Origin of the sequence: Algoriphagus chordae, from assembly GCF_003254055.1 — a bacterium.
Lineage (GTDB): Bacteria > Bacteroidota > Bacteroidia > Cytophagales > Cyclobacteriaceae > Algoriphagus > Algoriphagus chordae.
The window spans coordinates 1-57,671 of record NZ_QKZT01000019.1 but is presented as its reverse complement, the minus strand read 5'-3'; the positions used below and the strand labels follow the sequence as shown (position 1 = coordinate 57,671).

36 protein-coding genes (1 of these 36 running past the window's edge) are annotated in these 57,671 nt (G+C 41.2%); 28 read left to right on the top strand and 8 right to left on the bottom strand.

The features are described from left to right. The 16 genes from LV85_RS17880 to LV85_RS17805 all read left to right on the top strand — a co-directional run. A protein-coding gene (locus LV85_RS17880; protein ID WP_111321993.1) for a fused MFS/spermidine synthase crosses the window boundary here: on the top strand, nucleotides 1–691 show its 3' portion. 1,814 nt of this gene lie to the left of the window's left edge; only the last 691 of its 2,505 coding nucleotides appear in the window; its start codon lies beyond the left edge, outside the window; the stop codon is at nucleotides 689–691. A 285-nt stretch (nucleotides 692–976) separates the two neighbouring features. Next, nucleotides 977–2,524 carry an arylsulfatase gene (locus LV85_RS17875; protein WP_111321991.1) on the top strand — a complete coding sequence of 516 codons (1,548 nt, stop codon included), beginning with the start codon at nucleotides 977–979 and terminating at the stop codon, nucleotides 2,522–2,524. Between the two features lie 343 nt (nucleotides 2,525–2,867). Next, nucleotides 2,868–3,443, top strand: coding sequence for a DUF4136 domain-containing protein (locus LV85_RS17870; RefSeq protein WP_111322038.1), 576 nt, complete (start codon nucleotides 2,868–2,870; stop codon nucleotides 3,441–3,443). A 172-nt stretch (nucleotides 3,444–3,615) separates the two neighbouring features. Beyond that, a complete protein-coding gene (locus LV85_RS17865; protein WP_111321989.1) occupies nucleotides 3,616–5,802 on the top strand; it encodes a hypothetical protein in 2,187 nt (728 codons plus the stop codon). A 159-nt stretch (nucleotides 5,803–5,961) separates the two neighbouring features. Then, entirely contained in the window at nucleotides 5,962–6,531 is a 570-nt protein-coding gene (locus LV85_RS17860; RefSeq protein ID WP_111321987.1) for a hypothetical protein, read from the top strand. 161 nt (nucleotides 6,532–6,692) lie between these two features. Then, nucleotides 6,693–7,757, top strand: coding sequence for an HAD family hydrolase (locus tag LV85_RS17855; RefSeq protein ID WP_245942363.1), 1,065 nt, complete (start codon nucleotides 6,693–6,695; stop codon nucleotides 7,755–7,757). Between the two features lie 220 nt (nucleotides 7,758–7,977). Further along, the gene (locus tag LV85_RS17850; protein WP_170125631.1) at nucleotides 7,978–9,501 is read left to right on the top strand and encodes an arylsulfatase; all 1,524 of its coding nucleotides are present in this window, start codon (nucleotides 7,978–7,980) and stop codon (nucleotides 9,499–9,501) included. Nucleotides 9,502–9,882: 381 nt separating this feature from the next. After that, complete coding sequence (locus LV85_RS17845) at nucleotides 9,883–10,470, top strand: hypothetical protein (RefSeq protein ID WP_146260501.1); 588 nt, start codon at nucleotides 9,883–9,885, stop codon at nucleotides 10,468–10,470. A gap of 172 nt (nucleotides 10,471–10,642) precedes the next feature. Then, nucleotides 10,643–11,683 carry a sensor histidine kinase gene (locus LV85_RS17840; RefSeq protein ID WP_111321980.1) on the top strand — a complete coding sequence of 347 codons (1,041 nt, stop codon included), beginning with the start codon at nucleotides 10,643–10,645 and terminating at the stop codon, nucleotides 11,681–11,683. Further along, nucleotides 11,680–12,402: a LytR/AlgR family response regulator transcription factor gene (locus tag LV85_RS17835; RefSeq protein ID WP_111321978.1), complete on the top strand. Its 723-nt coding sequence runs from the start codon at nucleotides 11,680–11,682 to the stop codon at nucleotides 12,400–12,402. The genes LV85_RS17840 and LV85_RS17835 overlap by 4 nt, the downstream gene beginning before the upstream one ends. 163 nt (nucleotides 12,403–12,565) lie before the next feature. After that, the gene (locus tag LV85_RS17830) at nucleotides 12,566–13,534 is read left to right on the top strand and encodes an AAA family ATPase (protein WP_111321976.1); all 969 of its coding nucleotides are present in this window, start codon (nucleotides 12,566–12,568) and stop codon (nucleotides 13,532–13,534) included. Nucleotides 13,535–13,549: 15 nt separating this feature from the next. Continuing rightward, complete coding sequence (locus tag LV85_RS17825) at nucleotides 13,550–14,488, top strand: DUF58 domain-containing protein (protein ID WP_111321974.1); 939 nt, start codon at nucleotides 13,550–13,552, stop codon at nucleotides 14,486–14,488. Continuing rightward, nucleotides 14,485–14,979: a DUF4381 domain-containing protein gene (locus LV85_RS17820; RefSeq protein ID WP_111321972.1), complete on the top strand. Its 495-nt coding sequence runs from the start codon at nucleotides 14,485–14,487 to the stop codon at nucleotides 14,977–14,979. Before LV85_RS17825 ends, LV85_RS17820 begins: the two co-directional genes overlap by 4 nt. After that, nucleotides 14,969–15,976, top strand: coding sequence for a VWA domain-containing protein (locus LV85_RS17815; RefSeq protein ID WP_111321970.1), 1,008 nt, complete (start codon nucleotides 14,969–14,971; stop codon nucleotides 15,974–15,976). Before LV85_RS17820 ends, LV85_RS17815 begins: the two co-directional genes overlap by 11 nt. Then, nucleotides 15,969–17,708, top strand: coding sequence for a VWA domain-containing protein (locus tag LV85_RS17810; protein ID WP_111321968.1), 1,740 nt, complete (start codon nucleotides 15,969–15,971; stop codon nucleotides 17,706–17,708). Before LV85_RS17815 ends, LV85_RS17810 begins: the two co-directional genes overlap by 8 nt. Continuing rightward, entirely contained in the window at nucleotides 17,692–19,020 is a 1,329-nt protein-coding gene (locus tag LV85_RS17805; protein WP_111321965.1) for a BatD family protein, read from the top strand. The genes LV85_RS17810 and LV85_RS17805 overlap by 17 nt, the downstream gene beginning before the upstream one ends. Before the next feature lie 184 nt (nucleotides 19,021–19,204). On the opposite strand, the gene LV85_RS17800 is transcribed toward LV85_RS17805, so the two are convergent. Beyond that, the gene (locus LV85_RS17800) at nucleotides 19,205–19,900 is read right to left on the bottom strand and encodes a lysoplasmalogenase (RefSeq protein ID WP_111321963.1); all 696 of its coding nucleotides are present in this window, start codon (nucleotides 19,898–19,900) and stop codon (nucleotides 19,205–19,207) included. A gap of 350 nt (nucleotides 19,901–20,250) precedes the next feature. Between LV85_RS17800 and LV85_RS17795 the strand changes: the two genes are divergently transcribed. From LV85_RS17795 to LV85_RS17765, 7 genes are all read left to right on the top strand, one after another. Then, the gene (locus tag LV85_RS17795; RefSeq protein ID WP_111321945.1) at nucleotides 20,251–23,625 is read left to right on the top strand and encodes a TonB-dependent receptor; all 3,375 of its coding nucleotides are present in this window, start codon (nucleotides 20,251–20,253) and stop codon (nucleotides 23,623–23,625) included. Nucleotides 23,626–23,726: 101 nt separating this feature from the next. Beyond that, complete coding sequence (locus LV85_RS17790; RefSeq protein WP_111321943.1) at nucleotides 23,727–24,806, top strand: DUF481 domain-containing protein; 1,080 nt, start codon at nucleotides 23,727–23,729, stop codon at nucleotides 24,804–24,806. A 195-nt stretch (nucleotides 24,807–25,001) separates the two neighbouring features. After that, on the top strand, nucleotides 25,002–25,787 hold the full coding sequence (locus tag LV85_RS17785) for an alpha/beta fold hydrolase (RefSeq protein ID WP_111321941.1): 786 nt from the start codon (nucleotides 25,002–25,004) through the stop codon (nucleotides 25,785–25,787). Between the two features lie 17 nt (nucleotides 25,788–25,804). Then, on the top strand, nucleotides 25,805–26,887 hold the full coding sequence (locus LV85_RS17780) for an efflux RND transporter periplasmic adaptor subunit (RefSeq protein WP_111321939.1): 1,083 nt from the start codon (nucleotides 25,805–25,807) through the stop codon (nucleotides 26,885–26,887). A 1-nt stretch (nucleotide 26,888) separates the two neighbouring features. After that, nucleotides 26,889–29,951, top strand: a complete 3,063-nt coding sequence (locus LV85_RS17775) for an efflux RND transporter permease subunit (protein WP_111321937.1) — start codon at nucleotides 26,889–26,891, stop codon at nucleotides 29,949–29,951. Beyond that, on the top strand, nucleotides 29,951–31,297 hold the full coding sequence (locus LV85_RS17770) for a TolC family protein (protein WP_111321935.1): 1,347 nt from the start codon (nucleotides 29,951–29,953) through the stop codon (nucleotides 31,295–31,297). Before LV85_RS17775 ends, LV85_RS17770 begins: the two co-directional genes overlap by 1 nt. A gap of 133 nt (nucleotides 31,298–31,430) precedes the next feature. Further along, the gene (locus tag LV85_RS17765) at nucleotides 31,431–32,825 is read left to right on the top strand and encodes an MltF family protein (protein ID WP_111321933.1); all 1,395 of its coding nucleotides are present in this window, start codon (nucleotides 31,431–31,433) and stop codon (nucleotides 32,823–32,825) included. Here LV85_RS17765 and LV85_RS17760 read toward each other — a convergent pair. The 3 genes from LV85_RS17760 to LV85_RS17750 form a co-directional block, all read right to left on the bottom strand. After that, nucleotides 32,822–33,295 (bottom strand): RidA family protein, encoded by a 474-nt coding sequence (locus tag LV85_RS17760; RefSeq protein ID WP_111321931.1) that lies wholly within the window; start codon nucleotides 33,293–33,295, stop codon nucleotides 32,822–32,824. The two genes, LV85_RS17765 and LV85_RS17760, sit on opposite strands and share 4 nt — an antisense overlap. 23 nt (nucleotides 33,296–33,318) lie before the next feature. Then, nucleotides 33,319–34,632, bottom strand: coding sequence for a gluconate:H+ symporter (locus LV85_RS17755; RefSeq protein WP_111321929.1), 1,314 nt, complete (start codon nucleotides 34,630–34,632; stop codon nucleotides 33,319–33,321). A 211-nt stretch (nucleotides 34,633–34,843) separates the two neighbouring features. Continuing rightward, nucleotides 34,844–37,147, bottom strand: coding sequence for a T9SS type A sorting domain-containing protein (locus tag LV85_RS17750; protein WP_111321927.1), 2,304 nt, complete (start codon nucleotides 37,145–37,147; stop codon nucleotides 34,844–34,846). A 41-nt stretch (nucleotides 37,148–37,188) separates the two neighbouring features. Between LV85_RS17750 and LV85_RS17745 the strand changes: the two genes are divergently transcribed. The 3 genes from LV85_RS17745 to LV85_RS17735 all read left to right on the top strand — a co-directional run bounded on the left by LV85_RS17745 (nucleotide 37,189) and on the right by LV85_RS17735 (nucleotide 41,564). Then, nucleotides 37,189–38,367, top strand: coding sequence for a lipoprotein N-acyltransferase Lnb domain-containing protein (locus tag LV85_RS17745; RefSeq protein ID WP_111321925.1), 1,179 nt, complete (start codon nucleotides 37,189–37,191; stop codon nucleotides 38,365–38,367). Between the two features lie 380 nt (nucleotides 38,368–38,747). Then, nucleotides 38,748–40,790: an excinuclease ABC subunit UvrB gene (gene uvrB, locus LV85_RS17740; RefSeq protein ID WP_111321923.1), complete on the top strand. Its 2,043-nt coding sequence runs from the start codon at nucleotides 38,748–38,750 to the stop codon at nucleotides 40,788–40,790. A gap of 129 nt (nucleotides 40,791–40,919) precedes the next feature. Beyond that, complete coding sequence (locus LV85_RS17735) at nucleotides 40,920–41,564, top strand: AlbA family DNA-binding domain-containing protein (protein ID WP_111321921.1); 645 nt, start codon at nucleotides 40,920–40,922, stop codon at nucleotides 41,562–41,564. 47 nt (nucleotides 41,565–41,611) lie between these two features. Here LV85_RS17735 and LV85_RS17730 read toward each other — a convergent pair whose 3' ends face one another. After that, the gene (locus tag LV85_RS17730; protein ID WP_111321919.1) at nucleotides 41,612–42,526 is read right to left on the bottom strand and encodes a 1-aminocyclopropane-1-carboxylate deaminase/D-cysteine desulfhydrase; all 915 of its coding nucleotides are present in this window, start codon (nucleotides 42,524–42,526) and stop codon (nucleotides 41,612–41,614) included. Nucleotides 42,527–42,584: 58 nt separating this feature from the next. Between LV85_RS17730 and LV85_RS17725 the strand changes: the two genes are divergently transcribed. Then, on the top strand, nucleotides 42,585–43,619 hold the full coding sequence (locus LV85_RS17725; protein WP_111321917.1) for an RluA family pseudouridine synthase: 1,035 nt from the start codon (nucleotides 42,585–42,587) through the stop codon (nucleotides 43,617–43,619). Nucleotides 43,620–44,721: 1,102 nt separating this feature from the next. Beyond that, complete coding sequence (locus LV85_RS17720) at nucleotides 44,722–49,095, top strand: hypothetical protein (RefSeq protein WP_111321915.1); 4,374 nt, start codon at nucleotides 44,722–44,724, stop codon at nucleotides 49,093–49,095. Nucleotides 49,096–49,316: 221 nt separating this feature from the next. On the opposite strand, the gene LV85_RS17715 is transcribed toward LV85_RS17720, so the two are convergent. From LV85_RS17715 to LV85_RS22100, 3 genes are all read right to left on the bottom strand, one after another. Then, a complete protein-coding gene (locus LV85_RS17715) occupies nucleotides 49,317–50,930 on the bottom strand; it encodes an LVIVD repeat-containing protein (RefSeq protein WP_111321913.1) in 1,614 nt (537 codons plus the stop codon). Between the two features lie 194 nt (nucleotides 50,931–51,124). Continuing rightward, nucleotides 51,125–54,253, bottom strand: coding sequence for a glycine-rich domain-containing protein (locus LV85_RS17710; protein WP_111321911.1), 3,129 nt, complete (start codon nucleotides 54,251–54,253; stop codon nucleotides 51,125–51,127). A 567-nt stretch (nucleotides 54,254–54,820) separates the two neighbouring features. Continuing rightward, the coding region (locus LV85_RS22100) for an immunoglobulin domain-containing protein (RefSeq protein ID WP_394336132.1) at nucleotides 54,821–57,671 on the bottom strand (2,851 nt) is incomplete at its 5' end.

The window sequence follows — 57,671 nt, the reverse complement described above, 5'->3', positions numbered from 1 at the left end:
GCTGGAGCCACCACCGCCTTCTGCTGCAGGTGTAGTCAATCTTTACTCTAGTGATTTCTATCAACTGGCCGCAGATCGACTCAATCCAAATGGATTGGTAGCGCAATGGTTACCCTTGCCTACGCAGACAAATGAGGATACTCGCTCCTTGGTTCGAAGCTTTCTGGATGTGTATCCTTATGCTTCAGTCTGGAGTACCGAACTGCATGAGATGCTCTTGATCGGTTCCAATGAGCCATTGGAGTTGGATGTGGATAAGATAAGCGAAAGATTTAATCAGCCGGAAGTCTCCGCAGCGATGCGGGAGGTAGGGATCAATACTACAGCAGAATTGCTGGCTACATGGATTACAGACCGTGACGGACTAGAAGCCTATGCAGGAGATGCTTTGCCTACCACAGACAATCAGCCTAGAATAGAATATGGAGATTGGGTAGTACCGGGTGAATTTACGCATGCCCTAGTTGCACTCAATGATGAATATAGAGCTCCACAGCTACTTCATGCAGATCCAGCCTTGCTTGAAGAGATAGAACTTAAGCGAGAAATTTTGCTACGCTTCTACGAGGCGGGAATCTACGCCTATGAAGGAGACGCAAAAAACTGGGCCATTGCCATGAAATGGGTCAAACAACGCGCTCCGGAAAATCCATATTACCTATGGTTTATGGCTTCGGAATTCGAAGACTAGCTATCTTTGTGATTTCAATAAATTGTTAAGAGATCAATTGCATTATTATGTAAAAGTGAAATTGTACTGATGGATGGAAAAAAAACTAGCTGAACTTGCCTAAAGATTTGTTTTTGCTTTTTTTTTACTAGATTTAAGCAATTGAATTTATGTAGTACTAAAGCTGATTTTATCATAATCATATCAATCTAAGCTTGAATACAGCCAGTTGGGCTGTAATCTTACAAAAATTTGATTAGCAATTTTAAACACACTATAAACTTTATACCCTTAATTTTTGCAGTTATGATTAAAAACAAACTAAAATTATCGCTCTTCGCCATGACCCTGTTTGCCACAGGAGTGATGGCGCAGGAGAAGAAACCAAATATCGTCGTGATATTTGGAGATGATATTGGTACGACCAATGTCAGTGCCTACGGCATGGGTGTTGTAGGCTATCAAACTCCTAATATCGACCGTATTGCGAAGGAAGGTATGATTTTCACGGATTACTATTCCGAGCAAAGTTGTACTGCAGGTAGATCATCCTTTATTACTGGCCAGACGATTTACCGTACCGGTCTTTCTAAAGTAGGTCTTCCTGGCTCAGATGTAGGGTTGAGAAAAGAGGATCCTACAATCGCAGAACTGCTAAAGCCTCAGGGTTATGCTACTGCACAGTTCGGTAAAAATCACCTAGGTGATTTGGATAAGTTCCTTCCTACGAATCATGGTTTTGATGAGTTCTTGGGAAATCTTTATCACTTGAATGCTGAGGAAGAGCCAGAAAATAGAAATTATCCTCAAACTCCAGAGTTTAAAGAGAAGTATGGTCCAAGAGGTGTGATCAAATCTTCTTCTGATGGAAAAATCGAAGATACGGGACCATTGACTAAGAAGCGTATGGAAACTATCGATGAGGAGACTTCCGCAGCGACAATGGATTTCATGGAGCGTCAGGTTAAAGCTGATAAGCCATTCTTCGTATGGTTCAATGCGACCAGAATGCACTTGTATACGCACGTGAAAGAAGAGAATCGCGATAAGCCAGGCTTGACTGCACGTACAGAATATGCTGACGGTATGATCGAACACGATCAGATTGTAGGTAACATCCTAGATAAAGTGGACGAATTAGGAATAGCTGATAACACTATCGTTATCTATACTTCTGATAATGGACCACACAAGAACTCTTGGCCTGATGCTGGTTTGAGCCCTTTCCGTAGTGAAAAGGAGACAAACTGGGAAGGTGCGTACCGTTCTCCTGCTGTAATCCGTTGGCCAGGTAAAATCAAGCCAGGTACTATTTCTAATGAAATCGTCAGTGGTTTGGACTGGGCTCCTACTTTATTGGCTGCAGCTGGTGAGCCAGATATTGCTAAAAAGTTGCTGACTGGATACCAAGCGGATGGTAAGACCTTTAAGGTTCATTTGGATGGTTACAACATCTTACCTTACCTGACGGGTCAAGTGGAGCGTTCTCCGAGAAAAGAATTCTTCTACTTTAATGATGATGCGCAGCTTACTGCTATTCGATTTGAGAACTGGAAATTGGTATTCCTAGAGCAGAGAGTTCAGGGTACTTTGAGAATTTGGGCTGAGCCATTTACAGAGCTTAGATTACCGAAAATGTTTGATTTGAGAGCTGATCCATATGAGCAGGCTGATATTACTTCAAATACCTACTACGATTGGTTATTGAGACATGCCTTCCTTATCGTACCGGCTCAACAGTATGCGGCTCAATTCCTGGAGACCTTTAAAGAATACCCTCCTCGTCAGCCACCGGCTAGCTTTAACCTGGAAGATGTAATGAAGAAACTGTCTGAAGCAGCAGGTTCTGAATAACATTTAATTCTAAGTGTGTTAAATAATCATATCGCCCTGTATCCATTGGAACAGGGCGATTGTGATTTTAGCTTATATTTATCCGATTTATGGGTAGGTATTTCACCTATAAAGACTTGAAATACAATTTGTAGCAGTACTAAAATGCTCGATACTGGCCAATTATAGTTGCGTATTTCCTGAAGATTATTACTTTTATAAAGTAGATTTAGGTATTAATAAATCGGCTATTTTGTAGCTAATTGGGCCTTCTTAACGTATTCAAGAGTACAATTGCATTTCTTTTAAACTTAACAAATCATTAAAAAGCAGTTCAAAAGTTGATTTCAAAAACATGAAAACTATGAAAAATCAAATTAAAAATTTAATGCTAGGAGCATTATTGATGCTATTCTCGGTATCGGGATTTGCTCAAGTAAAAAGTGATTATGATAAAAACGCTGATTTCACCGGCTATAAGACTTATTCATTTGAAGGATGGCAAAAGGATTCTGATAAGCAATTGAATGATTTTGACAAAAAGAGAATCTTAGATGCATTGAAAAGTGAATTTGATGCAAGAGGAATGACCTTAGTCACTTCAGGTGCTGATGCAGCGATTGCACTTTATGTAGTGTTAGATAAGAAAACTAGCACCACTGCCTATACTGATTTCATGGGTGGATTGGGTTATGGTCCACGTATGGGATGGGGAATGGGAGTAGGAGGAATGGGCATGGGCTCTGCTACTACTACATACTCAGACAATGATTATACTGAAGGCACATTGGTTGTAGACATGTATGATGCATCTGGCAAGAAATTGATTTGGCAAGGAACTAGCACTTCAGTGGTGAATGAGAAGCCAGAGAAAAGAGATAAAACTATTCCTAAGCAGATCGGTAAATTGATGAAGCAATTCCCAGTTGATAAACAATAGTATTGTTTTAATAATGGATTATCCTCATTAGGCAGAGCCTAGAGTGCAAAGGAGAAAGACGTTGGGTTAATTTGACTCCGTTTTTCTCCTTTTTTAAATTGAACCTTATAGGATAACAATCTGAACTTATTGCTCTTTCCCTTTTATTCAAAGCACCCTTAACCCTATCAACATGCGATTGATCTATAGCTTCTTTATAATCCTGATGATATGCATCGGAGGACTTCAAGCCCAAACTGATACTACCGATCACACAAAGGATATAGGTTGGCCACGACAAGTAGAGAAAGACGGGGCGACCTTGGTATATTACCAGCCCCAAGTAGATGAATGGGATGATTATAAAGTGCTCAAAGCGCGAGTAGCTTTTTCCTTGACTCCTGCTGATGGGAAACAAGTCATGGGAGTAACTTCGATCAGAAGTCATACCTTGGTTGACAAGGAAAATCGCACGGCATTTCTTCAAGATATAATTGTTGAGGGCGTCAGATTCCCCTCCGTAGATCCTGCTGATTCTGAAAAGCTGCAAAAAGTTTTTGAAGAGATTATGCCTAATGGCGGAGAGTCATTTTCTGTAGATAGAATAATGGCAGATCTTCAGCAAGGCAAAGTCCAGGCAAAACCTGTTGCAGTTAAAAATGACCCGCCAGTCATATTCTATAGTGATCAGGATGCTATTCTACTTTCTATAGATGGTGATCCAGTCTACGCTCCGATTGAAAAGACTAATATGGAGTATATCGTCAATACTAATTGGGATGTATTCCATGAAAAGAAGAAGAATGAATATTATCTCTTAGCAGATAGTGCATGGCTATCGGCGACTGAGTTGAAAGGGCCTTGGACTCAAGTGAAGAGTTTGCCTAGGGAGATGAAGAAACTGCCGACTGGAGAAAATTTTGATGATGTGAAGAAAATGGTTCCTCCATTAGGTTCTGTTGCCGCACCAAAAGTTTTTTATAGTACCAGCCCAGCTGAGTTAATTTTATTTCAAGGACAGCCAAGATATACGGAGATTACCGGGACCAAGCTTCTATATGCAAGCAATACGGATAATGACGTTTTTGTAGACGAGACGAAAAGTGACTTTTACGTGCTTTTTTCCGGGAGATGGTTTAGTTCTAAATCTTTAGAAGGTCCTTGGGTTTATTCAGGGAATGATCTTCCAACCGATTTTTCTAACATACCGGAAGATTCTCCTAAAGCTAGCGTATTAGTTTCGGTGCCAGGTACAATTCAAGCTTCTGATGCTGTGATGCTCGCTCAGATACCTACGACAGCCATTGTGAATAAGGCGGAGGTAGAAGCCAAAGTAAAAGTGGATTATGATGGGAATCCAGAATTCAGACCTATCGCGGGAACTTCTCTTTTTTATGCTTCCAACACACAGCAAAAAGTGATTAAAGTTGGGAAGGAATATTACCTATGCTACCAAGCAGTGTGGTTTGAATCTGCAGAGCCAAAAGGCCCTTGGAAAACGGCAGACTCTGTACCTTCTGAGATCTACTCCATTCCTCCAAGTTCTCCTATGTACAATGTTACCTATGTGACGGTAAGTAATCCTACTGATACGACCGTGCAAAGTAATACCACAGGAGGTTATTATGGAATGTTTGTCATGGGAATGACAGTAGGAGCCACAATTGCATATGGTACCGGATATTATTACCCGCCATACCTTTTTTGGGGTCCCTACCCATATCCTATCTACAGACCTTGGCCTATGACTTATGGCGTGGGCGCGGTGTATAATCCTTGGACAGGAGGCTTTGCTGTAGGGCGCTCGGTATATGGACCTTATGGAGCAGCACATACAGCTGGATGGTATAATCCTGCTACGGGTCGATATGGTCGTTCCGCGAGTGTACAAGGATGGTATGGGGGTCGTACATCTGCTAGTACCTATAATCCTTGGACAGGCACTTATGCCCATACCAATCAAGGACATAGCCCTTATGCTCAGTGGGGGAATTCAGTAGCCACAAGGGGTAATCAATGGGTGCAAACAGGCCATGTGACCACTGCCCGTGGTACTGCCGCAGGGTTTAGAACCTCTGGTGGAAATCAGGGCGTCATAGCTCATGGAGCAAATGGAACAGTAGTCCATACTGATAATGGGGTATTTGCTGGCCATGATGGTAATATATACCGTCGCAATGAAAATGGGAATTGGAGTCAGTATAATAGGGGGAACTGGAACTCAATGAATAATAATGGTCGATCCTTATGGAATCCATCGCAGCAGCATGTACAATCTGGGCTTGAAAGATCCCAGTTTTCAAGACAAAGAGGGCAGTTTCAAACTCAAAGATTCAACTCATTTCAGCGAATGGGTGGAGGAGGAATTCGAAGGTTTTAAATTAGCTTAGGTCTTCCAAATAGCAGAAAAGATTTGGACAATGATTCTGTAGTTCATTTAGCTAAGGGTATGAATTCCAATTTTTGTAATTTTGTGACTTTGGCAGCTGAAGATATATTGGGTTGTAGGCCTATTCAAAGAAACTAACAAGATTTAATAATGCAGAAATTCAAGTTTTTTATAATTGCCATTAGCCTAGGGCTCAGCAGCAGCTTATGTTTTGCGCAGGAAGAAAAAGTGAATGCTGAATCTGAGGAGCCTAAAGAATCCGAAGGAAAGCATACCATAGCGTTCTTTATTGGACATGCGAGAATTGGTCAAGGAACTGATTCAGAGGGTAAAAGGCAGTTTAACATGGTTCCTTCGGTATCTATAGATTATAATTATTGGATCAGTACTCGTTTTGCTTTGGGGATTCATACTGATTTTTTGAATGAGAATTTCTATGTTGAGTCTGAGGAGGATGGTGCACCAATAGAACGGGAGAGGCCAATAGCTCCTGCCCTGATGGGCACCTACATGCTAGGTGAGCATTGGAGTTTTGGGCTAGGCTTTGGAGGAGAATTTGCCGAAGGAGAGGATTACTTTGTTACGCGTTTTGCTATTGAGTACGGAGTAGAGATTCGAAATGGTTGGGCAGTGCTTGGGAGCTTGACACAGGATTTTCGTGCGAATGCATATAATGTGACCTCCTTTGGAATTGGGGTGGAGAAACGATTTGGGAACTAGGATTTGATGTCTTTACTAGATATCTTATGTTCAATTCCAGCTTAGAAGAAGTAATGAAGTCAACTACTGCTGGTCAGGAAGGCAATTAATCAGGTAGATTCAAGTAGCGAAATAGTAAAAAAATCTCCGCTATTTTCATTTTTAAACAAAACAATAATTATATGAGTTTTGACTATTTCTCGCTTGTAAAACATATGTCTAAGTCAATTACCGCTTTTATTTTGCTTGCACTTTCTTTTTCCTGCACTGAGAAACCTGTTGAAAATGATATTCAGCCAGTAAAACGAAAAATATCCGGGGCCACTTTGAAATTGGCTTCTTGGGAAACTGCTCCACGCACTCGAATTCTAGAATGGGTGGAGGCAGCGACCACAGAAGGTTCTCCTGACTTTATCCCAGTACTTGATCGCGTCGCAGTATTTGATAATGATGGGACGCTCTGGTCTGAGCAACCTATGTATTTTCAGTTGGCCTTTGCAATCGACGAGGTCAAAAGAATGGCTCCAGAGCATCCTGAGTGGAAAGATAATGCTTCTATCAGTGCGCTTTTAAATGGCGACATGAAAGGATTTCTTTCTGGAGGTGAAAAAGCCTTGTTGCAGACAGTTGCTATTACGCATTCAGGCATGTCAGCCGAAGAGTTTGATTCACATGTGAAAAACTGGATGAAAACGGCTACCCATCCGAAAACTGGAAAGCACTACAACGAAATGATATTCCAGCCTATGCTTGAATTGCTTCAGGTTCTTAGGGAGTATGAGTTTAAAACTTTCATCGTTTCCGGTGGTGGAATTGACTTTATGCGTGCCTGGACAGAAGAGGCTTATGGAATTCCTCCTTACCAGGTAGTAGGCTCGCAATTAGGCCTTACTTATGTGGATTCTCTTGCTAAGCCAGAATTGATTAAAACTCCTGAATTGTATTTTAACGATGACAAAGCGGGTAAACCAGTTGGTATCTATAGACATATTGGCAAAAGACCAGTATTTGCTGGAGGTAATAGTGATGGTGATTATCAGATGTTACAATATACCAGCACTGGTGAAGGGTCACGATTTGGATTGATTGTCCATCATACAGATTCAGTACGTGAAGTGGCTTATGACCGAGATTCTCATATTGGTCAGTTGAGCAAAGGTTTGGATGATGCAGCTAAGTACAACTGGCTAGTAGTAGACATGCAGAAAGACTGGAAAGTCATTTATCCATATGAGCTAGAAAAGTAAGTTGATTAGCTAAGGTTTCTTATCATTTGGCCTTGAAAAGGGAATATATTCCTATTGAATTTGGTTTTCTGAGTTCATTTTAAATGAGGATGAAAAGGCAATTGTTAGTTCTTGTGAAAAATTGTAAGTTTATAAGGAAATTCTAGTATTTATGCAGGCCAGAAAGAATTCTGACAATCTAGAAAGGAAATTGATTTAGTAACTAATTATTTAAACACATATGAAAAACAAATTAACTCTTTTGAAATCTGCTGTTCTGCTACTTTTCTGTATGCCATTTTTGGCGCAGGCGCAGGATAAGCCCAATATACTTGTCCTCTGGGGTGATGATATTGGATGGTCCAATGTAAGTGCCTACAATATGGGTATGATGGGCTACAAAACTCCAAATATTGACCGTCTTGCCAAAGAAGGAGCGGTATTTACGGATTGGTACGCACAGCAGTCCTGTACGGCAGGTCGAGCGGCTTTTATTTTAGGTCAGCATCCATTTAGAACTGGTCTTTTGACAATAGGTATGCCGGGTGCAAAACAAGGTATTCAGGAAAACCAGCCTACTATTGCAGAATTACTAAAACCACATGGCTATACTTCTGGCCAATTTGGTAAAAATCACTTAGGTGATCGTGATGAGCATTTGCCTACCAATCATGGGTTTGATGAGTTTTTCGGTAACCTTTATCACTTAAATGCTGAAGAGGAGCCAGAAAGCTACTACTATCCGAAGGATCCAGATTTCAGAAAGAAATATGGTCCAAGAGGCGTTTTACATTCCTATGCTGATGGTAGAATCCAAGATACGGGGCCATTGACAAAGAAAAGAATGGAAACAGTGGATAAGGAGTTTACAAATGCTGCTATTGAGTTTATAGAGAAAGCTCATGCTGATGGCAAACCGTTTTTTGTATGGTTAAACTCTACACGTATGCACGTGTGGACCCACTTAGAAGAAGGTAGTGATGGAGTAACTGGTATTGGTCTATACCCTGATGGAATGGTAGAACATGACAAGGCAATAGGTCAAGTTTTGGCCAAGTTGGAAGAACTTGGAATAATTGATAATACTATTATCATGTATTCTACGGATAATGGTGCTGAGAAATTTACTTGGCCTGACGGTGGTACAACTCCATTTGCTGGTGAAAAAGGTACGACTTGGGAAGGTGGATTCCGCGTCCCTAGTATAATTCGTTGGCCAGGTGTAATTGAGCCAGGTACTATCTACAATGATATCTTCTCCCATGAGGATATGATGCCTACGTTGGTAGCCGCAGCTGGAGAGCCAAACATCAAAGAAAAAGTATTGACTGGATATCAGGCTAATGGAAAGACATTCAAAGCTCATTTGGATGGTTACAATATGCTGCCTTATTTCAAAGGCGAAGTAAGTGAGTCTCCACGAAAAGAGATTTTCTATTTTGATGCAGCTGGAAACATGAATGCGATCAGATATAATAATTTCAAATTGCACTTTACTATAATGGAAGGTTCTATTGCTGAAGCTTACCGTAAATCTCCAAGTTGGCCAGTTGTAATCAATCTAAGAGCTGATCCTTTTGAGGTGTCATGGAATTCTGCTCTCTATATTAAATGGTATGCAGATAATATGTGGATGTTTGTACCTGCTCAGCAGAAAGCCGCTGAGTTCTTAGCTACCTTTAAGGATTTCCCTCCTGTGAAAGGTTCATCATTATCAATCGATGAAGTAGTGGAATCTATGACTTCACATCCAATACAACAGTAATTTTCTATTCAAAAATATCTTTCAAACTGCCGGAATTCCGGCAGTTTGTTTTTTTAGCAAGCTGTGGTTTATAGCTACACCTTTTTTATTTGGGCTATCCTAACGCTAAACACCTTAATTCCTTAGTGAACCCAGATTATTCCAAGCCCCTCTTTGCCTTATAAAGCTTGTAAATGCTGTCATGACTATTCAGAATTCTTCCGAATGCAGGGGATTTGGATAGATGTAAATATTTTTTATCGCAGTGATTTTAGGGTTTGTCTCATAGATTAGCCTGTTCACCGCAAAACCAAAAAAAGGAAGATTTCACCTTGTATGTTTGAATCAGAAATCAAAAACAATCACTTCTGCTAACAGGCAGAACCAAAAAACAAACATACTATGAAAACGCTATTTAAAATTACATCAGCTTTAATGCTCTTCTTCATCATCGGTACGAGCAATGCAGAAACTCCACTAGTTAGTCTATCTGATGGAGATGAGCCAAAGACACTAGTATTGAATTTTGACGCGGAATCAACCGAATCAACGCTCAAATTAGTGAATCAAGCGAATGAGACCTTATTGACAGAAAAGCTTAGCGACGGGACATTCAACAGAAAATTGAACCTAAAGAATCTGGAACAGGGTATCTATTACTTCAGCGCTGAGAATGATAACAAGTCTGTGGTCTATACCATTGAAGTTGACAATACATCAGCTAGAGTTATTGATCGTTCCGAAAAAGTGAATCAGATTGTATTTAGAGAAGTAGGAGAATTAGTTCAATTGAATCTATTCAATCCTGAAAGTCACAAAGTAACCGTAGATGTCTTAAACGAAGATGGTTCGCTACTTTTCAATGAAACCATCAAAAAAACTGTATTAATAGGGAAGCAATTCAATTTCGAAAATGCATTTAAGGGAGAATATACCATTAAGGTATCCGATGGACAAAGCGCTTATCAGCACAAGATTGAAATACTGTAAAACGATTTAATCATTATTGATCAAATGACCTCTAAGCTATTGGAGGTCATTTTTTCTTTCCTACCTAAGTCCTCCAACTTGCATTTACTAGCAAATCACCGCACAGTTTCAAGAAGTCCAATTCAGGCGTTTACCTACTTTAGACTATATTGAACTCAATTGACACTCCGCCATGATACCCATCAAAAAATTTGTAAAGAAGCATCAAGTAGTCATCATCCATGGGTTTGTTTGGTTGATATTGTTTTTGATGCCTATCATTTTTACAAATGAAATGAAGGATGGATCACCTCGTTCAGCCAGAGAGATGGAATTCCTTTATTTGAGTACCATCTTAAAATTTTTCTGGATGGGGATGTTCTACATGAATACAGCTATCCTGATTCCTAAATTGCTGTATAAGAAAAAATGGGTAATGTTTATAGGCGCGGAACTACTCATTTTCATAGGTATACTAATGATCCAAAGTGCTTTTTACAATATGATTATCACTGGGAGGCCATTTTCCTTTGAAAGATCTATTTATGGGAACAGTATTCCTTTTTTACTAACAGCTTTGAGCAGTATTTTATATAGAATGGTGACTGATAGAGCCAGTGCTGAGAAGCAACTGGTAGAAAAGCAACAGGAAAATCTGAAAACTGAACTTGCATTTTTACGCTCCCAGATAAGTCCGCACTTCTTATTCAATGTATTGAACAATATTGTAGCCTTGGTCCGATTGAAAAGTCAGGAGCTAGAACCTACTATTTTGAAGCTATCCTCCTTACTGCAATACATGTTGTATGATACTGACGAAGAAAAAGTCCGATTAAAAAGCGAGGTTGACTACCTCCAGAGTTACGTGGACCTACAGAAACTTAGATTTGGAGATCGGTTGACCTTGAATGTGAACTTTGATTTGCAAGAGGACTGGCACTTTATAGAGCCCATGCTTTTGATTCCCTATATTGAAAATGCCTTTAAGCATGGGACAGGGATGATCGAAAATCCTACCATTAAGATTTCCCTAACGGTGGTTAATAATCAACTTGTCTTTGAAGTAGCGAACAAATACCTTGAACAGGATCTGGCTAAAGACAAGGACTCAGGGATTGGACTGGTAAATGTCAACAGAAGGTTAGAGTTGCTATACGATAAGAGACACAAGCTTGAGATTAATAAAACGGAAGAATGGTTTACGGTTACCTTAAAAATAGATCTTGAATTATGATGAATTGTCTAGCAATCGACGATGAGCCCTTGGCCTTACGATTACTTGAATTTAATATTGAGAAGGTATCGTATTTGAACCTGGTGGCTTCCTGCGAAAATGCTTTTGACGCGATGGAAGCATTGAGTGCAAACTCCATTGACTTAGTGTTTATTGACATTCAAATGCCTGGGCTTAGCGGCTTGCAATTTATCGCCAGCCTGGAAAAAAAGCCATTGGTAATCTTCATTACTGCCTACAAACAATATGCTATCGAGAGTTATGATCTTAGCGTGGTAGATTATTTGTTGAAGCCTGTTGCGCTTGAGCGGTTTATCAAAGCCTGTAACCGAGCTCATGAGTTGTTTTTGCTCAAATCTGGAGCTACCACCAAGCCTGTTAAAACTGGAAGAGACCATTTTTTCGTCCCCATGGATTTTGGGCAGCACAAAGTGAAGTTTGATGATATCATTTGGGTAAAAGGCTTTGGAGATTATTTGAAGATCTACCTGAAAAATGAAGCCCATCCCCTTGTAGTTCGAATAACTTTTAAGGAATTAGAAATTGAGCTGCCAGAAAATTTTCTACTCCGAATACATAAATCATATGGAGTTGCTCTCAATGCAATCACCAGTATTAGGAAGGGCAGTATTTTCATAGATGAGCTAGAATTGAGTATAGGTGATGCTTTCCGAGAAAGGGTAGAAGAAGTGGTATTGAACAAAAGGAATAGGATGTAATGGCTTTGGATTGGTTATTTAGGCATCATCCATAGCAAAAAATAATTCGTAATAAGTCTCTACTAATTTCAGGAGATATCCACGAATATCCTGTCCTTAGAGTTTGTGTTTATAAAAATTAGTTAGAACTTGGGGTATTCGCTTTTTATTTTAATTCATTTCTATGAACACACTAGAATCAATTCAGCATCTTAAATCAAAAATGTCCGCATCCATCATCGGTCAAGATGACCTGATTGATCGACTAATTCTAGTACTCCTCGCTGATGGGAATATGCTGCTGGAAGGCTTGCCTGGACTTGCTAAAACCAGAGCAATAAAGACCTTGGCTTCGGAGCTGGATTGTGGATTAAGTAGAATTCAGTTTACACCTGATCTTTTGCCTTCGGATGTGACCGGCACAGAGATCTATCAGCCTGAGCTCAAAGAGAAATTTGTTTTTCAGCAAGGCCCAATCTTCAGTAACTTGATTTTGGCAGATGAAATCAATCGAGCCCCTGCAAAGGTTCAATCTGCATTGCTGGAAGCAATGGAAGAGCGGCAAGTTTCGGTAGCCGGAAAAACTTATAAAATGGACCCGCTATTCATGGTAATGGCTACTCAGAACCCCGTAGAGCAAGAAGGTACTTATCCGCTTCCAGAGGCCCAAATGGATAGATTTCTGATGCATGTAATCATCAGCTACCCAGATGACGCTTCAGAATTGGCGATTATGCGACTGAATCGTAATGAACAAGGTACTGGAGGGCAGGCGAAGGAAGAAGTCAAGCTTTCTCCTCAAGTCATCTTCGATGCAAGAAAAGAAATCACTGCTGTCAAAATCTCTGAGGCAATGGAAAAATACATCGTAGATATTATTTCTGCGACCCGTTTTCCTTCCAAATATTCCGAGGAACTTGATACCTGGCTGGACTTTGGTGCCAGTCCTAGAGGCAGTATAGCCTTGGATAGAGCGTCCAGAACGCACGCATGGATGGAAGGAAAAGACTTCGTGACACCTGAAAATGTTCGTGCCGTAGTGCATGACTGCTTAAGACATCGCTTGATTTTAAGCTACGAGGCCAATGCTGAAGGCGTCAGCCCTGATCAGGTATTAGATGAAATTCTCAAGCAAGTAGCTGTGGTGGCATAAAGAAATACTATTTCCATGGCCAAAGAGACCACATTTCCAGCTGATATTTTTTGCTCATTAAAGGATTTATTGAGCATGGAGAGGCATGCCCACCATTTTAATTTACTTGCTCGAAAGCAAAAAGTCAAAAGCATTTTGGGAGGTAAACATGCCTCAAAGCTTCGAGGGAGGGGATTGGATTTTGAAGAAGTCCGTCAGTATGTGAAAGGCGATGATATTCGTAATATTGATTGGAAAGTAACCGCGCGTACACGTGAGACGCATACACGGGTTTTCAGCGAAGAGAAAGAAAAGCCAGCCTTGATCTTGGTCGATCAGTCCAAGTCCATGTTTTTTGGTTCACAAAAACGTACCAAATCCGTAGTGGCTGCCGAGCTGGCCGCATTGGCTGCTTTTAGAATTTTGAAAGAAGGAGATCGGGTTGGGGGGATTGTATTTGCAGATCAGGGAATTGACATTGTGTTTCCCAAGCGTGATCGAAGAAATATCCTCCGTTTTTTTGAGAATATAGTCAAGCGAAATCATGAGTTGATTGATAATCAGGAGGGTTCATTTGATGATCTGCTGAAAGCAGTGACCATGAAGACTCGGAATATCGTGACGCATGATTTTATGATTATCCTGATCAGCGATTTTCATCGGTATTCTCCCAAAATGCTGCAGTCGGTCATCATCATGTCTCAGCATAATGACGTTATTTTGGCAAAAATCGCTGATCCATTCGAGCGGAATATTCCCAATGAAAAGTTTGTAGCTGGGGATGAGCAGACACAAGTGTCGGTAGATGGAAAAGCAAAAAACCTTCGTGATCAGTTTGAGGAAGGTTTTGACGAGGATTATCGAAAGTTTCAAGGCAAACTAAAAAAACATAGAATCCCAATTTTTCAGTTGGATACTGTGCAGCCTATAGATCAGCAACTCAAAGAACTATTTAAAGGAAGGGTGAAGCGATGAACGTTCAAGATTCCATAGCAAACCAGCAAGACAGCCTGAGTCAAGGCTTAGCGCCACTTCAATTGGGGCCCTTATTTGAGCCTGATCCAGTCAAATTTTCTTTTGAAACGATCGGCTGGCCAATTTTGGGAGGCTTAATTCTAGTAGGGCTGTTGATTGCATTTTACTTTTGGCTGAGAAGTTATAAGCGGAACCATTACCGAAGAGAAGCGCTAAAGAAATTAGACAGTATAAGGCAGGCAGATCAGACACTGGAGATTTTTGTAGTACTGAAGCAGGCAGCAATGCATGCTTTTGGTAGAGAAAAGGTGGGAGATCTAACTGGGAATGATTGGTTGGCTTTTCTGGAAAAAACTGGAAAAGGAGTTAGAATCCTTTCGCAGGAAGATGCTATCCAAACAGCAATCTATAAGAGTGTTCCTTTGTCTGTGGAAGCACAACATCATATTTTGTCCAACGCTAAAAAATGGGTAAGAACGCATGCCGTCTAACTTTGAAATAGCGCATCTCTGGGTCTTTTGGCTACTTCCATTGCCACTGTTGATCTATTGGCTACTACCGCCTTTACGGATGAAAAGTGCATCCATCACTTTGCCGACTTATCAAAATGCACTGAATTACACTGGTGAAAAGCCAAGAAAATCAGCCTTGGTGAAGCGTAAAAATTTTATTCAATGGATGGTTTTGACCATTTGCTGGGTTTTGCTTTTGGCAGCATTATCTTCTCCCCAGCTAGTTGGCAAGCCAGAGATGAAGGTGAAGACTTCCCGTAATTTCCTGATCGCAGCAGATATTTCCTTCAGTATGGCTAAAACTGACTGGGTGATAGATGGAGAGAAAGCCCGTCGTTGGGATGCTGTGAAGGAAGTGATGCATGATTTTATTCAGAAGAGAAAGGGTGACCGTATGGGCTTGGTCTTTTTTGGGACGAATGCCTATATCCAAGCTCCTTTCACACCTGATTTGCAGACCGTAGGGCAACTCCTCGATGAGGCTGATGTGGGAATGGCTGGACAGATGACACACATTGGAAAAGCCATTGCCAAAGGTGTAGATATGTTTGAAAAGGATACGATCAAGACCAAAGTCATGCTGATCCTAACCGATGGTATTGACTCTGGGGATGATGTTTTGCCATTGGATGCTGCAGATCTTGCCAAGAAAGATTCAATTCTGATCTACACGATCGGTATCGGAGATCCTGGGAAAGAAGGCAATGAGTTGGATGAGAAAACGCTTAAAGATATTGCCACAGAGACTGGAGGGCAGTATTTCCTTGCCCAAGATGAAGATAGGCTTGCGGAGATTTATGATGAGGTGGATAAGCTGGAGCCGATTGAGTATGAAGAAATGGAAAACAAGCCAGTGACCTTGCTTTATTATTATCCTTTGGGCTTGGCTATAGCTCTTATAATTGCGTCAGTATTTATAGGAGCCTTAATTCAACTGATTCGCCAAAGAGGAAGAAAGGAGGAGAGCTATGTTTGAGGACATTTTCCCAGTTGATTGGGAGGCATTTCATTTTTTGAGATCAAAGTTTCTTTGGCTACTAATTCCTGTTGCCTTGATTTTTATCATGGGTCTGATCAACATGCGTCAGGAGTTCAGTTGGAAAAAAGTGATTGCGCCACATTTAAGGCCATTTGTGATCAAGAAAGGAAGTGATGGGACGAAATTGAGCATGCAGGTAATTTTGCTCTTAAGCTTAAGTTTCGGGATTTTGGCTCTTGCAGGACCTACTTGGAAAAAAGTAGAGGTCCCGGGTAAAATACTGGAGACTCCAGTTGTGATCTTGTTGGATCTTTCGCAAAGTATGATGGCTACCGATCTACAGCCGACACGCTTGGAGAGAGCCAAGTTCAAGATCAATGATTTCCTAAAGCAAAATCCACAGGCGCGAGTAGCTCTAGTTGGATTTGCCGGCACAGCACATACCATCGTTCCACTTACGAGAGATTATGAGATTATTACCAGTCATATAGACGGTCTAAGTCCCAATGTTATGCCTTTTCCAGGTTCAGATTTGGAGGCGGCTTTTGTGCTAGCGGATTCAGTGATGAATGTCACTGATGCTCCTGGGACTGTTCTGGTTTTTTCGGATGATCTTGATCAAGATGAATTCACGGCGATTCAGAACTTTGTCCAAGATAATGAGGACAAGGTAGATATCTTGCCCATGAATACCGATGCTGGAGCAGATGTGCCTATGCCAAATTCCCGTGCATATTTTAAAGATGCGGAAGGAAATGTTGTCCACTCTGCTATTGACAAGCAGGTGATTTCACAGCTAAGCTCTTTGGATCGTGTTTCCATTCATCAATTGACTTTGGATGATAGTGATGTAGAATTGATTAGTAAATCGATATCGGATAATCTCAAATTCACCGAGAAGCCAGAGGAAAAAGACAATTCCTGGAGAGATATGGGGCTATTGTTTGTGATTCCGATGCTGGTCTTGCTTTTATTTTGGTTTAGAAAAGGTTGGGTTATTTACACCTTAATGTTCTTTGTCTTAAGTTCCTGTACAGATGGTTCTAAAATCGCAGGGCTTTGGTATACGCCAGATTTTCAGGGTCAAAAGTTAAGTGAAAAAGGAGACTATGCTCAGGCGGCAAAGCGATTTGAAGACCCTATGCGTAAGGGTGTAGCGAATTTCAAAGCTGGAAATTACGCTGATGCCATAAATGATTTTAAAGAAGACACTACAGCTCATGGAGCTTATAATTTGGGATTGGCCTATTTCCAATCGGGAGACACACTATCTGCCAGACTTGCTTTTCAGTCCGCAGCTGAACTAGATCCTAGCTTTGCGCCAGCCCAGCAAATCAATAAGCAAATGCAGATGATTCCACATGGAGAAGATTCTATGACTCCGGCAAAGGCCGAAGAGGCAAAGGATGGAGAAGATGGTAATCAGGGAGAAGCAAAAGATAATAATGTTCCAAATGAGAGTATGGAAAACCTTGGAGGTGGTGGGCAAGAAGCTACCAAAAAGGATATGGAAACTCAACGCCAGGAAGAAACAGTGTCTTCAAATATACACATGGGCAAGGAACTGGATGAGGTTCCGGATGACTTGAATGCTACTACCCAGCAGACGGGCGGCAAGATGCTGATGCGAAAAATAGATGATGATCCATCGCTTTTTTTGAAGAAGAAATTTGAGTTTCAGGTAAAAGAGAAAAAAATTAAACCAAAGGCAGATGGGAAGAAATGGTAAGCTACTAGCAATTCTCGCCCTTGCCTTTATGCTCTCTAGCCAGGCTTGGGCTCAAACACTCTGGGCAGAAGTGACTTTTGACAAAAACAGCGTTTATGTAGGTCAGCCCGTTAGTGTCTCGGTGAAAGTATTTTCTTCCACTTGGTTTACTACAGGGCTAGATCTTGGTAACATTAAAGTGGAAGGGGCTTTTTCCGTGTATTTTAGATCGGTAAGTTCTTCTTTTCAAAAGGATGGGAATACCTATTCCAGTGTTGAATTGATTTATAATGTATTTCCTTTTGAAACTGGTGAGCTCAACTTTCCAGCCTTGGCTATCGAGGCGGAATCACCTGCTCCAGGGGATTACAAAGGAACGAAGCATGTCGTCAACACCAAATCAAAAATTCTAAACGTCAAACCTGCACCCGCCGCATTTTCTACAGATCAATGGCTGGTGGCAAATGGTCTGCAGGTATATGACAGTTGGAGTGGAGATCGACAACATGTGAAAGTTGGGGATGTATTGGAGCGGCAGATTTCTCGGACAGCTTATGGTACTGTTTCTCAACTTATCCCTCCGATCAAATGGGACTCGCTGGCAAATGTGAGTGAATACCCTTCGCGGAGTAAGGTGGAAAATCAGAAAGACAAGACCTCTATCAGTTCGACCAGGACGGAGTCGATGCGCTATCTTTTTGAAAAGGAGGGAGAAATCACTATTCCTGAAATAGTCTTCACCTGGTACAATCCTTCTCACGAAAAACTTTATAAAAGAACGTTGAAAGCGGTGACTTTTGATGTTGCAGCCAATCCGGATTTAGGAGTTCTGACGAGTATCAGAGATTCTTTACAGGCGATTCAAAAGAAAGAATTAGCAGAGACGGCTGAAAAAGCTCCTTTGACCATTCTAGGAATGAGTCTCAAGAAACTAGCTGTAGTAGTTGTTGTTGGGGTTTTAATATTGATTTTGCTCTTCAAGTTGATTCGCAAACTAGTGTTGGATCAGAAGGAGAGAAGGGCTGCTTATTTGATTTCTGAATCATTTTACTTCCATGAGTTTAAGAAAGCTATGCATGGCAGAGATCAAAAGAGGACCACAGCGAAGCTTTATCGATGGATAGATGCCTTGGATCTAGCTGAGCCAAGCGCCACATGTTTTGCAAAAAGGTATGGGTCTGACAGTTTGCAAAGACAGGTAGCAACTATGGAAGCCAAATGGGGTAAAGGAGATCAGTTTTCTGGTCTGACGGTTAAAGAATGGGAATCAGCGAGAAAGAACTATCTGAATCGTGGGCATGTGGTATCTTCTGGATGGATCAATCCGGATTAAGAAAGACTCAATTTTCGATGGGATTTTGCCACAATGCTTAGCAATTAGAAGTTTCAGATCACAGTGATCCGTCACAGATTACGTATTCCTTCAATCAGTGTCACGCAGACCTGAACCTTTTATGCGATTTCTAAGGTGCCTTTACCTTTTACCTGCAACTTACCACTATACTGCCTACAATAGTTCACTTCAAAGTCGGCTGAAGTATATAAGACCTTACCCCCATGACGATCATCAATTGGGCAATGGCATAGGTTCCCATGATCATTAAATCGGCATCAGGAATTGGTTGGTAGAATTTGTCCAATGCGATGAGTCCATCTGAGATGAAGAATAGGCTGGCACCGATAAATACTTGCCAAAAGGATGCGGAATTGCATTTGCCATAGCGCTCTCTAGCAGTGGTCACCATACTGACGATGGCAATGATGTACACGATCACTGGGATTTTCAATACCCCCAAATTGGGATTGATCATATAGAATACAAATGCTGCTATGAAATAGATAGGCAAATTGATAATGAAAGTCTTGACGAAATTCACATTCATTATCGACTCTGGAGCTTTCTGAGCTACCTTAAATCCTATGATGTAGCATATCTGAGCAAGTAGAAAAGCTCCAATGCCATACATGAAAAAATCTTCCCACAACAATAATATGTCTCCCAGCCAAGAGAAGATCAGTGCCGCCAAAACGGACTTTGCCAATAAAGTGGAAGAAATAGGTTTGGTGATTTGATAGAAATAGAGACCTAAACCTAAAATAATCAGGGGTTTGGAGAATAGACGAAGATTATTTTTATGCTCTAGAATAAAGGCCATGTCCGCCAAAGCAGCAAATAAAAACAGGTAAAGCCACAGTATTTTTTTCTTTTTCAAGGAGTTATAAATTTTGGGGGATTTGAGATATGGGATTTAATAGCCTGCTATAGATTGCTTTGACCAAAATTAATTTGGCAAAAGGACTTCTTAACAATTTGTAAATGGATAAACTGGATTTAAGAATAATATTCTAATTTAAGTAGGTATTTCTTAGCCTTTGAGGGGTGAAACATATTTTTTTGTATTTTAAACAGAATATTATTCACCTTTCTATGTTAAGAAATTGTTAAAATTTGTGAAATTTGGGCAGGAAAACTTAATGGTAAGTACCCTTAGATCCCAAAAGGCAAATTTACCTTTGCAGTTGAAATTTATTTCAAACCAACTTATATCAAAACGTACAAATTATGAGGCAAAATTTACTTAAAAGTTTGATGTCACTCCTTTTGGTTGTCGTTGCTACCATCAGTATGACTCAAGCACAAGTTACCACCAGTTCTGTTGTAGGGCTAGTAGAGGATGCGCAAGGAGAGACTCTTCCTGGAGCTAATGTAGTAGCTACCCACGTGCCTTCAGGTACGCGTTACGGAGCAGTTACGAATTTAGACGGTCGATTTACCATTCCAAATATGAGGATTGGTGGGCCATACACGATTCAGGTTAGCTTTATAGGTTACCAAGCTGCCACTTATGACAATGTAGTGCTACGATTGGGTGAGCCATTTTCATTGTCCATCACGCTTAATGACGATAGTACAGAGCTTGGAGAAGTGATCGTATCGGCAACTAAGTCATCTGAATTTGATTCTAATAAGACTGGTACCTCAACTAGTATCTCCACCAAGCAGTTGACAGACCTTCCTCAGATCAATAGATCTGTTACAGAATTTACTCGTTTGACTCCACAGGCTAATGGTACTTCGTTTGCAGGTCGTGACTCTAGGTATAACAACCTTCAGGTAGATGGAGCCAATTTTAACAATGGATTTGGTTTGAGCAGTAATCCACTTCCTGGTGGTAATTCGCAGCCAATTTCTTTGGATGCGATCGAGCAAATCTCAGTAAACATTGCGCCATTTGATGTGACGCAATCTGGTTTCACAGGTGCAGGCATCAATGCTGTAACACGTTCGGGTACAAATACTTTCACAGGTTCTGCTTACTACTTTAACAAAAACCAAAACCTTCAAGGTAAAAAAATCGGAGATGTCGAGTTGGAAGCAACTGATGCTGCTACAAATAACTTCGGTTTTAGATTAGGTGGTCCACTTATCAAAAACAAACTTTTCTTCTTTGTGAATGCTGAAAGAGAAGTAAACACGGGAGCAAACGCTTCAGGGGCTAACCTTTGGAAAGCTTCAACAGATGGTATTTCTGATCCTGAAAACAACATTGCTAGGACATCAGTAGCTGATCTTGAAGCTGTGCAAAGCCACTTGATCAATCAGTGGGGTTATGATCCTGGAAGATACCAAGGCTATGCAAATGAAGCAGAGCAGGCTAGTACTAAATTCTTGGCTAGAATTGACTGGAATATTAATGATAAGCACAAGCTTGCTGTTCGGTACAACCAGGTGGTAGGTACATCTCCACAAACGACTAATGCTACTTCTGGTCCAAGACCAAGGACTCCATTCCCATCCGGAGCAAGAGTAGGACCTAACTCTATTGCTTTCGAAAATTCTGCTTATGGATTTGAGAATTCAGTAAGATCTCTAACTGCTGAATTGAATTCATATTTTAGCTCCAAGATTTCTAACCAGTTTTTGGTGACTTATTCTAAGATTCAAGATACCAGAACTACTCCAGGCCCTGAATTCCCAATGGTTGATATCTGGGATGGTGGCAATATGATTGATGATGGCATGGGTAACCTTGTAAAAGACCCAGGTGAGATGAACTACATGACCTTTGGTACTGAGTTGTTCTCATATAATAACGATGTGATAAATGAAAACCTTTCATTTATCAATAACCTGACATACACTGAAGGTCGCCATACCTTTACTGCGGGAGCTGCATTTGAGCTTCAGAAATTTGGTAACTCTTATGTCAGAATGGGTACTTCTTATTACAGATATGCTTCTGTTGAAGACTTTTTGACGACTGGCACTGCCAATGAAGTTGCGCCAACTATGTTTGGTTTGACCTATCCATACGAGGGTCAGGAGACTTATGCGCGTGTTAATTTCGGCTTGGCTTCACTTTATGCACAGGATAAATTTGCTGTAAACGACAAGTTGACCTTGACTTTGGGTTTGAGAGCTGAATTGCCGATCTATTTGAATGATCTTACTCCAAATCAATCCATCAATGATCTTACCTTATTAGATAAGGATTACAATCCTAAGAATTATGATTCGGGGAGCTGGCCAGATTCGAAGGTGATGCTTTCACCAAGATTTGGATTCAACTATGATGTAATGGGTGATAGAAGTCTAATCCTAAGAGGTGGTACTGGTATCTTCACGGGTAGAGTTCCTTTCGTATGGTTGACAAATATGCCAACAGGTGCTGGTGTGCTTCAAAATAACGTAGAGCCAGGTAGCTATGAGCAAGTAGCTGGATGGATTGGAAATGTGAATTTCCAGCCAGAGAAATACTACTATGTAGAAAATCCTCCAGCAGGTGCTGAAGACGTATTCATTAAGAATCCTACAGAAGGAGCTCCAAGTTCCTTTGCATTGGTTGATACAGAGTTCAAAATGCCTTCTGTATGGAGAACTAGTTTAGGTGCTGATTATCAGTTAGGAGATTCTCCATTTATGTTGACTGCAGATCTCCTTTATACTAAGGATATCAACGGAGTATTCCAGTTTGGCGCAAATAGAGCCATTTCTCCAGATAATATGAATTCTGCTGGAGATGATAGAGAGGTAGTATTGCCAGGAAATAGCGTAGCTTATAACCCTGCTATGGGAGCAAATAACGCAACTATTTTGACGAATACAGATGTGAAAGGTCATGCATTCTCTGCTACTGTAGGTTTGTCTGTACTTGAGTATAACGGCTTGTCAGGATCTGTTTTCTACACCTACTCAGCAGCTGAAGAAGTAAGTTCTAACTCAGGATCTAATGCTAGTTCTGCTTGGGGAGCTTCTCCAAATATCAACTCACCAAATGATCAGCAATTACATATTTCAGATTTTGCATTGCCAAATAGAATTGTTGCGAACTTGAGTTATAGAATAGAATATGCTAGACACTTTGCCACCACAGTAGGTGTGTATTATACTGGAGGTAACCAAGGTAGAGTTTCTTATACCTATGGAAATGATGTCAACGGTGATGGTATCAATGCTGATCTTTTATTTATTCCAGAAAATACGGCAGATTTCAACTTCGTTGATATCGTATCTAACGGCAATGTAGTATATACAGCAGCTGAGCAAAGATCAGCTTTCGACAAGTATGTTGCAGATAATGACCTAGAGCAATACAGAGGCGGATATGTGCCGAGAAATGCGACAATCATGCCTTGGTTGAGCAGATTTGATGTTAGAATCCTTCAGGATATCTTTACCAATATTGGAGAAAAAAGAAACACACTTCAATTGAGTTTAGATGCTGTGAACTTCGGTAACCTTCTGAATAAGGATTGGGGTGTTGCACAAACTACAAATGGCTCTCAGAACCTTATATCTCGTTCTGGATCTGTGAGTGCAAATCCTAACTATGTGATGAATCAGGTTTCTGGTCAGCTACCTACTACACCTTACCAAAACGTAAGTAACTTCTCCACTACTTGGAGTATGCAATTGGGTATCAGGTATATTTTCTAAAATTCAAATATCATTTAGGAATAGAGCATCCCTCAAAAAGGGATGCTTTTTCCTTTTAAAACGGATAGAATTAGTTATTTTTAAAACTTAAATTTTAACATATGAAAAGAGTTATACTATTACTAGTTGTTGTGTTTGCAGCTTATTCTAATTCAATTGCACAGAATACCGATTCGCTGTTATTGAAAAATAAAAACCTGATTGTCGGTGAGATAAAGAGTATGGACAAGGGAGTCCTTACCATTGAAACTGACTATAGTGATTCGGATTTTAAAGTGACTTGGGATGAGATCATCCAAATAGCATCCACTAAGAAATTCCTTATCACCCTTTCAAACGGTAAACGCTATAATGGCACACTTAATAGTGTAGATACACTTAAAGCTGAGATAGATACCTATGATCCAGAGAGCTTCATACGTAATATCTCAATAAAAAAGAAAAAGGAAACTACTGAGCAGCCTGAAGGAGGTAAGGAAATAATTGAACTCAGTCAAATAGTATATTTAAACGCCTTGGACGAGGGCTTTTGGAGTAGACTCTCTGCTAGTATAGATTTTGGATGGAGTCTTACGCGAGCTAATAATCTTAGACAGTTAAACTTGCGAAGTGGCTTAGGTTATTTGGCAGATCGCTGGAAGATTACCTCTTCCGTTAATTCTCTTAGGTCTACCCAAGATGAGGTAGATGATGTGAAGCGAACAGATGCGAGTGCAGCTTTTAATTATTTCCTGCCCAAAGATTGGTTTTTGCTTTACAACTTCACTTACTTATCCAATACGGAGCAGTTGATCAAAAGTCGAGTAGGTAATCAGATTGGTTTGGGTAAATATATTATTCATACCAATAAGACTTATTTTGGATTCCAAGCAGGTGTCAACTTAAACTCTGAATCTTATTATGATGACACCCCTTCTGGAAATTCTGGGGAAGCAATGTTAGGTGCCGAACTTAATTTGTATGATATAGGAGATTTAAATCTTCTGACCAGTGTCATGGCTTATCCTAGTTTGACCGAAAAAAATCGATTCAGAACGGATTTTAAATTGGATCTTAAATATGATTTTTTCTCTGATTTCTATTTGAAGGTAGGTACTACGATGAACTATGATAATCAGCCAGTAGCAGGAGCAACGAAACTCGATTATGTACTTCAGACAACGGTAGGCTGGGAGTTATAATTGACACAGAAATAGTAGATGAATTTAAAAGACTCGGCATCAGACTAGATGTCGAGTCTCTATGTTTGGAGCATCCTCTATTTTTTCCATTGATAGGGGAGATTTGCCATCGGTAAGTTTTCTATATTTTTCCAGTTTATGTAAGTTATTTTTGTATTCTGACAACCTTGAGAAAGGTCTAAAGGTTAACCAAGCATGTTGTACCACAAAATATTTTCTCATTCGGTGAGCAAGGAATGGGTCGTGTTTATACATGGGGCTGGAGGATCTTCTGCCGTTTGGTTTAAGCAGCTCAAGGATTTTAGAGAAAAGTATAATCTTCTACTCATCGACCTTCGTGGGCATGGTAAATCTGTGGATTTGCCTCAAGCGATCTACAACGAAGAATATACTTTTCAGGGAGTGACTCAAGATATTATTGAGGTCTTGGATCATTTGGATATCCCGCCAGCTCATTTCATGGGTGTATCTCTAGGTACAATCATCGTTCGTCAGTTGGCGGAACTGGAGCAATGGAGAGTGAAATCACTGGTGATGGCTGGTGCGGTAACTCGTCTCACTACCCAGTCCAGAATTTTGGTGTTTTTGGGAAGTACATTCAAGCGAGTGATTCCTTACATGTGGCTCTACAGGCTGTTCGCCTTTGTGATCATGCCTCGAAAACAACATGCAGAGTCAAGGAACCTATTTGTGCGAGAAGCTCAAAAACTCTGTCAGAAAGAATTTATACGCTGGTTTCAATTAACAAAGGATATTAATCCGCTACTTCGCTACTTTAAGGAATCTGATCTAGGAATTCCTACCTTGTATGTGATGGGTGATCAGGATGTTATGTTTTTGGAACCAGTTAAAAAGATAATTAAGACGCATAAAAATTCAGTATTGAATATTTTGAAGAAATGTGGCCATGTGGTGAACGTGGAAAGACCTCAGGAATTTAACCAGTTGTCTCTGGCATTTCTCAAAAAACAACTTGTATAAGCCTATTACTTTTCTATATGAAAAAGCAAACCAAGACCATATTGATTATTGCAGTGATCGTAATTGCTGCTGTTGCCTATATCTATCCAAGGATGGATAACCGAAACTCTAATCAATCTGGTGTCGTTTCAGACGGCGCGAGTCCTGGCCAGGAAAGCACTTTACCGGTGAAGGTGGTGAAGCTAGCTAAAGAAACTTTGAGAAATCAACTTTCTGTGACTGGTACTATTATGCCAAATGAATCGGTAGATCTCAGAACTGAAATATCTGGATTGATAACCAAAATTTCGTTCAAAGAAGGCGAATACGTGAGCAAGGGCACCCCGCTATTATATCTCAATGATGATGAGCTTCAGGCTCAGTTTCAGAGATTGGAATACACGCAAAAGCTATTTGAAAGTCAGGAAAATAGACAAAAGCAGCTGTTAGCCAGAGAGGCGATTAGCCAGGAAGAGTACGATATTGTTTTGAACCAGTACAACACAACACTTTCTGATCTTAAATTAGTGGAGGCTCAGCTTTCTAAAACGGTAATTAGAGCCCCATTTAATGGGATTTTGGGATTGAGACAAGTGAGTGAAGGATCTGTCATTGGTACCAATGATATCATTGCCAACTTTGTCAATATCGATCCGATTAAAATTGAATTTTCTATTCCTGAGCGTTATGCCAATCAGGTGACGGTGGGTTCCCCTATTTACTTTACCAATGAGTCTAGCCCTGAAGAAGTACTGGGTAAGGTATATGCATTTGAGCCTCAGATTGACGCGGCTACACGTACTTTGAAGTTGCGTGCAGAAAGCCCAAACAAGGAAAGAAAATATTTGCCGGGAATGTTTGTTAGAATACGCTTTGTATTAGGAGAGGTAGAAGATGCACTGATGGTGCCTTCAGAATCTGTAATTCCTGAATTGCAAGGCTATAAAGTTTTCGTAGTTGGTGCCGATAACAAAGCCGAAGAGCGTGCAGTTGAGATCGGTACTCGTACAGATACACATGTTCAGATCATGAGTGGTTTGGATGTAGGGGATCTGGTACTCACCACTGGTGTGTTACAAGCAAGGACAGGTACTCCTGTTGAATTCACTCAAATCAACTAACATGGCGAGCTTATCTAATATAAGTGTAAACCGGCCAGTATTGGCCATCGTGATGTCGCTGGTAATCATGCTTTTTGGTGCCATCGGTATATCACTTCTTGGAATCCGTGAATTCCCAAGTGTGGATCCTCCTATCATTAACGTAAGAACAACTTATGTAGGAGCTAATGCGGATGTCATTGAAGCACAGATTACTGAGCCACTCGAAGAGGCTATCAATGGGATTCAAGGGATCAAATCCCTGACTTCTACCAGTAACGATGGCGGCAGTAGTATCACGGTAGAATTTGATGTGGGAGCGGATCTGGAAGCGGCAGCCAATGATGTGCGAGATAAGGTGTCTGGTGCACAGCGTAACCTTCCTCCAGATGCCGAGCCTCCTGTGGTTTCCAAAGCCGATGCTGACTCCGAGCCGATCGTATTTTTAAATGTAAAAAGTGACGAGAGAAGCCTCCTGGATCTCTCAGATATTGCAGAGAATATATTCAAAGAAAGACTTCAGACCATCCCAGGCGTAAGTCAAGTGCGGATTTGGGGAGAGAAAGAATATGCTATCCGATTGAGAATGGATCCCTTGAAGATGGCTTCCTATGGGGTGACTCCGTTGGATGTGCTCGCAAAGGTGCAAAGTGAGAACGTAGAATTGCCTTCAGGGAAAATAGAAGGTGAGACCATCGAGCTTTCTGTGCGTACCAAAAGTAGGCTGAGCACTCCTCAGGAATTCAATGATCTGATCATCAAAGAAGATCAAAATAACATTGTCCGCTTTCAAGATATAGGAAGTGCGGAATTAGCTGCGCTAAATGAGCGTAGTATTTTGAAGAGAGATGGCGTGCCTATGGTAGGTGTTGTATTGGTCCCACTTCCTGGATCAAATAGTATCGAGATAGCAGATGAATTTTATAGAAGGTTAGTTTTTATCGAGAAAGATCTTCCTTCTGATGTAGGATTAGAGATTGGTTTTGATAAGACCAGCTTTATCCGCAGCTCTATTTCGGAAGTTCAGGAGACCATTATCACCGCATTTATTCTTGTTGTCGCGATTATATTCCTCTTCCTTAGAGATTGGCGGACTACATTTATTCCAGTACTGACGATCCCTATTTCACTTGTAGGAGTTTTCTTCATCATGTATTTGATGGATTTCTCCATCAATGTACTTACCCTATTGGGGATAGTCCTCTCAATCGGTCTGGTGGTCGATGATGCCATTGTGGTATTGGAGAATATCTATTCCCGAATAGAAAAAGGAGAGAATCCTCAAGAAGCAGCCGAAAAAGGATCTGAAGAGATTTTCTTTGCAGTTATTGCGACTACGGTAGCCCTTGCAGCAGTATTCTTACCCGTGATCTTTTTGACAGGAACCACTGGTAGATTGTTCAGGGAATTCGGTGTGGTGGTAGCTGGAGCTGTAATTATCTCCTCTTTTGTGGCATTGACCATGACTCCGATGTTGAGTTCCAAATTCCTTAAGAAAAGAGAGAAGCATAATGCATTTTATAATTTCACAGAGCCTGGCTTTGTATGGATAAATGATAAATATGACCGAGCTCTTGGCTGGTTTATGCAGTTCCGATGGGTGTCTTTTCTTTTAGTTGGCGGTATGGCCTTTGGGATTTATTGGTTGTTCAATGAGATCCCTACTGAACTTGCTCCTACTGAAGATAGGGGAGAAATCGTAATCAGAATGTCAGGTCCAGAAGGTGCAACATTTAGCTATATGGATCGAGTGATTGATCAGATGGTAGAAGATTTCAAAAGTACCTACCCAAAAGATGAGGTCAGTGGATTGGTGTCAGTGACATCGCCGGGATTTGGCTCATCCAGTACGAATTCTGGTTTTATACGATTCATTCTTTCAGATGCTGAAAATAGAGAGAAGACTCAGGGACAATATTTCAACGAAGTAAACCAAAAACTAAAGAGTTACACAGGTGTAAAAGCCTTTGCATCTCAGGCACAATCCATCGGTAACAGCCGTGGAGGTCTTCCGGTACAATACGTACTTCAGGCTCCAACTTTGGATAAGCTGAAGGAAGTGATCCCTACTTTTATGGATGAGGTGGGTAAAAGTCCTGTGTTTATTTTCTCTGACATCAACTTGAAGTTTACCAAGCCAGAATTAGAGATTGAGATAGACAGAGCCAAAGCCCGAAACATAGGCGTTTCTATTCAAGAAATAGCGAGAACCTTGCAGTTGTCTTATTCAGGACAGCGATTTGCTTATTTCATTAAGAATGGAAAGCAGTATCAAGTGGTGGGAGAAATGAGATTGGAAGATAGAAATGAGCCGGTTAATTTGAGAATGCTCTATGTACGTGCCGAAAATGGCTCCTTGGTTCAGCTTGATAATTTGGTTACTGTCACCGAAAAATCTACCCCGCCACAATTGTATAGATTCAACAGATTCGTAGCTGGAACGGTCTCAGCCAACCTTGCCGAAGGTTATACCATTGGGAACGGCTTGGATGAGATGGATCGTATCGCCGCTGAGGTACTTGACGATTCGTTTACGACTGACGTTTCAGGCCCTTCCAAGGAATTTAGAGAAAGTTCGAACAGTTTGTTTTTCGCATTTATGTTCGCTTTGATTCTTATTTACCTGGTTCTTTCAGCACAGTTTGAAAGTTTCCTGGATCCATTGACGATCATGTTTACTGTGCCACTGGCCTTATTTGGAGCACTGTTTACGCTGTGGTTATTTGACTTTACACTGAATATTTTCTCTCAGATAGGTATTATCATGTTGATAGGTTTGGTAACCAAAAACGGTATCCTTATCGTCGAATTTGCCAATCAGCGAAAGGCTACAGGAATGTCAGTTCAGGAGGCGATTTTTGGAGCGGCAGTGGCTAGATTCAGACCGATCTTGATGACCAGTTTGTCTACCATCTTGGGGATTTTGCCTATTGCTCTTGGGTTAGGAGCAGGCGCTGAAAGTAGAGTGCCAATGGGTGCCGCAGTTATTGGTGGCTTAGCCTTTGCGACCATCCTTACGCTTTTTGTGATCCCAGCCATTTATACTTATCTCACTTCCAAAGAAGGAAGATTAGCTAGAATTTAATGAAGAAACTTAGTTTACTATTTATACTCTGTATTGCTGGAAATGCTTTGCTAGCGCAAGGTCCGGAAACATTGGATTTGGAAAAAGCCATTCAACTTGGCTTGGATAATAATTTCCAGGTGAAGATTGCTGTAGAGACAATTGACATACGAGAGCGAGATCAAAAGATCGGGATTGGGGATTACTTCATGCCGATAGTCGACGCGACTTATTCTCGAAATTTCAGCCATGAGGATGTGGAGCAGAGATTTGCTACTGATCCTGATCCAAGGACCATAGAAGATGCGAAGTCTCAAACTGAAAATTTCTCAATTGTAGGCATTTACGGCTTTAGACCAGAGAGTTTTGTGGTGATGAAGCGACTTGGTGTCCTTACAGAAATCTCAGAGCTGGATGCCAAAATAGCTGTAGAAAATAATGTGGCAGGGATTTCGTCGGCATACTATCGACTAGTTCTTGAATTGCAGAGACATGAGGTTTTGGTGCGTACGCTCGAACTTAGCCAATCTCGACTCGATATTGCCAAGGCTCAATATGAGCTCGGAGGAGCTGGTAAGCGTGATTATTTGACAGCTGAGGTTGATTATAATTCTGATTTGAGTTTACTACTTGGTCAGGAGCAGGTGATTTTAAATGCTAGAGTGAATCTAAATGAATTGATGGCTTTGGATCCCAGCAAACAATTCGCAGTGAAGGATACCATAGTCATTGGTGATATGCTAAATCTGATCGACTTGGAGGATAACGCAATGATGGAAAACAAGCAATTACTTATTGCTCAGCGTCAGGAAAATGAAGCATTTCTTGCCATTAGAGAGCTTCAGATGTCAAGGCTGCCAGTAGTTAATTTGACTGGGAATTACATCAATAATACTTCGAACTCTGATGCGGGTTTTCTTATTCAAAACCAGCGTGAAGGATTTAACTATGGGGGTAATATCCAATTGAACCTTTTCAGTGGATTGACCTTGAACAGAAGGATTCAGAATGCAAGGGTGCAGCAGCGTCTGCAGGACTTTGCGTTAGATCAGTACGAGATTCAACTTCGCTCAGACATCCATAGATCTTACAATACTTATATTACGAATAGGAATTTACTGGAGGTGGAGCAAAAAAATTATGCGGTAGCTAAAGAGAGTACTGAGATCGCCTTGGAAAGATTCCGCCTAGGGATAGCATCTTACCTTGAGTTTAGAGACGCGCAGGTCAATCTGCTTACTGCTGAAAACCGCCTTATAACTTCTATTTTCAATATAAAAGAACAAGAAATAGAGTTGAGAAGGCTTTCTGGGAAGATCTTTTTCCAAAATTATACGGAGGATATCGGCTTGGAATTTCAAGATTAATCTACAAAACGAAGGTTATTGATTAGCCTTCGTTTTTTTATTTGCTTTTTTTAACGAATGCTTTAATTTTCTTTTGGCATAGCATTTGCCAATGGGCATTCGTGTAACATCCAGAGCCTTACGGTTCTAGTGAATGAAAAAAGTATTAATTCTCTTTTTCTCCATATTGACTCTTCTTCTCTTTGGTGTGCAATGCACCTTTGTTGAGAAGAAACTGGCAGCTATCTCCAAGAAGGAAGCCTACGTACTTGACCTCCAAGGAATCCAAAATCGTGGATTTATTCGTGCTGCTGTGGACAATAATTCTACAGGGTATTACATCTATCGTGGCCGGAGGATGGGTTACGAGTACGAACTGCTGCGAGATTTAGCCAAGCGCCTGAAGGTGCAATTGCATTTAGTATTGATCTCGGATATAGATAGAGCATTTGATTATCTTCAGGAAGGAAAGGTGGATTTGATCGCCATGAATCTTGAGAAGAATATGGAAAGGTCTGATAGAGCATCATTTTCTATTCCTTTGGGAAAAATGAATACCGTGCTCGTAGGAAACGAGTTCTCTGGGAAAATCACTTCCTGGGATCAACTAGCCTCTGACACTATATATGTGAGGGAAGGGACGGTTTACAAAACCCAACTGTGCAATCTGAAAGATTCCTTGCAGCTCAACTATACAATCATTCCTACTCCAGATCACGAAGAAACTTTAATAGATCAGGTAGCAGAAGGTGACATCAAGTGGACTATCGCGGATCAGAACATTGCTCAGGCCAACGCCACATATTATGGTGGATTGAATACCTCCTGGAAAGTTAAGAAAGAAGCAGAGGTTTCTTGGGTAGTGCGTCAGAATTCACCCAATTTACTAAGCTCTTTGGATACATGGCTTGTGGACAAACAGAAGCGATTTATTCCTGATCTATATGCCAAATACTTTCTGAATTCTAAGAACAGTTATTTCAGAAGCACAAGCCCATTCTCTTCTTTAGCAGGCAATCAGATTTCCGTGTACGATGACATTATCAAAAATGGAGCGGAGCAGTTGGGATGGGATTGGAGACTCCTAGCTTCGCTAGTTTATAAAGAATCAAGGTTTGATACCGTTGCGACTTCATACGCTGGAGCAAGGGGCTTGCTTCAACTAATGCCGGTCACTTTAGAACGTTTTGGGGTGGAAAACCCCAATGACCCTTCCCAGTCCTTGATGGGCGGAGTTCGGTATTTAAGATATTTAGATAAATTTTGGATTGAACGAGTGCCCGATACTTCTGAGCGCTTGAAATTCGTTCTAGCTTCCTACAATATCGGTCATGGGCATGTGGAAGATGCCTGGAGATTGACCTTGAAGTATGGAGAAAATACCCAGTCCTGGTCCTCTGTTTCTAAATTTTTGGAGCTTAAAAGTGATCCCGATTATTACCGGGATCCTATTGTCAAGAGTGGCTTTGCCAAAGGGCATTTGGCAGTCAACTACGTCAAAGATGTGATGTCTGTCTTTGATTCTTACAAGGCTCTAGTAGAACCTTAAGCTCCTTCGTGTAGCTCAAACATTGCCTCTACTTCCACCGGGATATTGTCTGGCAAAGTGCCCATCCCTACAGCGGATCTTACGCCAATACCATTCTCTTCGCCCCAAACTTCAGCAAATAATTCGCTACAGCCATTGATGATATAAGGGTGTTTTTCAAAGGAGGAAATGCAGTTTACCATTCCTAAAACTTTGATCACACGCTTCACTCGGTTGAGGGTGCCCAGATTTGCTTTAATGGTAGAAAGCATTGCCAATCCTACTTGCCTAGCGGCCAGTTTTCCAGCTTCCATATCAAGCTCTTCTCCTATCCTCCCCATGATCAGACTACCATCATCCTGTACGGTCCCATGACCCGAGAGGTAAAGATATTTGCCGTCTATCAAGCAAGGTCTGTACACACCGAGTGGCTTGGGTGCAGGAGGGAGATTAAGACCTAATTTGGAGAAATTATTTTCTGGGGTTTCCATATGGGTTATTTTTAGAATGAATATTAGACAAAGATATCAAGGATCAGTACGCCAGCTAAGCCAGCTACAGCTACGATGGTTTCCATCACCGACCAGGACTTGATCGTATCTTTGATACTTACGTTGAAAAACTCCTTGTACATCCAGAAGCCTGCATCGTTGAAATGGGAGAACATCAAACTCCCCGCGCCGATGGAAAGTACCAGTAAGTTAGGATCTACATTCATCGTAGTCACCAGTGGAGCAATGATGCCTGCCGTGGTTAGTCCTGCGACAGTGGCTGAACCTACGCAAACGCGAATGATGGCCGTGATGATCCAAGCCAAAATCAGCGGATGAATATCCCAGGATTGTAGCCCTTCGGCAATCACTAGACTAACGCCAGTATCAGTAAAGATTTGCTTCAAGGCGCCAGCTCCTGCCACGATAAGCAGAATCATCGCGATGTCTTTGGTCGCCACGGTATAGAGATCCATGATTTGCACCATGGAAAACTTGCGATTTAGGCCCAGCGTATAGGTGGCAATCAGCACGGAAACCAACATCACGATTCCTGGATTTGCTACAAAGGCAATAATCGGAGCCAAGCTGCTGTCCTCAGAAATATTAAGATTCAAAGCGGTAGTTCCTACCAAAAGGAAGACCGGAAGTAAGGCGGTGAAAAAGCTATTTGCTGTGGAAGGAAGCTCAGCTTCAGGTTTTATTTCTGCCTGAAAAGTCTTCAGCGGCTCAGCTTTCATATGCTTCAGGCTTCTTGCGAAAATCGGCCCTGCAAGCGCAATGGTAGGAATAGCAATCAAAAACCCATAGAACAGCGTCAAGCCCATATTGGCATCAAACTGTGCTACCAAAGCCGCCGGCGATGGATGTGGAGGTAAAAAACCATGAGTTACCGAAAGCGCAGCTAATAGCGGGATCCCCACATAGACGGCAGAGATTTTATACTGATATGCTACGGTGAAAGCTAGGGGAACAAGTAGCACGAAGCCCACATTGTAGAACAGCGGAATACCCACCACCAGACCCGTAATGGACATGGCCCAGGTAATGTGTTTTTCACCAAAAATCTTCATCAGGTATGCTGCGATCCGCTGTGCGGCCCCGCTCTCGGCCACCAGCTTGCCGAGCATAGCTCCCATGACGATCACGATCACTAAGTCGCCCAGCAGCACTCCCATCCCACGCTGTACCGAGCCCGCGATCTGATCGGCAGGGAGGCCGAGTAGAAAGCCTGCGGCAATAGAGGAAATAAGAAAGGCTAAAAAAGGATTGAGCTTGGCCCAGACGATCAGCAGCACCAAAATGGCAATACTGAGCAGTACAAGAAGGATGGTCATAGGTTAGAGTTGGGGTTTAGCTAGCAAGATAAAAAACATTAGCAAAAAAGGGTTTTACAAGCGGCATTTGTTGAAAAAACAGAGACTACTTAGTTTTCAGTCTCAGTGATCAGTCTCAGAAAGTGCCAATAGAAGCGCACCAGTATCTAAATGGGACTGTTGTTGTATGGACTGATTCTATGATCGCTTGGTGTTTTTCTGAGCAAGAATGTTAGTTCTTAATCCATCGAGTCTGAATGCTATTTTCAGAATTTGAAAAATTGATAATGTATATCCCAGGACGGAGCATTTCAAGACTATTTGAGAAAACTGATGAGTCAAAAGCGAAGGAGGAGGTCAGATGGCCTTGGGTAGTGTAAATGTGAATTTGAGTATTTTCGGTATTGAAATTATCTGGGAGTTTTATATGGATTTCACCTGAACTATATGGGTTTGGATAAATAGAGACTTGTTCAATTATAGTTGTTTTATCATTTGCCAGTCTGACTATTTTACTCCAAGCCAATTCTCCAGATAAGTCGATTACTTTGATTTTGTAATAGATCGAATGAGAGTTGGATATATTTTCATCAATAAATGTATACTGAACCGGAATTTCAGAATTGCCTTTGCTTAACACTTCTCCGATTTTGTCCCAGTCCTTCAATGGATCTACAGCACTGTAAATCTCAAATTTCTCGTTGTCCGTTTCAGTTGCCACCGACCAGCTAATCTGCTTGATGTTATTTTTGATTGTGGCAGAAACATCCAGCCAGGATACTGGTAAAATGCTAGCAGTTCTAAAGCTACCTACCGTGAAATTTTTCCCCGAAAGATCATTAAAAGTTAGATTTCGTCTTGCCCATAATTCATTTGGATCCATTCCTGGCAGGTGGTTTCCTGGTGCTGCGTATCCAGTACAGACCAGTCTTAAATCATCTTCATCATCAACAATTAAATTCTCTGCCGATATTCTCAATTCCAGTGGGTTTGAACTTGAATTGAGTCCTGAGAAATTGAAGTAGCTGAATAGACGATAGAGAATCGGAGTGCCGTCTGAATCATTAAATCCAGGATTAAAGTCCGCTCCTGTATACTCAGTATAATCTATGGTAAGATCTCCACCTGCATTATCGCCCAGCATCTGAACTTTTCTGATGCCCCCATGATAGCGATCTCCAAAGGGGAAGGTGCCATTTGTAGCATTAAAGGTTGTGGGAATATCTATATAGGTAAATGAACTTAGATTTTCCCAAGAACCGCCTTGATAGTCAAAATCTCCATTGCCTGAGCTGTTTATCGTTAGTGTGTTGTCCTGAAAATTCAGCTTTCCATCACTCATCGTAAGATTTCTGAGTACAGTGAGATTTTGCTCAAATATGACCTCACCGGCTGTTTTATTTAGGCTAAGGTCTTGGGTACTTAGAGCGAATCCAGTTATGTGTTGATCTGCAGGTCCTATAAAGATGAGAGAAGTATTTGTAAGGATAAATGTTCCTGTTCCTACTTTAGAAATATCACCAGTGACAGCCAATGAAGCTGGCAAAGTGACATTTTGAGAGCCTATGATTTCCAAATCATGGAAGGTAGAAGGCAATACCGAACTAGTATAAGATTTGGAAAGGAAATTCTGTGTGCCTGTATTTTTGTTATAGGTCATCTTTCCATTGAGTTGATAATTTGCCACTTCAATTTGAGGAGAAGTTCCTTCTAAAATAAGCTCAGCGCCATTGTGAAGGTCGAGTAGATTAGCACTAACTGTTTCAGATCTAAAAAGTATGTCTTTGTCACATTTGGAGAGCAAAATGCCCCCAGATTCAATAATAAAATCTCCATATGAGCCAATTGCAACAGTATTTTCATTATTGAAGGAAAAAGTTGCGCATTTTCCAGGGTTAACACTATTGTCAATTTGCTGGATAACAGTTCCAGTCTTTATTCTAAAGGATAGAGCTTTGAAGGCTTCTTCTACTACAAGTATTGCCCCAGGGATTGGATCAAATATTACTGAATATCTACTTCTTGTAGATTGAGCGCTCCAACTATTATATGGTATGATCGTCCTAGATATACCTTTAAATGTAATCGTACTCCCAATGGAATTTCCAATCCAATTAATGCTATTGTGTGAACCTGCTGGTATTCCTGGGGCTGCTCCATCGAATGCTTGAAGGCTGCCATATATGTTTAAATTAAAGTTGTTTAAATTCAACTTTTGAGTGGCACCAGAATCTGAGTTCAAAAAGACACTTTTAGCTTCTTCATTTCCAGTTAAGGTTACCAAGTGCGTTTGATCAATATATATATCATTGGCCTGCGTTGGCTTGCTGGATGCTGCCGACCAAAGAGCTCCATCATATACTTCCCAAATAGATATATCTCCGAAGTTTCCTGTAGCAATGGTGCGGTAAGAGCCAATTTCTTGGCAGAATGATGCGTTTAAGAAAAGGCAACGAAATGCAACTGCCGAGAATATCAAGTATATTCGGCATCTAAAAATTGCCTCTTGGGCTCCAGTATTGCCCCCTGTTTTCATTACAAAAAATATTCTGAAAAAGCTTTTATTAATTTAGTAAAATGAATCTAAAAAAAATAGTAATTAGTTTATTTTTTTTGCTGGCTATCAGTTCTTTACAAGCCCAGCAATACCAGATCAGTTTGCTGACTTGTGATCCTGGAGAGGAGATCTATTCTTCCTTTGGGCATAGCGGAATTCGGGTGTTGGACCTGACTACGGGCAGAGATATGGTGTACAACTACGGTACCTTTGACTTCGGTGCACCCAATTTTGTCCTCAATTTTGCCGGAGGCAGACTGGATTACTTTCTCTCTGTATCCACTTTTGATCGCTTTATCGCAGAGTACAATTACTTCCACCGCTCAGTGCGCGAGCAGATTCTGAGCCTCAATGAGCAGCAGAAGCTGGAGCTGATCAGCTTTCTGGAGACCAATTACCTGCCTGAGAATCGGGCTTATCGATATGATTTCTTCTTTGATAACTGTGCTACCCGCGTGCGTGATGCGATCAGTACGGTACTGGGGGATCAGCTGGTCTGGCATGATGAAGTACAGGAGCCGGTGGATAAGACCTTTCGGCAGTTGATCGATGAGATGGTGTATTACATGACCTGGTCGGATCTAGGGATTGACTTGGCATTGGGTTCTCGACTGGATAGAGATGCGACGCCGCTGGAAGAACAGTTCTTGCCGAAATATGTGGAGGGCGCTTTTGGAAGAGCCGAGATCCAAGGAGATGGGCCTACGCGTCCTTTGGTGTCTAATACTCGAGTGATTTTGGATTTTGAGAAGCCTGCGGGTTCATTCGGAGAGATCAATCCGTATTGGATTTTCTGGCTGATCGCCATCATATTCACTGGAATTACCTTTATAGGATTTAAGAAGGGAAAACTCTTTATAGGGTTTGATGTGGCGTTTTTTGGAATCCTGGGAATCATAGGACTGGTGATGTCTGCGCTTTGGATAGGTTCCGAAATCCCTTCTACCAAGTACAACTGGAATATACTCTGGGCATTTCCAGGACATTTGCTGTTAGCGATTGTTTTGCTCAAGAAAACGATCAAACCATGGGTCCTGAAATACCTACTCTTTGCCCTGATCATGGCCGATGCTGCTGTGGTGTTCTGGATTTTGGGTTGGCAGTCTTTTCACCCAAGTATCATTCCTCTGCTATTGGTGCTGATCCTGAGGACAAATTACCTGTATTACAATATTGGGAAGTATAAGAAAGTAAGGTGAGTTTTCCGACAGGGACCTCATTATTCAAAATTCATCATTCACTATTCTATATTGATTTGGCCTAGTTTGGAAGCACAGTTTGTATGTTCCAATAAACTTTAGAATTCTCTTCGACTTCCTGCCAGCTGGCTGGCGCTACCACTGACGAAATAATATGCGGACCCCCGAAAACAGGTCAGTTCGAGCGAAGTCGAGAACCTTATGCATTCCTGCCTACTGGACAGGCAGGCGCTCATGGTGCCCATGATTATGGTACCCAACCAAATTACAGTTAAGCCATTGAATCGAAACCTATTTCTCAATCTGTAATTTCCTACAATTTCTTTCCTTACTAAACTTTTGCATAGGGGAATGGTGTTGGGTATTTTCGGACGAAGCTTATGGAATTTAAACTTACCTCAGATTATCAGCCTACTGGAGATCAGCCCAAGGCAATAGAACAGCTTACGGCTGGAATAAATAACGGCGACCAAGCTCAGGTTTTGCTGGGAGTGACGGGTTCTGGCAAGACTTTCACCGTGGCCAACCTGATTCAGCAGACGCAGAAGCCTACCTTGGTTTTGAGTCATAATAAGACCCTTGCTGCTCAGTTATATGGGGAATTCAAGCAGTTTTTTCCGGACAATGCTGTCGAGTATTTTATTTCTTACTACGATTATTATCAGCCAGAGGCATTTATCCCCACCTCGGGTACTTATATAGAAAAGGATCTTTCGATCAACCAAGAGATCGAGAAATTGCGACTGAGTGCTTCTTCTGCATTACTCACGGGGCGCAGGGATGTGATTGTGGTGGCATCGGTTTCTTGTATCTATGGTATAGGGAATCCAGATGAGTTTGGTAAAAACGTCATCAAACTCCAGGAGGGCGATCGTATCCCAAGGAATCAGCTGCTCTTTAAGTTGGTGGATATTTTGTACAGCCGAACTCATCATGAATTGACGCATGGTACTTTCCGAGTAAAGGGAGATACGGTGGATATTTTTGTGGCATACGCTGACTGGGGCTATAGGATTTTCTTTTGGGGAGATGAGATTGAAGCGATTCAGCGCTTTGATCCTGCTACAGGGAAAAAGCTCAATGATGAAAAGATCATTTCTATTTTCCCTGCAAACCTATTTGTGACTGGAAAGGACACCTTGCAGACGGCCATTCATGAAATACAATATGATATGGTGGATCAGGTGAATTTCTTCGAAAGAGAGGGGAGATTTGCTGAGGCAAAACGACTTCAGGAGCGAACGGAGTTTGATTTGGAAATGATGCGGGAGCTAGGCTACTGCTCAGGAGTGGAGAACTACTCTAGGTATTTTGATAGACGTGCACCAGGGGCGAGACCCTTCTGCCTAATAGATTATTTTCCAGATGATTTTCTCCTAATTGTAGATGAAAGTCATGTGACTTTGCCGCAGGTGCGAGCGATGTGGGGAGGTGATAGGTCAAGAAAGATCAATTTGGTGGATTTTGGTTTTAGACTTCCTTCGGCCTTGGATAATCGGCCGCTCAAGTTTGAGGAGTTTCAGGACCTTACCAATCAGGCGGTTTATGTTTCGGCCACGCCAGCAGACTATGAATTGTCACTGACTGAGGGAGTGGTAGTGGAGCAAATCATCCGACCAACTGGACTTTTGGATCCGACTATTGAGGTGCGGCCAAGTCAAAATCAAATTGATGATTTGCTGGAGGAAATAGATCAGACCATAAAATCTGGCGCGAGAACTCTAGTGACTACTCTGACTAAGCGAATGGCTGAAGAACTTCAGAAATTCCTAGAAAGAGCGGGAGTAAAGTCCCGTTATATTCACTCTGAAGTGAAGACGCTCGATCGTGTGGAGATCCTGCGTGAGTTACGCTTGGGGATTTTCGATGTGCTTGTAGGAGTGAATTTACTGAGAGAAGGATTGGATTTGCCAGAAGTTTCTCTGGTTGCAATTCTCGATGCAGATAAGGAAGGTTTCTTGAGAAATGAGCGAAGTTTGGTACAGACCATTGGTCGTGCGGCACGAAACTCGGAAGGTCGGGTGATTATGTATGCGGATAAAATCACCAATTCCATGCAACTGGCCATGGATGAAACGAAGCGAAGACGTGCCATACAGATTGCCTATAATTTGGAACATGGCATTACGCCGACAACGGTAGTGAAATCTCATGATAAAATCATGGGTCAAACCAAGGTCGCTGACTCTAAGAAAAACCCTAAGTTCTATGCGGAGCCTATGCCAGGTGAGCAAAGCATGGCTGCGGATCCTGTGGTGCAATACCTGAGTAAGGACAAGCTGGAGAAATTGATTGCTCAGACGCAGAAGTTGATGGAGAAAGCTGCCAAAGAACTCAATTTCATGGAAGCCGCACGACTTCGAGATGAGTGGCAATCGCAAAAATCCAGATTGGATCAGCTAAATCAAGGCGTTAGGAAATAGGTTATATAACCACAGAGGTTTTCACATAGTACACAGTTCGTTGTTTGACACGGCGAAAACGAAGATCAGAGTACAGATATCCCCATTGATGAAGTTCAAATCATAAAAGTCTCTAAAAAGCTTTTTATAATGACGCTGCAGGATGTAAAGTTGCTCGCTGCGAAAGGCGAGGGATTGAGAATAGAATTTAAGAAGAAAGCGACATTTCCAGAGAAAATTGTCCGTGAGCTAATCGCCTTTGCCAATACTTCTGGTGGGGATTTGCTGATAGGAGTAGATGATGATGGGACGGTATCAGGGCAGCGTTATATTGAAGAGGAGATTTTTGTGATGGAAAAAGCCATCAAAGAACTGATTTTTCCTCCTTTAGCTTATGAGTTGTTTTCTCTGAAACTGAATGAGAAAAAAGGAGTTGCGATATTTAGAGTTGCACAAAGTTCATTGCGCCCACATTATATAAAAGAGAAAGACAGAAAGCGAGCTTATATCAGAGTTGCGGATCGATCTGTGCAGGCGAGTAGGGAGGTTTGGGAGATTTTGAGAAGAGGCAAAAATCCCAAGGATATGGTATTCACCTATGGGAGAAAGGAAGAGATCCTGATGAAAGCACTTGGCGAATCAGATAAAATCACGCTTAAAGAATTTGCGAAGCTGGCAAATCTGCCTAAGTTTTTGGCTTCTAAAACCTTGGTGAGATTAGTGCTGGCCAATGTGCTCCAGATCCATCCTCAGGAATTGGAGGACTTTTTCACTTTGAAGGACTCGGGAGTTTAATTCCTGTCATTTCCGTAAATCCGCTATTCGAGATTACAAATCTCGAATTATGTTGGTAAAGGAATCCCCGTCATCTCAGTAAAACCAGCATTACCTTGCAGCCCTCCAGAGTGTATCATCAGGATTTTTGATCCTTTTTTGAAATAGTCTTTTTTGATCAAATCCCAGATTCCAAAGGCCATTTTTCCAGTATAAATCGGGTCTAGCATTATACCGAAACGCTCATAAAACCACCAGAGAAAATCGATTAGCTCTTGTTTGTGTTTGGCGTAGCCACCAAAGTGATACGCAGTGAATACCTCATAAGTACCTCGAGATTCAAGCTGATATTTCTGGATAAGATCAGCGATTTCCTGATGAATGAATTCTCCTTTCAGCGAGGAGAAACCAAGTAGGTGCTGATGGGAAGTAAGTGAAGCATATAGTCCGGAAAAAGTACCGCCCGTTCCAATAGAAGAGCAGATATAAGAGAATTGCTGATCGGCTATGTCAAGGATTTCTTTGGTGCCTCGAATGGCCAATTCATTGGTTCCTCCTTCCGGAATCAGGTAGAAATCACCAAATTTCTCCTTTAAAATGGCTAGAAAAGTAGGTTCTGTTTTATTTCTGTAGCTATTTCTATCCATAAAATGAAGCTGCATGCCCAGTCTTTCGGAATGGGAAAGTGTAGCGTTAAGTGGAGTAGTTCTTTCCCCCCTTATGACCCCTATAGCCTCTAGGTTTTGAACTTTGGCAGCCTCAGCTGTGGCATAAATATGATTTGAAAAAGCCCCGCCAAAGGTCAGAATCTTGTTTTTTCCTTCGTTTTTAGCTTTTTCCAAATTGTATTTGAGTTTGAAAAACTTATTTCCGGAGATTTCTGGATGGACTAAATCCAAGCGTTTAATTGCCATTTCGATTCCTTTTTCCACAAGCAAAGGATGAGAAAGGAGTTGAGTTGGAGCTGGATTTGGGAGGAGCATTTAAATTGCTTTTTTGCGGAGTAGTCAAAGTTAAGCTTGATAATCTTATTTTTGCAGCATGAGTATGCAAGCAGACGAAGATTTTGAAGAAGAAGAGTTAGAACTTTATGAACATTACAAATTTGTAATTGACAAAGGTCAGACCCCTATTAGGATTGATAAGTTTTTAACAGATAAGATAGCTTTTGCTACCAGAAATAAGATTCAACAGGCCATTGATGCTGGAGCGATCCAAGTGAATGGTGAGTCGATCAAGGGTAGTTATAAGATAAAGCCACTGGATGATATTCGGGTCCTATTTGGTAAACCCCCACGTGATACGGAGGTGGTGCCCGAAGATATTCCGCTGGATATCGTCTATGAAGATCAGCATCTGTTAGTAGTGAATAAGGCCGCTGGGATGGTCGTTCATCCTGCTCATGGTAACTGGACTGGGACGCTGGTGAATGCCTTGGTGTATTACTTTCAGAACCTCCCTGAGATGAAGGGCAATGAGGGTAGACCAGGTCTCGTGCATCGTATAGATAAGGATACTTCTGGCTTATTGGTCATTGCCAAGTCTGAGGATGCCATGACTCATTTGGCATCACAATTTTTTCACCATACAATCGAGCGAACCTATAAGGCACTGGTTTGGGGGGAGATGGACGAGGATGCTGGTACCGTCACCGGTAATGTGGGTAGAAGTGCTAAGAACAGAAAGATAATGGATGTGTTCCCGGACGGAAGCCAAGGGAAACATGCAGTTACTCACTGGAAGATGCTGAAGAGATTACGCTATGTGTCGCTAGTTCAGTGTAACCTTGAAACGGGTAGAACACATCAGATTCGCGCGCACATGAAATTCTTGGGGCATCCACTCTTCAATGATGCGACATATGGTGGCGACAAGATTCGCAAGGGGACTCAATTCTCTAAGTACAAAACTTTTGTCCATAATGCATTTAATCTATTGCCTCGTCAAGCCTTGCATGCGATGTCCTTGGGTTTTATTCATCCAGTAACCAAGGAGAAACTATATTTCGAAGCTCCGCTGCCTGAGGATTTTCAAGCAGTTTTAGACAAGTGGGAGAATTACGTAAATTTCGAATAATGCTTCCGGTATTAATGATTAATTAATATTACCCTTTGATTGATGTGATTTTGACAACAAAACAGCCTTTTACAGGCTGTTTTGGTAATATTCAAATGATCCATTGAAAATTAGTCAATATACGAGTCAATTGTAATGCTGTTTTTAACGATACTGTATATTTCAAACGTTCCCATTGAAAATACTGTAAAAATTCAGAATATTTTTTGAATTATTTTTAATAAACAAAGCGACCTGCTATATTTGAAGTATACAAAGAGGGAAAACAAACGGTTGACACTCTAAGCACTCAGAATACATTGAAATTACACAACACTGTAGGATGTTGAAACTGGCAGACAAGCCCTCCTGTCTCGGGGGTGGAGGTCATAGGATAAAGCATTTAGCGAGCTCGTAAATTTGCCTAACTACTCCGTGGAGGTTCGAATCCTTCTCCTACAGCAGGTTATTTTGGGTTTATTGTTAATTGACTAAAACCATGAAATTTTGTTTCGTGGTTTTTTTTATGCCCTTTTCAAAATGGCTCTCATTTTTTATTTGGAGTCTACTCCAATTTTCCCAATAAGATTTTGCCGAATTGCCCTGTAATCACCATTAATGAATTAGTAATTAAGGCGTGTAAATACTGCTGATTATTAGTAATACTGTATTGATTACTTGTATTTAATATGAATTATGTAAATAATTGATTTATTTGTTATAAAAATTTTAATAAACCAATGGTATTTCTAATTTTGACCCAGCAGAATAAAAAATGGTTGTGCAAAATAGCACATCACCGCCTTTGATTCTTGCTTATCAAACCTATTAACCTTTGGTTTTTTTGAAAACCACCACTACTGGCAAAAGGCTAGTGTAAAATACAAATTCATCATTGTAGGATGTTGAAACTGGCAGACAAGCCCTCCTGTCTCGGGGGTGGGGATCCTGCTCGATAACTATCGGGCTTGAGAGGATAAAGCGTAATTCTACCGGACTATTGCCTAACTACTCCGTGGAGGTTCGAATCCTTCTCCTACAGCATAGAAAAAGCAGCACTTAAGTGCTGCTTTTTTCGTTTACATTTGTCCTAATTGCCTATTTTAGACAAAAATCAATCTGCATGACAGAAGAGCATAAAGAGAAGCATTCCAGGCATCCTTTTCGAAAAAAGGTTCTCAGATGGATAATGCTTATTTTTCTGTCTATACTTTTTTTGGAGTTTGTAGTCTATTTTGGTTCGAACCTAGTGCTCTCCAGTTGGGCAAGACGCAAAATGAATGAGGCTGCAAAGGATATCTATGTAGTTGATTTTAATAGGGTTAGATTTTCATTACTGCGCCGAGGACTTTTCATGGATGGTGTAGTGATGAAGCCAAAAGACGAAAATAAAGCTGCACAAAATCAGGCTTTATTTGATCTTACTTTGGATCAATTGGCACTTAAAAATCTTTGGTTTGATTTCTCTGAAGGAGTGTTGTATGTGGGCAATTTGGAGTTTGACAATCCAAATATCAGCATGGAACTACCTCCCAAAGTAGATCAAGCAGCAGACGATGCGGTTGAGCCAGAAGGAAAAAGTGGCTCTCCAGTAAAAGTTCTTGAAGAAGAACTAAAAAAAATCATTGATAAAATAAATTTCACAGGAGTTTACATCAGAGAGTTGGAGATCAATCACGCTGATTTATTCTTTCTGAATTTCCTGAGTCAAAACTCTCTAAAAGCGGAAAACACCAGATTGCTGGTGAAGGATATCAACTGGGCAACCAAAGATGAGTGGGAGACCCCTTTCAATGCCAGAGGATTTGAGTTTGACTTGGACAATGTAGATTTCCCACTTCCAGATGGAGTGCATTCTATTCAGTCCGAAAAAGTATATATCAGTTCACTGGAAAACATGATTGATATTAAAGGTTTTAAGCTTAATGCCGATAAATCCATTGAAAGCAAAGCCTATTATGATGTCTATTTGAGTCAGCTACGTGTGGGGAATGTAGATCTGAATGAGGCCTTTATGACCTCGAATGTCAATATTGATGAGATTGTACTAAATGATCCCGAGTTTAGGGTTGAAAAAAACAATGATACCAAAAAAGACAGTACAGCTACTGGAAACCTGAATGAGTTGATTGAGGGGATATTGAAGTCTTTTGATGTGAAGGAGTTGTCGGTGAATAATGGGAAATTTACCACCTACAGTTTATCGGATACTCTCAAAAATCGAATTGATATCAAAAAGCTTGATTTCAAAATGGTCAATTTTTACCTGGGTGATGATGATTCCAGAAAAGCAGATCAATTTTTTTATGGTGAGGATGCTGCCATGGATATTGAAAATGCGGACTTATACCTGTCCGATAATATCCATGTGATCTACGGTGATCGGGTAAGTGTGTCTTCTTTCAAAGATGAGATTATCATCGAGAATGTGACGGTGGAACCCAGGGAGAATGCCATGGAAAATGGGGAGGCTAGTCATATCATGCGTATTTCCCTGCCAAAATTAGTCCTCTCCAAAGCGAATTTGAAGCGCTTGTACAACGAGGGTGTTTTTAATATTGACGAAATGCTGATTCAGTCTCCCAAGGTGGAAGTCTTAGAGCTTAGCCAGCGGGAAGCCAATCAAAATAGAGTCCCTGTAAAGGAGCTTTTGGAGGGATATATGAATGAGGTCGCCATCGGCAAGATGGATCTTAGGGAGGGAGAAGTTCAATTCAAGAATGAAAAGGGTGTGAGGAGCGATGATATAGGCTTTGAGAAATTTAGTCTATTGCTTGAAAATGTGTTTTTGCAGCCTAATATGACTAATGACGTAAGAAATCAATTCCTTGCAGAGGAAATGGTCCTTAGTCTGGATAAATACCGCCTTAAATTACGTGATAATCTCCATGAATTTTTGGCAGATAGAGTACTGATAGATTCCAAGAATTCCCTTGTTCAGGTAACCAACTTTACGCTGAGACCAGAAAATCCAGATTCTATTCAATACATATTGGATACCTATGGCAAGTCAGTGATTCTTGATATTAGTATCCCTGAATTCCGAGTGGAAGGAATAGACCTGATGGCAGCCTATCGAGACGAGAAGCTGATGATCAACAGGATTCTGGTGCCTTCGCCTATCGCGGAGTATACACGCTTTAGGAAGAGAAAAATAACTGCAAGTGGCATAGCTGCAACACAGCTAGAATCTTCTGATGAAATAGAAGAATTGCTTACCTCTTATTTTTCTACTATTCAAATAGATTCTATCAGCTTCAGTAATGGGCAGGTGCATTACAAAAATTTTGCAGGCAATAAAGATATAGCACTCTCTGAAGACAGTTTATCACTGAGTCTGAAGGGATTTTATCTGGAAAAAGGACTTATCAAAAGTCCCGAAAGAACTTTCTTTTCAGATGAAATAGATTTGGTTTTGAGAAAGTATGACTTCTCCGTTGCAGGGGGAAATTACGAAGTAGATACAGATGGATTTCGATTCAATTCACGTTCAAAAACTATTGAAATTGACAATCTTACACTAAGTCCGAGTAGTACCATTAAGAGTAAAATTGCCTTATCCTTGAACCTTCCAAGCGTGTCTTTAGAAGGTGTTGATATTGAGTCATTTTTATTTGAGAATCAGCTTCGACTCGAAAAACTTGCAGTGGATGGAAGTGAGATAATTGTGGAGATTAATAAGGATTTTCAAAAGGAAGAATCCGAAGAAAATACTAAGCAAGGGGTCGTGAAGACGCTTCCAAAATCTATTGAGTTGGTTTCCATAGGTGCAATAGAGGCAAATAATTCCAAGCTAAGTTTGAATTACAGAGTAGGTCAGGATGATTTTGAATCTATACAGACAAACTTTGACCTCGGAATAATAGGCTTGAACCTTGACTCGGCGGCAAATGCGCAAAAGGATATCTCAGCATTATTCGATGAAATCAATTTGACACTGGAGGATTTTTCATACACCTTACCAGATAGTATTCACACGATCAAATTCTCTGATCTGTATGTGGATAATACGGCGGACGAAACGGTTTTTTCCAACTTTCAGATAGTTCCTAGCAATACCACAGGGAATCCTGGTTCTCCTATTTTGTCAGCAACGATAGATGAGCTGGGTGTGAGAAATAACAGCATTCGAGAGATTCAATCTACAGGAGTGTTTGACCTAACTCAGCTGAGATTACTCAATCCCAAGATAAATGTATATCTCGATACTGTTAAAAAACCAGCAAAGCCTAGGCTGAAGCCTGACGCAAAAAAGGATAAAACCGGAGGGCTGATAGAATCTATATTACTTCAGGATGTACTGTTCACCAACGGGGATATAGCTCTTCATGGTAAAGAGTCTGGCCCAGTTCCTAGAATGACCTTCAACCATGTCAATTTTGGGTTGAAAGCATTAAATCTCGATCTGATGAAAAAAGGAGCTAACATCAGTCCTCAGCTTCTTATGGAAAAGGATTTGAGTCTTTCGCTGTCAAATTATCAGGTTTATACTGAGGACAGCATGAGTAAGTTGAGTGTAGGAAAAATCAGGTATCTCGACAATACGATTGTGCTAGATAGCGTGCATTATCAGCCTGCGATGGGACGCTATGAATTTCTGCGCAAAAAAGGATATCAGGATAATGCGATGGATGCTTTTGTATCCAAAGTCCGTCTTGAGGATATTGATTTTGAGGGGTATTTCAACAACAAAAAGTTGAAGGCTCATGTGCTTAAGGTTGAGGGTTTGCAAATGGATGTGTTTAGAGACAAGAGAATTCCATTTAAAGAAGGGGTAATTAAGCCTATGCCACAGTTCTTGATGGAAAATGCGCCATTTGATTTAGACTTAGATTCTGTGATTGTACAAGATGGCTTTATACGGTATCAGGAATTTTCACCTAAAGCGATGCTCCCTGGTGCGCTATATTTTGATGAGGTAAATGCTTCTATTGCACCATTCGCTATGCGAAAAAGTAGTGAGGAATTCCCGTTAGAATCCAGTCTGGTATTTGTAACGGCTAAAATTATGGGGGAGGGTGATGTCACCTTAAAGGCAGATATGCATTTTGGAGACCCTTATCCTATGGACGTCAACGTAGAGTTGGGAGAATTTGACTTGACTAAAGTAAATGATATAATTTCCAAAGGCTCATTTCTGAAGGTTGTAGATGGCAAAGTCACTGATGGTAAATGGAAATTCAAAATTGATGATGACGTAGCCAGAGGTACCATGAATTTCAGGTATGAAGATTTGAAAATTGAGTTTTTGGATTCACTGACTTTGGAGTCTGGACGTGGTAAACTTGGGTTAATGACATTTTTAGCAAATGCTGTTGTGAAGAATAATAACCCACGTAAATTTTTCAATCATCGCGTGACTTCTAATATTTATTTTGAGCGAGATAAGGCTAGATTTATTTTTGGAGGCTGGTGGCGAGCTACTTTGAGTGGCTTGAAGGGAAGTTTAGGCCTGGGTCATCCAAAAGATCCTAAGCGAAAAGAAGAGGAGGAGTAATATCAATTTTCAGAGGATTGATTGTCACGGTATATTTATGCCAGCCTCTTTGTTGTTTTCAAAAATTTTGGAGGCATACACCTGAGTTAGGCAAGGAGGGGATTGGGGACAGATTTCCTTTCTCCACCGTTAAAGCGGATAGACTTGTTCTAGTTAGGGGCTAAATACAAAAAGCCGATTCAGTGCTGAATCGGCTTTGAAATTATTGTAAGAAAAGAGAGTTATTTAAGCTTTCCTTCCGTGTCGGTATAATTACCTATGATTTGAGCACCACTGTTAATAGTTACAGTACCGTAAACCGTTATAGTATTGCCTTCTCCAAGGAATTCAAGCGTAGCGCCAGAGTTCAATCTAAGATCACCATAGATCACAGTACTACCATGCAATTGAAGTGTGGATTGGCTGTTAATGTTTAGCGTGGTATTTTTTTGATATTGGCCAAAAGCAAACGCGCCATTAACAGTCATTAGACCATTGCTGTTTACGTTTAAGTTTTGCTCAATAGCCAAAGATCCACAGAATAAGAAAGTACCGCCCACGTTCACGTTTTTCAGTACGCTGGATCCAGCATATGACTGTGATTCATTACTGTTAATATTTAGGTTGGCATTTCCAGTGTATGGAAGTAGGCCTTCGCAGGATACATCAGAAGCTCCATCACTCTTATTTATTTTCAAAATCTGAAGTCCTCCAAAACCAGTTGCAACGAATACAAACTCTTCCTCATTTCTCACGAAGTTAGATGATCCGTCTAGATCCAAAACCCCAAATTCCTTAATTCCTTCTAGGTCGGAAACGTCAGAGATAGAAATACCTGCTGCACCATTGGCCATGAAAAGTAAATTGTTGTCAACAGAAACTGCGTTAGTGACAATGTCACCAGAATCTACATCTTCAGGACGAATAGGAATGGCTAGTTTTTGGATTAAGCTGCCATCAGACATTTTGTAGATACCTGCCCCATTAGCTCCTTCAGATACATAAAGATTACCATTGTCAATGTCCAAAGTTCTTTTGGCACCTGCTACATCTAGTGTTAATGGAATAGAAACTACTTCCGAAAGACTATTAGGGTCTAGAATATGAACTCCAGAGCTGCCACTAAGTACTGCCAATTTATCGTCTCCAAAGGCTACAGCTCTTAGATCTTCCATTTCAGTAGCGTTACCAGGAGTCTGTGTCGCATCAAATAAACCTATAACCCCAGGATTTCCACTGGTCAGCGCCGTATTGGAATTGGTGTTGGCTACATCAGTAGCAACAAAGCCAGGCAGAGATGTGTAAACAAAACCAGAAGTGAATCTTCCTCCAGCTGTAGAAACTGTGATTAAGTTAGCAGGAGAAGTTACTTCATCATTTTCGTCAATGTTTACAGCTGCTGCTAGGTAAAGTACACCGTTCTTGTATTCCAGTGAACTGATATCAGTATCTGTGAAAATAGCCTGCTCAGTAATTACCGGACTGTAGATATTTGAAATGTCGAAGATATCCACTGCTCCTAAATAGGTACTTCCCTCAGTATTGTAGGATACATAAGCATAATTACCGTCAATATCTACGTGAGTCGCCTTTAAGGTTTGCCCTTCGTATTGTGGTGCATCTACCTGTGAGACCAATACTAGTGGTAGATCCGAAGATTCTTCTTGGATTCTTCCAGAAGGTGCAGAAGGGTCGATTAAGGCAACCACTCCAGCATTATCTAGTTTCACACGAGTGGTAAGTGTTTCACTGTCCGTGTTGACGATAATTGAACCTTCATTAATTGGGTCTGAGCTGTCATTACATGAGTAAAACGCGAAGACAAGGGCCAAGCCGAGTAAGGAATGTTTTTTCATAATTTTTGGAAATATTAGAGATGTATTTTACCTCTTAAAAACTGTGTTTCAAATATTGAAATCCGAATTTTATTCCGAATATGTCAATATAGTAGACAATAACTTAGCGAGATAAGTTTCATTTGCTACAAAATTGAAATATTATTTTGATATAAATCAATAAGTTAGGGAGAGATTTTAAAATTATTCTCTATTTATTTTCTCATCAACTTGATTTGCTGTCGATGCGCAGCCCAGCTGATATCCAAGATATAAAGTCCAGAAGCAGAGCTATTCAGCCAACTGGATACAATTGACGAAATATCCTCAGGGGAGGATAGAGAGTGGAATTTAGTTTGACCAAGTGTGTTGCTCAGGCTGATATGAATAGGTTGGTCGTGGTAAAGGTCAAGCTGGGTCAATTCTACTTGAACTTCAGTGCCAGCAGCACTTGGGTTAGGGTAGGCAATCCAGGTTGTATTACTGTCGGAAGGTTCTACTTGTATCGCTTTAGTTTTGCTAAAGCTGTATTTACCTGAGTAGTCAACTTGTTTTAGTCTATAAAATATATTTCCTCCAGTTATTGGCAGATCTATATCAGTAAAATTGTATTCCACAGGCGCGTCAGAATACCCACTGCCTTCTACTCGGCCGATGGTTTCCCATTCCTTCACGGTATTCACTGCCCGCTCAATTTCAAAGTGCGAGTTTTCCCATTCTTTGGCAGTTGCCCATTCTAGAAGGGCAGACTTATCGTCTTTTAGGTAGGATGCGTTGAAGTAAAGGAATTCGACTGGGAGGATGCGATATACAGGATAATAAATAAAGACTTTTCCTGAACCGCCAGTTCCACCACCTAAAATGCCTGCGCCTCCTCCTGAGCCTGTATTATTTGGAGCATGTTCACCATATCCAGTTGTGCTAGCGTTTCCACCACCACCTAATCCTCCTGTGCCTGGACTATTATTGTTAGCATTGCTTGCTCCAGTAGCGGTACCACCCCCGCCACCACTGAATGTCCCAGGAAGTGTCGGGCCTATACCGGTCAATGATGATAGATCAAGTCCATCACCGCCATTACCACCTTTTGATTGTCCATTACCAGAGCTCGTTCCAAGTGATCCAGGGCTAGCAGCTCCTCCGCCCCCGCCGCCTGAAATAGGCTTTTTATCTGAATTTGGTCTAACTCCAGCTGCTCCATTTGTTAAGCCTCCAGTTCCAAATGTTCCTGTATTTGTATTATCAATATCTGAAGAATATACTGCTCCTCCTCCTCCAAATCCACCTGAGACTCCATTTACATTTGCTGAATTGTTACTGCTTCCGCCACCTCCTCCACCTAGAGCATCAATGTCGTATGATATTAATGCGCCAGAATAATCTGTGAAGGAGCCAGTGATCCTAGAGTTTTTTCCATTAGCTCCCCTAGAAGCAGCTGTACCGCCTACTCCTCCATCTCCAACCTGAACATTAAATGTAGTAGATGCTGGAAAACCGATTTGTTTGCCATTGTCATTATTAATGTCAAAATAAATTCCAGAATTTGGAGTAGAAGTTATAGCTCCACCTCCGCCCCCGCCTGCTGCATTTCCATAACCACCGCCGCCGCCGCCACCTATGGCGGTTACTCCAAATTCAGCTAATCCTTCTGGAGCAGACCATTCCGCATCACAATAATATTCTACGATATAATAGTCTCCATTTGTACCATAATCGAGTACTCTAGAGCAGGGTTCTTTTGTGGGGCAGGTGAAACTGATGACTACCGTTCCTTGGGCACCATATCCACCATACAATAAGCTTGAATCCCATTGGACGTTGGCTCCACCACCACCACCACCATAAATAGATCCGTTAAAGCCTAAACCGCTCCCATAGCCTCCTCTGCCTCCAGCACCTCCCAGTCCTAAAGGGTCTTGTCCAGCAGTGGAATTTGAACCATCAGTTGCTGCTGAAGAACCTCCCCATCCATTATTTCCTCCCGAAAACCCATTACTTCCTTTATAGGAAACGGTAGCACGAGAATCAACAGCTCCGCCTGTCCCACCTATTCCGCTATTTGCCGTTGGGGCTTGTCCACCATTAGCGAGTACTACAGAGTTAGTAATACGTCCAGGCAATGGTTCGCTACTATTTGCTGAGACATACGAAATCTGTCCGTTTCTTATCTCAGGAGTAGCACTATATGGATTTCCTCCATTTCCTATATAAACTGCCAAGGGTTGACCTGGTGTAACACTTAAGGTCTTTTTTGAATATGCGCCACCGCCTCCACCACCTGAAATATTACTGGTGCCATTTCCGCCAGCACCGCCTCCGCCCCAAGCTTCGATTGTGATCTCATATACATCCGCAGGTACATAAAAGGTGCCATCTGAAGTATAGGTCTCGCCGCAAAGAACACACGCTGTTCCTCCGGTTCTAGTACTAGATTTATAGCAAGCGTTATCTATGACGTTTAAGGAGACATTTCCATTGGTATTTCCTTTGATAGATACTTGCGCATTATTCCAAAGGTTTACAATCCTATTGCTGGTGACATTGTTATTGCCTTCAACGCTTAGGAAGGAATTGTCTGAGCCATTATAAATGCCTCCACCGCTCATATTGAAATCTCCATCTACTCTAATATCTGCATTGTCATGGCTAGATAGACTACCATTTGAGATAGTAAGGTTATTTGAAATTTTTACTTTTGAATCTCCTCGAAATTCCATTGAACCCCCACTGCTGCTTGCAAAATCTTTGGCATTTAGTTCCCCATAAAGAATAAGGGAATTGTTTGCATTAAATGTTAAGGTGTTTATAACATCCAACTTTGAAGTGGCATCTATTTTAATAGGACCACCTGCGTAACTGCCTGTTGTTAAATTATTCCCAATGTGAATACTGCTTCCTGAAGTCACATCTAATGTCGCGGTGGCTTGGTGCAGATAGGTGCCGTTTATTGTTAATGTACTTGCATTTTTAACTACTATTCCAAATGGGCCAACATTACTGCCCTTATTAGCAATACTTAAATCTGAGGTGAAAGTAAGTGTAGCTCCATTATTTACTATTAAGGAATCCATATATCCACCTCCAATTTGAGTGGACCCAGTGTATGTTATAGGATGATTTACAATGATCTTAACATTACATGCATTTCCTGAATTTAAGGTTAGTGGGGGCGGAGGGCCGCCATTGTTTATAGCTCCACAGTCCCCTGTTCTGATCCAAGCAGCAGGATCGTTCCAGTTTGTGCTAACTCCAGTAGTGGTATAAGTCTGCCCAAGCACTTCTCCTCCAAAACCGAAGGCAAAGCAAAAAATCAGAAAAACGAACAGAATCCTGCTTCTCATCATGATTTGAATTAATACAAGTGTTTATAAGGTAGCTCTGAGCTTTAGATCTTCGAAGAGTTTTAGGGAGTTAAGCTTTTTCGGTCTGGGCTCGCCTTATTGTATACGCAAAATTATGTCCATTAAATGGATCTAACCTAGTAGAATAGTAATTGTTTTTTGTAGAGGCTTGTATCTCAGTCATATAAAAAATTACAGCAAGCCTATTTTTTATGACAAAATGCTAATTAACAGCTCCTTAAAGCAGAAAAGTGTATGCTGCTTTTTAGGAGGTTTTTTTAAAATGTATTTTTTGAAAATCATGTTGTTTGGTAGAAAGTGACATGAAAAACCACTTTAATTCTTTGATTAGCGCTGAAACGCTTATTGAATTTCCTGATTACAAATCCTACGATATGTTCTCACGATTACAAATCAAGAGGAGCAAGATGCAGGAGGAGCATAATTTGGTATTGCTATTACGGCTATTCGGGATTTATAATCACGAATCTCTATGGTTTGTGCGACTGGAAAAAAGCCCTGCCAGATTTTACTCCAACAGGGCTTTTCCAGTTTAAATACTTAATGTTTCTATCGTCTTAGGATCACATTATGGTATTCTCTCTGATCCCCCCATGAGATCTCTATGGTGAAGATGCCTGATGCCTGGGCACTGAACCACTCACTCACTTGCGTACCCATTCTTCTCATTTCGGAAACCTGAATCGTATGGAACTGGCCCGTAGCAGAGATGATTCTCAAGGTAATCGGTTCGTCATGATATGCTGATGGATCTAGGATTTCTATATTAAATGGATGCCCAGTCGTCGGGTTAGGGAAGACTCTCCAATGGGTAGTACCAGGTAGTGCTTCCACCTTGATGGACTTGGTGTCACTGTAAGTAAAGTCTCCATCGAAGTCATACTGCTTTAAGCGGTAGAAGATATTTCCTCCAGCTACAGGCAACTTAATATCCGAGTAGTCATACTTCACTTCGGCATCAGAGTACCCTGCGCCAGACACTTCACCGATAGCTTCCCAATCTTTCACATTATTCACCGAGCGTTCTATCTCAAAGCGGTCATTTTCCCATTCCTTCGCCGTCGCCCAGGTCAAATCTCCTGATCTTTGGAAGTCATTGTATGTCGCATTAAAGTAGAGGTATTCTACTGGAAGGATACGGTAGTTAGGGTAGCGGATGTAGACTACACCTTGGAAACCAGCTCCACCTCCAGAACTACCGGCTCCACCTCCGGAGCCATAGGTTTGGCCATTTTGCCCTGCCCCCCCTGATACAGCATTTCCGCCTGCACCTGCACTACCGCCTGCACCTTGTTCTCCTGATGAGGTACCCCCTCCCCCAGCTCCAAAGTATTCTGTTGTCTCAGTGAAATTAAAAGGTAGGCCATCTCCTCCATTTCCTCCATAGATTCCAGCAATCCCGAATAAGGAATTTGTACCATTAGAGCCAGGCCCGCCGGCTCCACCTCCGCCTCCCCCAGCACCTCCAGCTACTCCAAAGATATTTATAGCATATGATGAACCGCCATTTTGTCCCTGAGGGATAGAACCATTCCCGAAAATTCCTATGAAAGTATTAAACAGACCACTCCAAGATGAAGCAGATCCACCACCTGATGCTCCATTTATACCATTTCGTGATCCTGTTGAACCTCCTCCTCCACCTCCTAGTGCTGTTAAGGATGAAAAAGACCCAGCTCCAGATAATGTTCCTCCAATAGAATTTCTCACATTTGAATAGTCAAAAGTACCCGCGGAAAAGGCAGATGGATTTCCTGTAGCTCCTCTAATGATAGATCCTGTCCCACCTGCCCCTCCATTACCAACTTGAATAGTAAAACTTGCCCCTTGAAGGCCATCATCTCCTGTCGAGGTAATGCCACTATAAGCTCTGTAGATGACACCTCCGCCTGCGCCTCCGCCGGCAGTATTCCCATAGCCCCCACCACCAGCTCCTCCAATTACTAGAACTTCAAATTCATCCAATCCTTCAGGTGCAGACCAAGTACATGTTCCTAAATTATCAAATCTTATCACAGTAAATCCATCTGAATCTATGAAAGAATTTCCGTCATCAACTAGAGTAGCACAAGACGGAATTGTACTGTCACAGATATAGTTGAATTTCACCTTTCCGTTAGGTCCTGTAACATTAATAATCGCGTTTGCTATTCTGGTGGCTGCGGGTTCAGATGAAGGGACTTCTGTTGCGAATACATCACTACCTGAGAATCCAGCGAATATTACTCCACTTGGCCATACGTTCATAGTATGAATATCTGTATTACCTCCTGTACCGTTTCCAAAAACTTGTATTGTAACTTGGGTTACGTTGGCAGGAACATAAAATTCTTGATTTCCATTTATTCTATCAAACTCCACACTACAACTTATTCCATACAAAACAGTTTTTGCACCTGTAGGATAATCAGGACAGAGATCTGTTGATTTTTGGATGGAATTAATCGTTAAAATAGTTGATCCTTCATTGGAATAGCTTGGAGAAGTAAAAGTAAATTCACCTGCTGTTGTAACTGTAACAGAAATATTTTGATCAGGGCCACTATTTGCGCCGGTTCTACTATAATTGACAGTATATGTTCCAAGAGTTAAGCCTGGGCTATAGACAGTAAACGTGGAAGTAGCAGGGAGAGGATCGCCTAAGCCAGGGTTGTCTACATTGATGCCCGAGATAGGGTAACTTGGGTCTGTAACTGTTATATTTCCTTCTGCAAATATTTCTCCGCAACCGCCTTCTAATGGAATACTGTAGTTGAAAATACCCTCTTCAGCAGGAGTGCCTGTAATGGAAATCACATTGCTTTCCCAGGTGGCAGTGACACCATTTGGCAAATTGTAGTCCACCTCATCACTTTCCACTTTAATACCAGTTGCTCCTGTGGTAGTGTGATTTATAACTGGCATAGTAGTATTGATACACAGTTCTGGAGAAGTTGATGCTGGGGTAACTGTATTTGTTGGTGTCACCTCTATTTCCACAATATCAGAAGTAGCGGAACCACAAGTAGGACTTGTAGCAACTGCAAAATAGAATAGCGAACCATCTGATGTAGTTGGAGGAGTGAATGTGTTGCCCGTACCAACGGATGTGGCTCCAATAGTGGAGTTGGAGGTGTTGGAGAACCACTCATAGGCAATGCTTCCCGTACCAGTTGCCACCACCGATAAATCAGTAGGAGTTTCGTTTTGGCAATAAACACTACCTATAGGATGGGTATCAATTGTAGTTTCTGGTGTCACCTCTATTTCCACAATATCTGATGTGATGGATCCACAAGTTGCACTGGCAGCAACAGCAAAATAGTAGGTTGTTTCTGCAGTAGTAGTAGGAGGGGTAAATGTAGTGCCTGTTCCCACAGAGGTAGCTCCAGTAGTTGAATTTGAGCTGTTAGAGAACCAT

Excerpts from the sequence above, each read along its gene's own strand:
- LV85_RS17875 (WP_111321991.1), top strand. The coding sequence starts at position 977 with ATGATTAAAAACAAACTAAAATTATCGCTCTTCGCCATGACCCTGTTT.
- LV85_RS17870 (WP_111322038.1), top strand. The coding sequence starts at position 2,868 with ATGAAAAATCAAATTAAAAATTTAATGCTAGGAGCATTATTGATGCTA.
- LV85_RS17865 (WP_111321989.1), top strand. The coding sequence starts at position 3,616 with ATGCGATTGATCTATAGCTTCTTTATAATCCTGATGATATGCATCGGA.
- LV85_RS17860 (WP_111321987.1), top strand. The coding sequence starts at position 5,962 with ATGCAGAAATTCAAGTTTTTTATAATTGCCATTAGCCTAGGGCTCAGC.
- LV85_RS17855 (WP_245942363.1), top strand. The coding sequence starts at position 6,693 with ATGAGTTTTGACTATTTCTCGCTTGTAAAACATATGTCTAAGTCAATT.
- LV85_RS17850 (WP_170125631.1), top strand. The coding sequence starts at position 7,978 with ATGAAAAACAAATTAACTCTTTTGAAATCTGCTGTTCTGCTACTTTTC.
- LV85_RS17845 (WP_146260501.1), top strand. The coding sequence starts at position 9,883 with ATGAAAACGCTATTTAAAATTACATCAGCTTTAATGCTCTTCTTCATC.
- LV85_RS17840 (WP_111321980.1), top strand. The coding sequence starts at position 10,643 with ATGATACCCATCAAAAAATTTGTAAAGAAGCATCAAGTAGTCATCATC.
- LV85_RS17835 (WP_111321978.1), top strand. The coding sequence starts at position 11,680 with ATGATGAATTGTCTAGCAATCGACGATGAGCCCTTGGCCTTACGATTA.
- LV85_RS17830 (WP_111321976.1), top strand. The coding sequence starts at position 12,566 with ATGAACACACTAGAATCAATTCAGCATCTTAAATCAAAAATGTCCGCA.
- LV85_RS17825 (WP_111321974.1), top strand. The coding sequence starts at position 13,550 with ATGGCCAAAGAGACCACATTTCCAGCTGATATTTTTTGCTCATTAAAG.
- LV85_RS17820 (WP_111321972.1), top strand. The coding sequence starts at position 14,485 with ATGAACGTTCAAGATTCCATAGCAAACCAGCAAGACAGCCTGAGTCAA.
- LV85_RS17815 (WP_111321970.1), top strand. The coding sequence starts at position 14,969 with ATGCCGTCTAACTTTGAAATAGCGCATCTCTGGGTCTTTTGGCTACTT.
- LV85_RS17810 (WP_111321968.1), top strand. The coding sequence starts at position 15,969 with ATGTTTGAGGACATTTTCCCAGTTGATTGGGAGGCATTTCATTTTTTG.
- LV85_RS17805 (WP_111321965.1), top strand. The coding sequence starts at position 17,692 with ATGGGAAGAAATGGTAAGCTACTAGCAATTCTCGCCCTTGCCTTTATG.
- LV85_RS17795 (WP_111321945.1), top strand. The coding sequence starts at position 20,251 with ATGAGGCAAAATTTACTTAAAAGTTTGATGTCACTCCTTTTGGTTGTC.
- LV85_RS17790 (WP_111321943.1), top strand. The coding sequence starts at position 23,727 with ATGAAAAGAGTTATACTATTACTAGTTGTTGTGTTTGCAGCTTATTCT.
- LV85_RS17785 (WP_111321941.1), top strand. The coding sequence starts at position 25,002 with ATGTTGTACCACAAAATATTTTCTCATTCGGTGAGCAAGGAATGGGTC.
- LV85_RS17780 (WP_111321939.1), top strand. The coding sequence starts at position 25,805 with ATGAAAAAGCAAACCAAGACCATATTGATTATTGCAGTGATCGTAATT.
- LV85_RS17775 (WP_111321937.1), top strand. The coding sequence starts at position 26,889 with ATGGCGAGCTTATCTAATATAAGTGTAAACCGGCCAGTATTGGCCATC.
- LV85_RS17770 (WP_111321935.1), top strand. The coding sequence starts at position 29,951 with ATGAAGAAACTTAGTTTACTATTTATACTCTGTATTGCTGGAAATGCT.
- LV85_RS17765 (WP_111321933.1), top strand. The coding sequence starts at position 31,431 with ATGAAAAAAGTATTAATTCTCTTTTTCTCCATATTGACTCTTCTTCTC.
- LV85_RS17760 (WP_111321931.1), bottom strand. The coding sequence starts at position 33,295 with ATGGAAACCCCAGAAAATAATTTCTCCAAATTAGGTCTTAATCTCCCT.
- LV85_RS17755 (WP_111321929.1), bottom strand. The coding sequence starts at position 34,632 with ATGACCATCCTTCTTGTACTGCTCAGTATTGCCATTTTGGTGCTGCTG.
- LV85_RS17750 (WP_111321927.1), bottom strand. The coding sequence starts at position 37,147 with ATGAAAACAGGGGGCAATACTGGAGCCCAAGAGGCAATTTTTAGATGC.
- LV85_RS17745 (WP_111321925.1), top strand. The coding sequence starts at position 37,189 with ATGAATCTAAAAAAAATAGTAATTAGTTTATTTTTTTTGCTGGCTATC.
- uvrB (WP_111321923.1), top strand. The coding sequence starts at position 38,748 with ATGGAATTTAAACTTACCTCAGATTATCAGCCTACTGGAGATCAGCCC.
- LV85_RS17735 (WP_111321921.1), top strand. The coding sequence starts at position 40,920 with ATGACGCTGCAGGATGTAAAGTTGCTCGCTGCGAAAGGCGAGGGATTG.
- LV85_RS17730 (WP_111321919.1), bottom strand. The coding sequence starts at position 42,526 with ATGCTCCTCCCAAATCCAGCTCCAACTCAACTCCTTTCTCATCCTTTG.
- LV85_RS17725 (WP_111321917.1), top strand. The coding sequence starts at position 42,585 with ATGAGTATGCAAGCAGACGAAGATTTTGAAGAAGAAGAGTTAGAACTT.
- LV85_RS17720 (WP_111321915.1), top strand. The coding sequence starts at position 44,722 with ATGACAGAAGAGCATAAAGAGAAGCATTCCAGGCATCCTTTTCGAAAA.
- LV85_RS17715 (WP_111321913.1), bottom strand. The coding sequence starts at position 50,930 with ATGAAAAAACATTCCTTACTCGGCTTGGCCCTTGTCTTCGCGTTTTAC.
- LV85_RS17710 (WP_111321911.1), bottom strand. The coding sequence starts at position 54,253 with ATGATGAGAAGCAGGATTCTGTTCGTTTTTCTGATTTTTTGCTTTGCC.